This is a genomic window from Parabacteroides sp. AM58-2XD (genome assembly GCF_003463685.1).
Lineage (GTDB): Bacteria > Bacteroidota > Bacteroidia > Bacteroidales > Tannerellaceae > Parabacteroides > Parabacteroides segnis.
This window is the reverse complement of record NZ_QSDP01000034.1, coordinates 1-57,084: the sequence shown is the minus strand read 5'-3', so window position 1 is coordinate 57,084 and position 57,084 is coordinate 1. Positions and strand designations below refer to the sequence as shown.

32 protein-coding genes and 8 pseudogenes are annotated in these 57,084 nt (G+C 46.6%); 28 read left to right on the top strand and 12 right to left on the bottom strand.

Annotated elements, in window-relative coordinates; all coding sequences use genetic code 11:
* Positions 1 to 130 precede the first annotated feature (130 nt).
* The gene (locus DXA15_RS26275) at positions 131 to 685 is read left to right on the top strand and encodes a hypothetical protein (protein ID WP_233567131.1); all 555 of its coding nucleotides are present in this window, start codon (positions 131 to 133) and stop codon (positions 683 to 685) included.
* 8 nt (positions 686 to 693) lie between these two features.
* The gene (locus DXA15_RS10450) at positions 694 to 2,598 is read left to right on the top strand and encodes an alpha-L-arabinofuranosidase C-terminal domain-containing protein (RefSeq protein WP_233567129.1); all 1,905 of its coding nucleotides are present in this window, start codon (positions 694 to 696) and stop codon (positions 2,596 to 2,598) included.
* 60 nt (positions 2,599 to 2,658) lie between these two features.
* On the opposite strand, the gene DXA15_RS10445 is transcribed toward DXA15_RS10450, so the two are convergent.
* On the bottom strand, positions 2,659 to 5,007 hold the full coding sequence (locus DXA15_RS10445; protein WP_128133983.1) for a family 20 glycosylhydrolase: 2,349 nt from the start codon (positions 5,005 to 5,007) through the stop codon (positions 2,659 to 2,661).
* Between the two features lie 181 nt (positions 5,008 to 5,188).
* Complete coding sequence (glyA, locus tag DXA15_RS10440) at positions 5,189 to 6,469, bottom strand: serine hydroxymethyltransferase (RefSeq protein ID WP_128133982.1); 1,281 nt, start codon at positions 6,467 to 6,469, stop codon at positions 5,189 to 5,191.
* Positions 6,470 to 6,674: 205 nt separating this feature from the next.
* Here glyA and DXA15_RS10435 point away from each other — a divergent pair, with 205 nt between their 5' ends.
* The 15 genes and pseudogenes from DXA15_RS10435 (at position 6,675) to DXA15_RS10365 (ending at position 25,112) form a co-directional block, all read left to right on the top strand.
* Complete coding sequence (locus DXA15_RS10435) at positions 6,675 to 7,409, top strand: bifunctional 2-polyprenyl-6-hydroxyphenol methylase/3-demethylubiquinol 3-O-methyltransferase UbiG (RefSeq protein ID WP_128133981.1); 735 nt, start codon at positions 6,675 to 6,677, stop codon at positions 7,407 to 7,409.
* Between the two features lie 417 nt (positions 7,410 to 7,826).
* The gene (locus DXA15_RS10430) at positions 7,827 to 9,206 is read left to right on the top strand and encodes an FAD-dependent oxidoreductase (protein WP_122328978.1); all 1,380 of its coding nucleotides are present in this window, start codon (positions 7,827 to 7,829) and stop codon (positions 9,204 to 9,206) included.
* 23 nt (positions 9,207 to 9,229) lie between these two features.
* Positions 9,230 to 10,683: pseudogene (gene gnd / locus DXA15_RS10425) on the top strand (decarboxylating NADP(+)-dependent phosphogluconate dehydrogenase).
* Positions 10,684 to 10,698: 15 nt separating this feature from the next.
* Positions 10,699 to 12,168 (top strand): glucose-6-phosphate dehydrogenase, encoded by a 1,470-nt coding sequence (gene zwf, locus DXA15_RS10420; RefSeq protein ID WP_128133984.1) that lies wholly within the window; start codon positions 10,699 to 10,701, stop codon positions 12,166 to 12,168.
* A gap of 14 nt (positions 12,169 to 12,182) precedes the next feature.
* Positions 12,183 to 12,884 carry a 6-phosphogluconolactonase gene (gene pgl, locus DXA15_RS10415; protein ID WP_128133980.1) on the top strand — a complete coding sequence of 234 codons (702 nt, stop codon included), beginning with the start codon at positions 12,183 to 12,185 and terminating at the stop codon, positions 12,882 to 12,884.
* Positions 12,885 to 13,056: 172 nt separating this feature from the next.
* Positions 13,057 to 13,239, top strand: coding sequence for a hypothetical protein (locus DXA15_RS10410; RefSeq protein WP_128133979.1), 183 nt, complete (start codon positions 13,057 to 13,059; stop codon positions 13,237 to 13,239).
* A 269-nt stretch (positions 13,240 to 13,508) separates the two neighbouring features.
* Positions 13,509 to 17,858, top strand: a complete 4,350-nt coding sequence (locus DXA15_RS10405) for a CusA/CzcA family heavy metal efflux RND transporter (RefSeq protein ID WP_128133978.1) — start codon at positions 13,509 to 13,511, stop codon at positions 17,856 to 17,858.
* Positions 17,859 to 17,920: 62 nt separating this feature from the next.
* Entirely contained in the window at positions 17,921 to 18,814 is an 894-nt protein-coding gene (locus tag DXA15_RS10400) for an efflux RND transporter periplasmic adaptor subunit (protein ID WP_128133977.1), read from the top strand.
* A 13-nt stretch (positions 18,815 to 18,827) separates the two neighbouring features.
* Positions 18,828 to 19,865: a sensor histidine kinase gene (locus tag DXA15_RS10395; protein ID WP_128133976.1), complete on the top strand. Its 1,038-nt coding sequence runs from the start codon at positions 18,828 to 18,830 to the stop codon at positions 19,863 to 19,865.
* Positions 19,862 to 20,630, top strand: a pseudogene (locus DXA15_RS10390) (LytR/AlgR family response regulator transcription factor). Before DXA15_RS10395 ends, DXA15_RS10390 begins: the two are co-directional and overlap by 4 nt.
* A gap of 105 nt (positions 20,631 to 20,735) precedes the next feature.
* Positions 20,736 to 21,641 (top strand): DUF6268 family outer membrane beta-barrel protein, encoded by a 906-nt coding sequence (locus DXA15_RS10385; protein ID WP_128133975.1) that lies wholly within the window; start codon positions 20,736 to 20,738, stop codon positions 21,639 to 21,641.
* A gap of 54 nt (positions 21,642 to 21,695) precedes the next feature.
* Entirely contained in the window at positions 21,696 to 22,784 is a 1,089-nt protein-coding gene (locus DXA15_RS10380) for a sensor histidine kinase (RefSeq protein ID WP_128133974.1), read from the top strand.
* The gene (locus DXA15_RS10375) at positions 22,781 to 23,833 is read left to right on the top strand and encodes a sensor histidine kinase (protein ID WP_233567127.1); all 1,053 of its coding nucleotides are present in this window, start codon (positions 22,781 to 22,783) and stop codon (positions 23,831 to 23,833) included. Before DXA15_RS10380 ends, DXA15_RS10375 begins: the two co-directional genes overlap by 4 nt.
* Before the next feature lie 5 nt (positions 23,834 to 23,838).
* Complete coding sequence (locus DXA15_RS10370; protein WP_128133972.1) at positions 23,839 to 24,561, top strand: LytTR family DNA-binding domain-containing protein; 723 nt, start codon at positions 23,839 to 23,841, stop codon at positions 24,559 to 24,561.
* Between the two features lie 165 nt (positions 24,562 to 24,726).
* Positions 24,727 to 25,112, top strand: a pseudogene (locus DXA15_RS10365) (GtrA family protein).
* Positions 25,113 to 25,618: 506 nt separating this feature from the next.
* On the opposite strand, the pseudogene DXA15_RS10355 reads toward DXA15_RS10365, so the two are convergent.
* Positions 25,619 to 27,267 (bottom strand): annotated as a pseudogene (locus tag DXA15_RS10355) (amino acid permease).
* Between the two features lie 122 nt (positions 27,268 to 27,389).
* Positions 27,390 to 28,115 carry an SDR family oxidoreductase gene (locus DXA15_RS10350; RefSeq protein ID WP_128133971.1) on the bottom strand — a complete coding sequence of 242 codons (726 nt, stop codon included), beginning with the start codon at positions 28,113 to 28,115 and terminating at the stop codon, positions 27,390 to 27,392.
* A 207-nt stretch (positions 28,116 to 28,322) separates the two neighbouring features.
* Here DXA15_RS10350 and DXA15_RS10345 point away from each other — a divergent pair, with 207 nt between their 5' ends.
* Complete coding sequence (locus tag DXA15_RS10345; RefSeq protein ID WP_128133970.1) at positions 28,323 to 29,504, top strand: 6-bladed beta-propeller; 1,182 nt, start codon at positions 28,323 to 28,325, stop codon at positions 29,502 to 29,504.
* A gap of 93 nt (positions 29,505 to 29,597) precedes the next feature.
* The gene (locus tag DXA15_RS10340) at positions 29,598 to 30,518 is read left to right on the top strand and encodes a ThuA domain-containing protein (protein ID WP_128133969.1); all 921 of its coding nucleotides are present in this window, start codon (positions 29,598 to 29,600) and stop codon (positions 30,516 to 30,518) included.
* Positions 30,519 to 30,626: 108 nt separating this feature from the next.
* On the opposite strand, the gene DXA15_RS10335 is transcribed toward DXA15_RS10340, so the two are convergent.
* From DXA15_RS10335 to recJ, 4 genes and pseudogenes are all read right to left on the bottom strand, one after another.
* Positions 30,627 to 31,883, bottom strand: a complete 1,257-nt coding sequence (locus tag DXA15_RS10335; protein ID WP_128133968.1) for an ABC transporter permease — start codon at positions 31,881 to 31,883, stop codon at positions 30,627 to 30,629.
* A gap of 130 nt (positions 31,884 to 32,013) precedes the next feature.
* Positions 32,014 to 33,192, bottom strand: a complete 1,179-nt coding sequence (locus DXA15_RS10330) for an ABC transporter permease (protein ID WP_233567123.1) — start codon at positions 33,190 to 33,192, stop codon at positions 32,014 to 32,016.
* 91 nt (positions 33,193 to 33,283) lie between these two features.
* Positions 33,284 to 35,214: pseudogene (locus DXA15_RS10325) on the bottom strand (RecQ family ATP-dependent DNA helicase).
* 9 nt (positions 35,215 to 35,223) lie between these two features.
* Positions 35,224 to 36,948, bottom strand: a complete 1,725-nt coding sequence (gene recJ, locus DXA15_RS10320; protein ID WP_007657149.1) for a single-stranded-DNA-specific exonuclease RecJ — start codon at positions 36,946 to 36,948, stop codon at positions 35,224 to 35,226.
* Positions 36,949 to 37,326: 378 nt separating this feature from the next.
* On the opposite strand from recJ, the gene DXA15_RS10315 reads away from it, so the two are divergent.
* The 7 genes and pseudogenes from DXA15_RS10315 (at position 37,327) to DXA15_RS10285 (ending at position 43,790) form a co-directional block, all read left to right on the top strand.
* Positions 37,327 to 37,887, top strand: coding sequence for an L-threonylcarbamoyladenylate synthase (locus DXA15_RS10315; protein ID WP_010802933.1), 561 nt, complete (start codon positions 37,327 to 37,329; stop codon positions 37,885 to 37,887).
* A gap of 2 nt (positions 37,888 to 37,889) precedes the next feature.
* A complete protein-coding gene (locus DXA15_RS10310; protein ID WP_128133967.1) occupies positions 37,890 to 39,290 on the top strand; it encodes a sugar transferase in 1,401 nt (466 codons plus the stop codon).
* 1 nt (position 39,291) lies between these two features.
* Positions 39,292 to 41,076, top strand: coding sequence for a chloride channel protein (locus DXA15_RS10305; protein ID WP_128133966.1), 1,785 nt, complete (start codon positions 39,292 to 39,294; stop codon positions 41,074 to 41,076).
* Positions 41,077 to 41,079: 3 nt separating this feature from the next.
* Positions 41,080 to 42,053: pseudogene (gene fmt, locus DXA15_RS10300) on the top strand (methionyl-tRNA formyltransferase).
* Positions 42,054 to 42,055: 2 nt separating this feature from the next.
* A complete protein-coding gene (locus DXA15_RS10295; protein WP_128133965.1) occupies positions 42,056 to 42,427 on the top strand; it encodes a YbaN family protein in 372 nt (123 codons plus the stop codon).
* Positions 42,428 to 42,653: 226 nt separating this feature from the next.
* Positions 42,654 to 42,916: pseudogene (locus DXA15_RS10290) on the top strand (MBL fold metallo-hydrolase); the annotation flags it as partial.
* 31 nt (positions 42,917 to 42,947) lie between these two features.
* Positions 42,948 to 43,790 carry an aldo/keto reductase gene (locus tag DXA15_RS10285; protein ID WP_128133964.1) on the top strand — a complete coding sequence of 281 codons (843 nt, stop codon included), beginning with the start codon at positions 42,948 to 42,950 and terminating at the stop codon, positions 43,788 to 43,790.
* Positions 43,791 to 43,973: 183 nt separating this feature from the next.
* Here the strand turns inward: DXA15_RS10285 and DXA15_RS10280 are convergent, their stop codons facing one another.
* Positions 43,974 to 45,440: a catalase gene (locus tag DXA15_RS10280; protein WP_128133963.1), complete on the bottom strand. Its 1,467-nt coding sequence runs from the start codon at positions 45,438 to 45,440 to the stop codon at positions 43,974 to 43,976.
* A gap of 328 nt (positions 45,441 to 45,768) precedes the next feature.
* On the opposite strand from DXA15_RS10280, the gene DXA15_RS10275 reads away from it, so the two are divergent.
* On the top strand, positions 45,769 to 49,698 hold the full coding sequence (locus DXA15_RS10275; protein WP_128133962.1) for a helix-turn-helix domain-containing protein: 3,930 nt from the start codon (positions 45,769 to 45,771) through the stop codon (positions 49,696 to 49,698).
* A gap of 98 nt (positions 49,699 to 49,796) precedes the next feature.
* Here DXA15_RS10275 and DXA15_RS10270 read toward each other — a convergent pair whose 3' ends face one another.
* From DXA15_RS10270 to DXA15_RS10260, 3 genes and pseudogenes are all read right to left on the bottom strand, one after another.
* Positions 49,797 to 52,931, bottom strand: coding sequence for an efflux RND transporter permease subunit (locus tag DXA15_RS10270; protein ID WP_128133961.1), 3,135 nt, complete (start codon positions 52,929 to 52,931; stop codon positions 49,797 to 49,799).
* A 7-nt stretch (positions 52,932 to 52,938) separates the two neighbouring features.
* Positions 52,939 to 54,054: an efflux RND transporter periplasmic adaptor subunit gene (locus tag DXA15_RS10265; RefSeq protein WP_128133960.1), complete on the bottom strand. Its 1,116-nt coding sequence runs from the start codon at positions 54,052 to 54,054 to the stop codon at positions 52,939 to 52,941.
* Between the two features lie 34 nt (positions 54,055 to 54,088).
* Positions 54,089 to 55,494 (bottom strand): annotated as a pseudogene (locus DXA15_RS10260) (efflux transporter outer membrane subunit).
* A gap of 409 nt (positions 55,495 to 55,903) precedes the next feature.
* Between DXA15_RS10260 and DXA15_RS10255 the strand changes: the two are divergent.
* On the top strand, positions 55,904 to 56,914 hold the full coding sequence (locus tag DXA15_RS10255; RefSeq protein ID WP_128133959.1) for an IS110 family transposase: 1,011 nt from the start codon (positions 55,904 to 55,906) through the stop codon (positions 56,912 to 56,914).
* Positions 56,915 to 57,084 lie beyond the last annotated feature (170 nt).

Below are 57,084 nucleotides of genomic sequence, written 5' to 3'. Positions count from 1 at the left end.
AATAAAACGTATAAAAATCAAAGGTTTTATAGGAGAATAGTCTTTTCTCCAAAGAATGTTATATATGGAAATTATTCTTTAAGTTTGCAAAGCGAAACTTAGTCGATATATTGAATTGATAAATAAAGAAATGAATATACCCTTTAAAGTATTAAATATAAGCATTATACTCGCCGCTATGCTTTCCGGTTGTCAGCCGGAAATGCCTGTTACATCTTCAATAATAATTGATTTGGACGGCTTTTCTGTTCCTGTTAATAAAAATTTGTATGGAGTAACAATTGAAGAGATAAACCATGCCATTGATGGGGGAGTATATGCGGAGATGATACAAAACCGCAGTTTTGAGGATGGAGTGCCTCCTTTAAACTGCCCTTATGATGCCAAGCGAAATGTATTAAGCACACCTAACGGATGGACGATTCCTTTTATTCGTCCCGATTCAACACCCGGCTGGCGGAAAATTTCTTCAAATACCAGTATATGGCCTGATAATAAGGAGTTGATTAATGATAAAAATAAACGCTCTTTATTGGTTTCTGTTGCCGCTTCTTCGGAAACCGGGAGAGGAGGCGTAGTTGCAACCGGTTATAATGGACTTTCCATACGTGAGGGTGAAAAATATGAATTGTCCTTATATCTGAAAGGTGGGTCGATGATTCCTAAAAAGGTTCGTGTCTTTTAGGCGATTCTGTGGCAGAAACACCTTTGAGTGAAACTTTTGATGTTTCTCCGATATATGAATGGAGGAAATACAAACATACGTTTACTGCTTCGGAAAGCACAAATAATGCTGTTTTGGCTATTACGGCAGATACTTCTATTGTATTCTGGATGGATATGGTTTCTCTATTTCCTCAAAAAACATGGAAAGACAGGCCTAACGGTCTGCGTCCTGATTTAATGGAGATGATTTCCTCGTTGAATCCCCAGTTTGTCCGTTTTCCGGGAGGAAGTTTTGTAGAAGGTTATACGGCCGGAACGTATCCGGTCTGGCATGAAACCATTGGAGATATTTCTACACGCAGGAATTTCTGGAATATATGGGCGTATGGTTCGACCAACGGTATGGGGTATCATGAATATCTGCAAATGTGCGAAGATTTGGATGCGGAACCGCTGTATGTGATTAATAGCGGGGTGACAAGCCAAAGCCGCCGGCCGCGTTATGAGGATATTACAGCTATGAACAAGTTGGTTCAGGATGCATTGGATGCGATTGCTTATGCCAATCAGCCTGCTGATTCGACTTTTGGTGCTATGCGTGCCAGGAATGGGCATCCGGAGCCGTTTGACTTGAAATACATAGAGATTGGGAGTGAGAACTATGGGCAGGAATATTCAAAGCGTTTTGACCTTTTTAAAAAAGCTATTAATGAGGCTTATCCTGAAATTACCGTGATTAAGAGCTCGTTTATTTCAGGGAAAAACCGTAACGAGTGGACTGATTATCATTTTTATTCCGGTGAAGATTTCCTTATCGCAAATCATGACAGATACGAGACCGGGCAATATCTGAGAAGATTTCCTGCGGTTTTCATCGGTGAGTTCAGTATGGGCGATGTCTCTTTGCAAGGAACTTTGCGGGCGGCGATAGGAGAAGCCTGTTTCCTGCTAGGTGTGGAGAGTAGTCCGGAAGTGGTAAAACACCTGGCCTATGCGCCGGTATTGGGAAATGTAAATTATGATTTTCAGAGATATCCGGCTATTTCTTTTAATAATAACAGTGCAATCGGGTCTCCTTCTTATTATATGATGAAGATGTTTTCGGATAACCGGGGAGATGATTTGCTGAAAACAGAAATAGAAACATACAGCAGGCCCCAGGTTACATTCGGATATGCAGGAATCGAACTGTTTGATAACAGTTATGACTTTGAAGATGTACGGATTGATGGCAAACCTGTAACGGATGCGATAGTCAGGACCGGAGGCTGGAAAGTAAATAACGGTACATTAACTCCCGATGCCAACCGCTGGAACTATATCCTAATGGGCGATTCGATAGCTCACGACTACACTTTTTCCATGAAAGTCAGAAGGAATAAAGGAAGCGGACAGATTCAGCTTCGTGTACGGGATAATGGAAAAGAAGGAGAGGCCAACGACCATATTGCAGTTTCCATAGCTCCCGGAACCTGTGAGTTCTATCGTTCAGCCGGTGCGGTTAAAGACACATTGCGTTCTCCTGAACCTTATTCTTTTGAAAGTAACCGTTGGTATGATGTGAAAGTGGTTTGTAAGGATGAAGCCGTAAGTTGTTATGTCGATGACAAATTGGTGCATGAGGTTGTATTGCCTCCGCTGCCGTCGCTGGTTTCTGTTGCCACATTGGAGAAGGAGACCAATACGATTATACTGAAAGTCGTAAATACGACACAACATGAAGAAAAGACGGAATTGAATATAAAAGGTGCTAGTGTCAAAAATGATGCGGAAATCCTTCAATTGACCGGAGAGCCTTTGGTGCGTAATACATTTGATAATCCGACCCGGATTGTTCCAGTATCGAAGAATATCACTTTCTCTCTGGGTGGACCGATGGTTTATTCTTTCCCGCCCAACTCGATTACCATTATGAAGATGAAAGTCGATTAAGATAAAGAAAGGCCCTGAACAGTGATGTCCAGAGCCTTTTTTGTGATTACGAAAATGTGATTAGTGAACCAGCATTTCCGGAGTGATGCGGGTGAATCTTTCTGCATCTGCTTTACGCAGTTTTACACTGCCGTCATTCCAGTTGGAAGGCCATCCGCCGATGATATGTCCGAGGAATACCACTTTGATTTCATGCAGGCCGGCAGCCAAAGCAACAGAAGTGTCGTGGCGTGAGAAACGTTTTACTTCACCGCCATTGTTGATAAGCAGTTTACCGTCAATCCAAACTTCTTCGTTGTCAGAAGAGATATAGTAAACGCCATCTTCCGGAATATTTACATAACCGGTTGCAACGGCAGCATACTGTTTAACGCCTCTCATTGATTCGCTGGTCTTGACAACGCTGGTAAGTTCGCGCAAATCTTTCATGGTCGATTTCTTCCATTCTTTTACGTCAGCCAGTTTCGATGATTCAAGGAACATACCGTCAGTAACCTGCATTTCCAGTCCCGGAGTTGTTTTAGCAACTTCCTTAGCCGGAGCCAGGGCCTGCTTTTCTACAGTGATTGTACGAGTCTTGCTCATTTTACCGGAAGGTAATACGGAGCGGATTTTCAATATGCCTGATTCTGTGAATTCGATAGGAGCAGAGTAAACAGTTGATTCGGCAGTCGGTTCTGTTCCGTCGATTGTATATACCATTTTGACAGGGCGAGTTATTTTGAATGCCAGAGATGCTTTATCCGTAAATGCAACGAAGTTACATGAGCCATTCGGCTGTTCCGGTTGTGGGATATGATAGTTGATGTTGTGTGCATCCAGACGAACATAAGCATTATCAAGTCTGCGTTCGAAATCTTTATAATCCTTACGGTTTAGCGGACTCCATCCGATTTCGGCCAAAGCCAACATACGAGGATACATGCGATATTCCATCAAATCGGTGTTGTACATATATTCCGACCAGTTGTTACACTGAACACCGATTACATGCTGGGCTTTGCCTGTTGTAACCAATGTGTCAGGAATCGGGTTATAGCTGTATACTTTTTCAATCGTAGCATATCCGCCGATAGTTACCGGTTCTATTTTGGAATCTCCCTGATATTGGTCAAGATACATACCACCGCTTCCCGGAGTCATAATCACATCGTGGTCCATGTTAGCAGCAGCGATACCGCCGGCTTCACCACGCCATGACATAACAGTTGCAGACGGTGCAAGACCACCTTCCAGGATTTCATCCCAACCAATGATTTTCTTTCCGTATTTGCCGGAAAGATATTTTTCCATACGTTGTACGAAGTAACTCTGCAAACGTTCTTCCGCGCTGTGCTGTTTGTCGCCTTTTAACCCTTCTTCCTTGATACGTTTCTGGCATAGCGGACATTCTTTCCAGCTGATCTTCGGACATTCGTCACCTCCGATATGGAAATATTCACTGGGGAACAACGGGGCGATTTCATCAATCACGTCTTCCAGGAACTTGAATGTTTCTTCTTTGCCGGCACACATTACGATGTCTTCAACACCCCAGATGATACGCGGAGTACCCGGTTCGCCTTTACAAGACAATTCAGGATAACCGGCGATAGCAGCCATTTCGTGTCCCGGAAGTTCCAGTTCAGGAATAACTGTGATGAAGCGATCGGCTGCATATTTCACAACTTCCTTGATTTCTTCCTGTGTATAGAAGCCGCCGTACTCAGTGCCTTCGCCTTCGATACGTTTTGCTCCGACTTCTGTCAGTTTCGGATATTTCTTGATTTCGATACGCCAGCCCTGGTCGTCTGTTAAGTGCCAGTGCATGCGGTTGACCTTGAACAGGGATAATACGTCAATCTGTTTTTTTACGTTTTCAACTGGAATGAAATGGCGGCACGGGTCAAGCATGAAGCCACGGTATCCGAAACGCGGTTCGTCTTTTACCGAAACACATGGAGTGGTCCATGCGATACCGTTTACAACAACCGGACTTTCGATTTCTGCCGGCAACAGTTGCATGAATGTCTGCATACCGTAGAACAAACCTTGCGGAGTTTTAGCTTTTACAACGACTCCATTGGCAGTTACGTCGAGTGTGTAACCCTCGTTATTTACGTCCAGTGATTCGTCGATGAGCAATGAAATCCCGTTAGAAACTTCTTTGTCTCCGACTGTTACCTGATAACCTGTTGCCAGATTCATTTTAGAAGCAAAAAATTCAGCCACAGTCTTAGCTTCCGGAGTGGAAGCCTGGAAAGCCATATTTTTGCCAACTTTAAAGACTCCTTCGTTCTGAGTCAGACTTACAGGTACAGGAATTACATTGATACCCTGATTATAAGGCATCTGTTTTGTAGGCCCTTCGCTGCATGACGCAAGGATACATAGTGCTGCGCCTGCACACATTGAAACGAGCTTCTTCATGTTATAAAGATAAGTTTATAGATAATTGTGAATTTTGTTTTTCGTAGGGGCGGCCCTAGCGGTCGTCCCGGTATTTACTCCGGTTAAACAGATATTTTTGCCGCTTATACGGTATTTATATACTATATATAATATAATGTATAGGGACGGCGGTTTTAGTGCCGGCCCTATACAAGGTATTTTACCATGCGAAGATTGGATATTCTTTCATGATGCTGTTTACTTTTTCGCGAACAGCGGTGATTGTCTTATCACATTCGGGAGCAGAAAGAACAGTGTCAATTAATTCAACGATTTCAGCCATCAGCGGTTCTTTGGCACCACGGGTTGTGATAGCCGGAGTACCGACACGGATACCTGACGTCTGGAATGCTGAACGGCTGTCGAACGGAACCATGTTCTTATTGACAGTGATGTCGGCAGCAACCAATGCTTTTTCAGCTACCTTACCGGTCAGTTCAGGGAATTTCTTACGTAGGTCGATCAGCATACTGTGATTGTCCGTACCATCGGAAATAATCTTATACCCCTTATCGATAAATGCTTTAGCCATAGCAGCCGCATTTGCCTTCACCTGAGCCTGGTATGTTTTGTATTCCGGTTCCAGTGCTTCGCCAAAAGAAACGGCTTTAGCAGCAATTACATGTTCCAGTGGACCTCCCTGGATTCCCGGGAATACGGCTGAATCGAGTAACTGCGACATCTTTTTGATTTCGCCTTTCGGAGTCTTCTTTCCCCATGGGTTTTCGAAGTCTTTGCCTAACAGAATGATACCTCCGCGCGGACCACGCAGCGTTTTATGAGTCGTAGAAGTTACGATGTGGGCATATTCCAACGGGTTGTTCAGCAAACCGGCTGCAATCAGACCGGCAGGGTGGGCCATGTCTATCATCAACAGGGCGCCTACTTTGTCGGCGATTTCGCGCATCTGTTTGTAATCCCATTCACGTGAATAAGCAGAACCGCCACCGACAATCAATTTCGGTTTTTCGCGCAGTGCAACTTCTTCCATCTGGTCGTAATCGACGCGTCCGGTTTCTTCTTTTACGTTATATTCTGTTGCTTTATATAGGATACCTGAACTATTTACGGGAGAACCATGAGAAAGGTGGCCGCCATGTGCCAGATTCAAACCGAGGAATGTATCCCCTGGGTTAAGAACTGCCAGGAATACGGCTGCATTTGCCTGTGCTCCCGAGTGAGGCTGGACATTTGCCCATTCAGCATTGAAGATTTGTTTCAACCGTTCGATAGCAATCGTTTCGCTCTGGTCTACTACCTCGCAACCACCATAATAACGCTTGCCGGGATAACCTTCGGCGTATTTGTTGGTCAGGCAGCTTCCCATGGCTTGCATCACCTGGTCGCTCACAAAGTTTTCAGAAGCAATCAGCTCGATACCTTTCAACTGGCGCTGATGTTCTTTTTCAATGATGTCGAAAATGATCTTGTCTTGTTTCATTACATGTAAAATTGGTTATTGCAATGAGTTCTCTGCTTATCAAAATGAGAGAATCGTCGCAAATTTACGATAAATTTCTGTATATATAGTCTAATTGTTATCAAAATATAAATAGAGAGGGGAGGGAAAGAGGTTGTTTTTATGCCTATCTTTGCCGTTCTCCGTATTTGTGGAAATATTTCTGTTAAAACTAAGAGTTTAAGGTATGAAAGAGAATAAATATGATGACGAAGAGTTCTTCAGCCGCTATTGCCGGATGTCGCGTTCTGTGGATGGTTTGAAAGGCGCGGGAGAATGGCACATGCTAAAGAAGATGTTGCCCGATTTCCAGGGGAAAAGGGTGCTTGACCTGGGATGTGGTTTCGGATGGCATTGCGTATATGCCATTGAACAGGGAGCGGCTTCTGCACTGGGTATCGATATTTCGGAGAAGATGCTGGAAGAAGCCCGAAAAAGAAATTCTTCCCCTCGGATAACCTATAAATGTATGGCTGTGGAAGATTTTGAATATAAGCCTGATATGTTTGATGTAGTCATCAGTTCGCTGACGTTTCATTATCTGGAATCTTTTGATACGGTTTGTGAGCATGTGTACCGTTGTCTGAGCAAGGGCGGAACATTTGTTTTCTCGGTCGAGCATCCGGTTTTTACGGCTTATGGTACGCAGGATTGGTATTATGGAGCTGACGGTGAGATTCTGCATTGGCCGGTCGACCGTTATTTTACGGAAGGAAAACGCCGTGCTGTCTTTTTGGGCGAAGAGGTGGTGAAGTATCATAAGACATTGACTACTTATATAAATGGATTGATTAAGTCGGGCTTTGAAATAACCGGATTGATAGAGTCGGAACCCGACCCTGCCTTACTGGATACCATTCCCGGTATGCAGGATGAATTACGCAGGCCGATGATGCTCCTTATTTCGGCTGTCAAGAGGTAATAGAACCTGTTTTCTTACTATTCTCAATTTTATACTAGTGTGTTATTGCTCAGTTGATTACAGTTTCCTCGTAGTTTCGTGTTTGGGAAACTCCAGTTCCCTGCCTAGGAAACTGTAATTTCCTGCCTGGGGAACTCCAGTTTCCTGCGGAAGAAACTCGCGTTTCCTGCTTAGGAAACTGAAGCCGTTTCGGCATGTCCGGAATTTTGCTCCCCAGTGAATGACAAATTGCCAACTCAATAGGAAAAATGACCATTCCCTTAACTAGTCGCTTTCTCTACTTTTGTCTTGTCATCCTTTGCGTTTTAGCGGGGAGGCTGATAGATAATAAATATTGGAATATAGATAAATATTACGAACAATTAGGTTAAAACGAATGTTCTGTTAATAACTAACTTAAAAGAGGAGAAACGAAAGATGAAAAAGTATGATGCGATAATCATTGGGTTTGGTAAGGCCGGCAAGACTTTGGCCGCAGAGTTGGGAACAAGAGGCTGGAACGTGGCCATTATTGAACGTTCGGCTGGTATGTATGGCGGAACTTGTATCAATATAGGTTGTATCCCGACAAAAAGGCTGGTACACATGTCGAAAGTAACTCAATACAGGAAACCCTCTTCTTTTGAGCAATACGCAGAGGAATTCCGGAATGCTATTGCCGGAAAAAGAGAACTGACTGCCTTTTTACGCAAAAAGAATTTCGATAACCTCGATTCGAAAGACACCGTCACGGTCTATACCGGTATCGCTTCTTTCCGTTCTCCTCATGAAATAGAAGTGAAAGCAGGCAATGAAACCCTTCTCCTGGAGGGCGAAAAGATATTCATCAATACGGGCGCTTCCACCATTATTCCGTCAATCAAGGGACTGGAAGGTAATCCGTATGTTTATACCAGTACTTCTATCATGGAACTGGATAAGTTACCGCGCCGATTGGTGATTGTTGGCGGTGGTTACATCGGCCTTGAGTTTGCCTCCATGTTTGCCGGCTTCGGTTCCGAAGTGACTGTGCTCGAAGGGGGCGACAAGTTTATTGCCCGCGAAGACCGCGATATCGCTGAGGCGGTAAAAACAGTATTGGAAAAGAAAGGAATTACTATTCATCTGAACGCTTTGGTGCAGTCGATTGAACACAATGGCGCCGAAGCTGTTATAACATATAAAGAGAATGTGGGAGGAGAGCTCCGGCAACTTCCCGCTGATGCCGTTTTGTTGGCAACCGGCCGACGTCCGAACACGACGGACCTGAATACGGAAGCCGCAGGCATACAGGTTTCCGACCGTGGTGCAATCGTGGTAGACGAACACCTGCATACGAACGTGCCCGATATATGGGCCATGGGCGATGTGACAGGCGGACTCCAGTTCACTTACATCTCCCTGGACGATTACCGGGTGATAAAGGATGAACTGTTCGGTAGCGGACGCCGTACGAAAGATGACCGTGTAGCCGTGGCTTACTCCGTTTTCATCGACCCGCCTTTGTCGCGTATCGGTATGGGAGAAGAAGAGGCCTTGCGTTCGGGAAGAAAGATAAGTATCGCACGGATTCCGGCGGCAGCATTCCCTCGGACACGTACTTTCGAGCAGACGGATGGCCTACTGAAAGCGATTGTCGATACGGAAACAGGCGAGATACTGGGTTGTACCCTGTTCTGCGCCGAATCGACGGAGGTTATCAATACCGTCTCGCTGGCTATACGGGCGGGAAAAGATTACACATTCCTGAGGGATAGCATTTATACGCATCCTTCGATGAGTGAATCGTTGAACGATTTGTTTGCATTGATAAAATAACGAAATATAAAATAGAACAGAACATGAAAAAAGCAGATATCGGACTGATAGGTCTTGCCGTTATGGGGGAGAACCTGGCTCTGAACATGGAAAGCAAAGGTTTTACCGTTGCTGTATATAACCGTAGTTTCCCCGGTGAGGAAAGGGTAGTGGACCGTTTTGTGAACGGCCGCGGCAAGGGGAAGAATTTTATCCCGGCCCATTCTATCGAGGAACTGGTGGAAGCCGTTAAGCGTCCGCGTGTCATCATGATGATGATTAAGGCAGGTGCTCCGGTCGATGAGATGATTGAACAACTGTTGCCCCACATGTCGCCCGGCGATGTGATTATTGACGGTGGTAATTCCGATTTCCACGATACGGAACGCCGTGTGAAGGAAGTGGAGGCAAAAGGTCTTTATTTTGTCGGTAGCGGTATTTCAGGCGGCGAGGAAGGTGCCCTGCACGGCCCGTCCGTGATGCCCGGAGGTTCTCCCGAAGCATGGCCTATTGTGAAGGACATATTGCAAGGCATTGCTGCCAAGCTCGATGACGGGACTCCCTGTTGCCAATGGATAGGCGCAGGCGGTGCCGGACATTTCGTGAAGATGGTGCATAACGGGATTGAGTATGGCGACATGCAGTTAATCTCCGAAGCCTATTCTTTGCTGAAGAACCGTAAAGGGCTGGATAATGACGAAATGGCTGTCGTCTTTGAAGAATGGAACAAAGGGGAACTGGACAGTTCCTGATTGAGATTACAAAGAATATCCTCCGCTTCCGCGACGAAGACGGCAAACCGTTGCTGGACAAAATCCTGGACGTTGCCAGCCAGAAAGGAACCGGCAAATGGAGTGCCATCGCAGCGATGGACGAGAACGACCCGCTGACCTTGATTACCGAGGCCGTTTATGCCCGTATGCTATCGACCCTGATATCTGAACGCGGAGAGGCTTCCAGCTTATATCCCGAACCTGTCGAACTGGGTGAAAACCTGTATGTGGAAGAGATTCGCCAGGCCTTGTATGCTGCGAAGCTGATTTCTTATGCACAAGGTTTTTCTTTGATTCTCCGCGCTTCCGAACGTTACGGATGGGAGCTCGACTTCGGCACGATTGCACAGATATGGCGTAAAGGCTGCATCATCCGTTCCGTATTCTTGCAGAAGATTACGGATGCGTACAAGAAGGCTCCGGAGTTGCCGAACCTCCTGTTCGACGACTTCTTCCGCATCAAGATACAGGCCGCTTTGCCATCTTGGCGTAAGGTGGTTGCAGAAGGCGCCCTGAGTGGCGTAGCCTTGCCGGCCATGAGTTCGGCCCTGAGTTATTTCGACGGCTTGCGCACGCTCAATTCGGCTGCCAACCTGATTCAGGCACAGCGTGACTATTTCGGTGCCCATACCTATGAAAGGGTAGACCGCGACCCCGGTATTTTCTTCCACACCAACTGGACGGGCGAAGGCGGTAACACAGTTTCCGGAACTTATACAGTATAAAGGAGGGACTTGATGATGAAAAGAGCAGACAGTCAACTCCTGGTTATTTTCGGAGCATCGGGCGACCTGACAGGCCGCAAGCTGCTTCCGGCACTTTTTGAATTGTTCATTGGCGATATGTTACCCGAACATTTCGCTATATTGGGTGCGGCCCGTACGGGATACACGGATGAAGAGTTCCGTGCCGAACAGCGTAAACACATCCTGGAAGCAAGGGGAAATAAGGAAACAAACAGCGCAGAACTGGATAAATTCCTCCGGATTCTGTTCTACCTGGCATTCGATTCAACCAACTCCGCCGAATATGTAAAACTGAAAGACCGCATCCATTCGTTGCAGCAGCAGGAGAATATTCCGGACAGGATTATCTATTACCTGGCCACTCCGCCGCTGATGTACGAGTTGGTGCCGAAGTATCTTCAGGAAAACGGCATGAATGTGGCTGAGACGGAAGACGGATGGCGCCGCGTGATTGTGGAGAAGCCGTTCGGAACAAGCCTTGAGACGGCCCAGGAACTGAACAAGCATCTCTGCCGTATTTTCGAAGAGGAGGAGATTTACCGTATCGACCATTATCTGGGAAAGGAGACGGTGCAGAATATCCTGGTACTCCGTTTCTCCAACGGTATTTTTGAACCCCTTTGGAATCGGAATTATGTGGATTCGGTCGAGATAAGCGCCTCCGAAACGCTGGGTGTGGAAAACCGCGGCAAATATTATGACGGGGCAGGTGCCCTGCGTGATATGGTTCAGAACCACCTGATGCAATTGATGGCGTTTGCAGCGATGGAATCTCCGGCCGTGTTCGACCCGGAGCCGATTCGCGATGAGATTGTGAAGGTGTTCCGTGCTATCCGTCCCTATACGATTCGTGAGATGAATGAATGGGTAGTCCGCGGCCAGTACGACGGTTATCGCGAGGAGAAGAATGTTGCACCCGATTCGAATACCGAAACGTATGTCGGCATGAAGTTCTTCATTGACAACTGGCGTTGGAGCGGTGTCCCGTTCTATTTCTTTACGGGTAAGAAGTTGCCGGAGAAGTCGTCGGAGATTGTCATCCATTTCAAATCGACACCGCATCAGCTTTTTGCCGGGCAATGTTCGGGCAGTTCATGCAATAAGCTGGTTATCCGCATCCAACCGGACGAAAGCATCACGCTGCGTTTCGGACTGAAGATGCCGGGAGCCGGATTCACCGTGAAACAAGTCGGAATGGAATTCCGTTACGACTCGCTTTCAAAAACTCACCTGCCGGATGCTTACGAGCGTTTGTTGCTGGATGCTATGCTGGGAGATTCTACCTTGTATGCCCGCAGCGATGCGTTGGAGGCAAGCTGGCGTTTTATAGACCCTATCCTGCATCATTGGAAGGAAGAGGGTTCGAAGAATCTCTTCTTCTATGAGCCGGGACAGAATGGTCCGATAGAAAGAATGATGCTAGGCGCAGATTCGATGGGAGCTCCCTGCGAATCATGCGGCTGATAATAATGAAGCATATGAAAATAGAGAATTACAAAGACAACAAAGATGCGTTACGGGCATTGACTCGCCAGTTGATGGATTATATGGCCCGTAAAGAGGATGATGAACCGTTCAACCTGGCTTTGTCGGGTGGTGAAACGGCCAAACAGATGTTTGCCTTGTGGGCGGACGAATATAAAGATAAGATAGACTGGAACAACATGCGTTTCTTCTGGGTGGACGAACGTTGCGTTTCGCCGACAGATACGGAAAGTAATTTTGGTCATGCGAACAAACTGTTGTTCGAACCGCTCCACATTCCCCGTGAGCATATCCACCGGATTCATGGTGAAGGGGAACCGGGGACGGAGGCTATGCGTTATTCGCGTATTGTGAAGGAGTATTTGCCGCGTCACGGCCAGTTTCCCTATTTCGATTGTATCATCTTGGGGATAGGAGGAGATTCACATACGGCGTCTATCTTCCCCGACAATCTTCCCTTGTTGACCGACAGCCGCAATTATGCGGTATCGCAGCATCCGGAAACGGGACAGTTCCGCATCACGATGACGGGCCCGCTTATCCTGAACGGTTCGCCGTTGCTGGTCCCTGTATTGGGCAAAGGTAAAGCGGATGCAATAGAGGAATTGAAGAAGGGGTATTCCATAACGAATGCAACGCCGGCAGCTTATATCCTGTCGCATGCGGTGGATTCGATAGTGTATACGACGCTGTAATGATAAGTCAATGTGTTTGTGCAAATACCGGCCGGTTCGTATTGGACCGGCCGGTATCTAAAGGATTCTGTGAGAAATAAGCCATTTATTTCTCAGAAACTTCTTTCCTTCTTCAACCTTTTGCGCGGCAGTCTTGTTAGATTAATGTATTAACAAAATAAAATCAATGGTTATGACAAAGATAATGCAAACATTGTGGGATGAGAGTGCCGAACTGACCGACGAAGGAATGTCTTCGGATGCCTCTGTCCTGTCTGATAGCTATACATCGGGCGACGTGAAAGACGTCACGGAAACCATTGAAGGCGGCAACCAGGAGGCAGACGACTTCAATGAAAAGAATGATGTCCCCTAAAAAAAGATTCCGGGAAAAGTCGCGCACAGGAGCCTGTTAGTCTTCAGACCAAACACATGTACCCCCTTTTACAACGCATGTATGACCCTTTACGCGAAGATATGCGGCTTTGGCTTTTCCCGGATTTTTATCTTTACGCCCTTTCTCCCTTTTTCGTTTAAAAGCTGATTCGTACATTTCACTTCCTATTCTGTCAGCTTCATTCTTTTCTTATAGGTTACTTCTTTTGCGGCCGCTAGCTTTGTAATGTTATTTTAAATTACAAAGTGATGTTTAAAGCCATAGTACATTTTTCGATTCGCAAAAAACTGTTCGTCGGGTTGACGACCCTCTTCCTGCTAATCGGGGGGATTTATGCCATGCTGACGTTGCCTATCGACGCCGTTCCCGATATTACGAACAACCAGGTGCAGATTGTGACCGTCTCGTCGACGCTTGCCCCGCAGGAGGTGGAGCAGTTGATTACTTTCCCGATAGAGATTGCCATGAGTAATATTATGAATGTGGAAGAGATACGCTCCGTGTCGCGTTTCGGGCTGTCGCTCGTGACGGTGGTGTTTAAGGAGAGTGTCCCGACACTGGATGCGCGGCAGCTGATCAATGAACAGATACAAACCGTTGCCGGAGAGATTCCCGTCGAACTGGGCATGCCGGAACTGATGCCGATAACGACCGGGCTGGGTGAAATCTACCAGTATGTGCTGAAGGTCGCCCCCGGCTATGAGGACCGCTACGATGCCATGGAGTTGCGCACGATTCAGGACTGGATTGTGAAGCGGCAGCTTTCGGGGATTCCGGGGATTGTGGAGATTAACAGTTTCGGCGGCTACCTGAAACAATACGAGGTGGCGGTCGACCCGGATGCGCTCTATTCGCTGAATATTACCATCGGCGACGTCTATTCCGCCCTGAGCAGCAACAACCAGAACACCGGCGGAAGTTATATCGAGAAGGTGAACCGCGCTTACTATATCCGTTCGGAAGGTATGATAAGCGACGTGAAAGACATCGAACGCATCGTGATTACGAACCGCGGAGGCATTCCTATCCATATCAGCGATGTCGGCACGGTGCGCTTCGGTGCGCCGAAACGTTTCGGTGCGATGACCAAAGACGGCGAAGGCGAATGTGTGGGCGGCATTGCCATGATGCTGAAAGGGGCGAACGCCAATGTGGTGACGAAGGAACTGGAGGCCCGCGTGGAGAAAGTGCAGAAAATGCTTCCCGAAGGCGTCAGTGTCGAACCTTACCTGAACCGTTCAGAGCTGGTGAACCGGAATATCTCGACCGTGGTGCGCAACCTGATTGAAGGGGCACTGATAGTCTTCTTGGTGTTGATCGTTTTTCTGGGGAATGTGCGTGCCGGGTTGATTGTCGCTTCGGTTATTCCGCTGGCAATGCTGTTCGGTTTCATCCTGATGCGTGTCTTCGGCGTGTCGGCCAACTTGATGAGCCTGGGAGCGATTGACTTCGGTATCGTGGTGGACGGCTCGATTGTTATCCTTGAAGGGATACTGGCGCATATCTATACGAAACGGCTTGTCGGGCGGACGCTCACGCAGGCTGAACTGGACTGGGAAGTGGAAGCCGGGGCGAGCGGCGTGGTGCGCAGTGCGACTTTTGCCGTTTTGATTATCCTGATTGTGTTCTTTCCTATCTTGACACTGACGGGGATTGAAGGCAAATATTTCACGCCGATGGCGAAGACGCTGGTCTTCTGTATTATCGGTGCGCTGATTCTCTCGCTTACCTATGTGCCGATGATGGCTTCGCTCTTCTTGAAACGGACTATCTCTGCAAAGCCGACCTTTGCCGACCGTTTCTTCGATAAGCTGAATGTGTTTTATAAACGCGGCCTGCGTTTCTGCCTGCATCATACCTGGGCGACGGTCGGTTCCGCTTTTGTGTTGCTGGCGGCTTCGTTGCTGCTGTTTACCCGGTTGGGCGCGGAGTTTATCCCGACGCTTGATGAAGGCGACTTTGCGATGCAGATGACGCTTCCCGCCGGAAGTTCGCTGACGCAGAGTATCGAACTTTCCAGCCGGGCACAGAAGACGCTGATGGAGCAGTTCCCTGAAATCAAACATGTCGTTGCCAAGATAGGGACGGCGGAGGTGCCTACTGACCCGATGGCGGTGGAGGATGCCGATGTGATGATAATCATGAAGCCGTTCAAGGAATGGACGTCGGCTTCCAGCCGTGCCGAGATGGTGGAGAAGATGAAGAAGGCGCTGGAGACGGTCGAGGGGGCGGAGTTCAATTTCAGCCAGCCGATACAACTCCGGTTTAACGAGTTGATGACAGGTGCCAAGGCGGACATCGCCATCAAGCTGTATGGCGAAGACATGGAGGAACTCTACACCCGGGCGAAAGAGGCGGCGATCTATGTGGAGCAGGTGCCCGGTGCCGCCGACGTGATTGTGGAGCAGGCGATGGGGCTTCCGCAACTGGTAGTCAGGTACAACCGCGGCAAGATTGCCCGTTACGGTATGAATATAGAGGAACTGAATACGATTATCCGCACGGCCTATGCCGGGGAGGCAGCTGGCGTGATTTTTGAGAACGAACGCCGCTTCGACCTTGTGTTGCGGCTGGATAACGATAAAGTGTCGGACCTTAACCTCGACAAGTTGTTTGTCCGCACGGCGGAGGGTATCCAGATACCCGTCAGCGAGGTGGCGAGTATCGAGCTGGTGAACGGCCCTTTGCAGATTAACAGGGATGCGACCAAACGTCGTATCGTAATTGGGGTGAATGTACGCGATGCCGATATACAGCAGGTCGTTTCGCAGATACAGGACACGCTGGAAAAGAATGTCAGGCTGAAGCCCGGTTATTATTTCGAATACGGCGGGCAGTTTGAGAACCTGCAAAATGCCATCAATACCTTGCTGGTCGTGATTCCTGTTGCGCTGGCGCTGATTTTGCTGCTGCTGTTCTTCGCTTTCAAGAGTGTGACTTATACGCTGGTGGTCTTTTCGACCGTGCCCTTGTCGTTGATAGGGGGGATTGTGGCGCTTTGGCTGCGTGGGTTGCCTTTCAGTATTTCTGCCGGGGTCGGCTTTATAGCCCTGTTCGGGGTGGCGGTGCTGAATGGTATCCTGATGATTAATCATTTCAATGACTTACGTAAAAGAAACAGATATACAATGAGTACGAACCGGATTATTGCCCGGGGATGCCCGCATTTGTTGCGCCCGGTATTCCTGACGGGGCTGGTGGCTTCGCTGGGATTTGTCCCGATGGCGATTGCCAGATCGACAGGTGCGGAGGTGCAACGTCCGCTGGCGACTGTCGTGATTGGCGGGTTGATTGTTTCGACCGTCCTTACTCTGCTGATTATTCCGGTCTTCTACCGGATGGTTAATTCGTTTCCGCTGATGTGGAAGAAGTTCAGGAAAAGGAGGGGGACGAAGGTTGCCACCCTGGTTCTGCTGCTGGCTGTCCTGTCACCGGCGGTATGGGCGGAGGGAGTAGCAGTTCCCGACGCAGTCCCGGCAACCGTTACGCTGGACGAGGCTCTTGCCCTTGCCATGAAAAACCATCCCCGTTTGAAGACGGCCTCGGCGGCGATAGACCGTTCGCGGGCTGCTAGGGGAGAGGCCTGGGACCCGGGAGCGACTTCCTTCTCCTATTCCTGGGGGCAAATCAATGGTGAGATACGCAGTGACAACCAGCTGGAAGTCACCCAGTCGCTGGGCAATCTTTTGACTCCTTTCTATAAAAACGCTCTGGTCAGCAAGCAGGTGGCGACGGGCGAATATTATCGCGACATGGTACGCAAAGAGATAACGGCGGAGGTGAAACGTGCCTGGGCTTATTATCAGTATGCGGCAAACCTTTGTTCCCTTTACCGCGAAGAGAGCGAGTTGGCAGTTCGTTTGCAGGAGGCGGGAAAACTCCGTTACGAGCAGGGCGATATCACTTTGCTGGAGCGGAATATGGCAACGACGCTGGCTGCCGACCTGCGTACCCGGCTGATGCAGGCGGAAGAAGAGCTTCAACTGGCAGTCCGCCGTTTCACCTGGGTGTGTTATGCCGACAGTCCGGTTGTTCCGGCCGACAGTACGCTGGCGTTGCTTCCGGGTGTGACTGGAGAGGCGGCGCCGTCGGAAGCGCATCTGAATTATTTCCGGAGCCTGGCAGACGAGAAGAAGGCGCTGTTGAACGTGGAGCGCAGCCGCTTCTTCCCCGAACTTTCGGTCGGTTATATCCGCCAGAAGATTTCACCGCTGAACGGGTTGAATTCGTGGATGGTCGGTGTTTCCTTCCCGCTTTTGTTCTTCCCGCAGCAAAGCCGTTCGAAGCAGGCGAGGATAGATGCCGGTATTGCCCGGACGGAAGCGGAAGCGAGTGCCCGCCAGCTGAACAACAAGGTCGATGAGTTGCAAGTCATGCTCCGCCAACAGGGAGAAAATATCCGTTATTATACGACCGGTGCGCTCCCGGAAGCGGATGCCCTGCTGAAGAGTGCGCAAATACAATTCAAGGAGAGCGAAACGGATATTATGCAGTTCGTCCAAAGCCTGAACAGTGCCCGCGAGATTAGGAGAGGATATATTGAAGCGGTCTATAATTATAATGTCTCTGCACTGGAATTGGAGCTTTATACGCGTTGATGAAATTACATTCAGATACAGTTTCAGAAAAAATAATAACTAATACAATAAAGATATACGAAATGAAAACGATATTAATATCTGCCGCAGTCGTGTTATTGACAGCCTGCAATACGACAACCGAAAAAGAACAGATCCCGGAACCGGTTGCACCTCCTGTCGAACCGGCAGTGGTTGCCGCCGATACCATCCGTGTCGATGCCGTCACTTCGGCAACCGCCATGCCGAATCATTCTTCCTTCAACGGAACCATGATTGTGCCTCCCCAACGCCATGCCACTGTCACCCTGACGATGGGAGGGACCGTTCATTCAACGCCCCTGCTTCCGGGCGATTATGTAAAGAAAGGTGCCGTTCTCGCCACCCTCGAAAACCCTGATTTCATCCTGTTGCAGCAAAGTTACCTGGAGGCTCATGCTCAAACGGAATATCTTGAAGCCGAATACCACCGCCAGGAGCGTCTGAGTTCGCAGGAAGCTGCCTCCCAGAAACGTTTCCAGCAGAGCAAAGCCGATTACCTTTCGATGAAAAGCCGCCTGGAAGCTGCCGCTGCACAACTTACGATACTCGGAGTTATGCCCGGCGACCTGCTCAAAGACGGTATCCGTCCTTACCTGGAAGTAAAATCCCCGCTGAACGGTTACGTGACCGGAATGACCTTGAACCTGGGTAAATATATCAATGCCGGTGAACCTGTCTGCGAAGTAATCGACAAAGGCGAAACCCTCCTTTGCCTGACCGCTTACGAGAAAGACCTCGACGACCTTACCCCGGGCAGCCGCATCCAGTTCCGCGTGAACGGCATGGGAAAGCAGACGTTCGATGCTACACTGCTGTCTGTCGGCCAGGAGGTCGATGCCGTAAACCGCTCCCTCGAAATCTATGCACGGGTGAAAGGAAACCACGAACGTTTTCGTCCCGGCATGTATGTGACGGCGCGTGTAGAAAAGAAATAAGTATATTTGTGGTATGAAAGTAAATATAGATAAATATGTATTGGCTGTTGTCGTCATTTCCGTGGTGGTGGCGTTCCTGACCCATTTCCCGGAACTGATATCCCTGTTCGACCATTCCGGGGAGAACAATCTTTTCCCCGGAATGCGGATGGCCGATGTTGCCAATGAAGTGTTTTTTACTTTTATTTCGCTGCTGATTCTCTTTGCCCTGAATACGTTCCTCTTCCGGTTCAACCGTCCGGTGGCACGTATCACGTGGGGAAAGATGGTTTTATCTTTCGTCCTGACCTGGTTGATGAGCAATCTGCTGGGGAAGGTTTTCGTCTTCCTTCACCATCATTTCGACATTCCGGCGATTGATGCGATGGTGCACCATTACCTGCATCCGTTGCGCGATTTTATCATTACCTGTATTGTGACGGGCAGTTGTTATATGATTCACCTGCTTCGCAAAAGCCAGCAGGTGTTGGTCGAGAACCAGCAGCTACGCACGGAGAACCTGGTGAACCAGTACGAAGCCCTGAAGAACCAACTGAACCCGCATATGCTGTTCAACTCGCTGAATACCCTGCGCTCGCTAATCCGCGAAACGCCCGATAAGGCACAGGATTATTTGCAGGAACTGTCGCGGGTGCTTCGTTACACCTTGCAGGAGAATGAATCCCAAAGCGTCACCTTACGGGAGGAGATGGAGTTTGTCTCCGCCTATATCTTTTTGTTGAAGATGCGCTATGAAGATAACCTGGAGTTTGATATCCGGATAGACGAAGCCGCCGGGGCGCGCCAGCTTCCCCCTATGTCCGTCCAGCTGCTAATTGAAAACGCCGTCAAGCATAATGAGATTAGCAATCGTCATCCATTGGTAATCCGGGTCTTTACCGAAGGAAACCGGCTGACGGTCAGCAATCCCGTCCAGCGTAAGCTTACAGCCAGCGGAGGTTTACAAATCGGTCTGGCAAACCTGGCGAAACGTTACAACCTGCTCTTTAAGGAAGAAATCGAGGTGCGCGAAGAGAACAATACATTTATCGTAACTATTCCATTGATATGAATGCACTTATCATAGAAGATGAAAAAGCGGCCGTCCGCAATCTGACGGCTCTGCTTTCGGAGGCGGCCCCGCATATCGGGGTTGTGGCCGTATTGGATAGTATTGCAGAAAGTATAGACTGGTTCTGTGCCAATGCGATGCCCGACCTGATATTCCTCGATATTCATTTGGCGGACGCTCCGCCTCGAGATTTTTGAACATGTGGATATCTCCTGTCCGATCATTTTCACGACGGCCTACGATGAGTATGCCCTGCGTGCCTTCAAAGTGAACAGCATCGATTATCTGCTCAAGCCGATTGGCGGGAGCGACATACGGAAGGCGATTGGCAAACTGGAACAACTGCGTTCGGAGGTGCCTTCAAAGGAATTTGATTATAGCCGCCTGGTTCATGTGCTGAAACGGCAGGAAAGCTACAAGACGCATTTCCTGGTTCCGGTAAAGGGGGACAAGCTGCTTCCGCTATCGGTAGATATGATTTTGTTTTTCTATATCAACGACGGGCTTGTGAAGGCGGTCGTTACCGATGGGCGGGAATATATTTTTACGCAGACGCTCGATGAGTTGTCCGACTGCCTGAACCCGGATATTTTCTTCCGTGTGAACCGCCAGTATCTTATCTCCCGGAAAGCCGTATCCGACATCGACCTCTGGTTTAACGGACGCCTGTCTGTGAACCTGAAAGTCCCTGTGCAAGAGAAAATCCTGGTAAGTAAGGCGCGGGTTGGGGAGTTCAAGGACTGGTTTACCGGGAAATATACCTGAAACCCCGTTTGGTCTATTATTACTGCTGCTTCGTCTACTAAAATATCCGGGCATCGGCTGTTTGTCTAGTTTTGTTTCAAGTTCAATAATAAAAAGAAGCATGATATGAAAACAGTATGGTTGTGGTTGATGTTGGCGGGAGTTTTTATATGTCAGGAAACAAGCGCACAGGTCTGGCTGAAGACTGAATATATCGGTTCGTCCGGATTCCGGGATGCCGATAACAAAAAGGTGGGCGGCAAAGGGGATATGAAGGTGATTCAGGGAGGTGTGAATATTCCCGTATCCATGAAAATGGACGAAAACAACCACCCGACGGCCTGGATGGTCGGTCTGGGCGCTTCCTATGCTTCGATGGATAACAAGGACTTGTCGGAGTATATGGAGTCGCAAATCTTCAATGCGCAGCTGGCTGTTTCGTATATCCGTCCGTTGAGTAAGAGGTGGTCGCTTCTGGCAAGTGCCGGGGTGGGGCTTTTTATGAATACCGGCAGCCTTGCCTATGCCCGTTGGGACCATGTGATGGGGGTGGGGATGGCGGCGGCTATCTGGCATCTGCGCGATAATCTGGATTTGGGGATGGGGGTTGCGCTGAATACCAGTTTCGGTTATCCGATGGTTTTTCCGGCTCTTTTTGTGGACTGGCGGCTAGAGGGGCGTTATATGGTGAATGTCTCGATGATGGACGGAGTGGAGATATCGGGCGGGATGCAGTTGCATAAGTTACTTCGGCTGAAGCTGGTCGGTTCGATGAACGGTATGCTTGCTTTCGTGGAGCATGACGGCAAGGATAAGATATTCACCCAGCAGTATATTACGACCGGGTTGCAACCGGAACTGACTATCACGAAGTCGCTGTCCGTTCCGATAACGGTTGGCTTGTCCGCTTACCGGGCGGCCTTTTATGACGACCGCACGCTGAAAGCGATGTTCAAGTCGATGGACAGGGAGTACGACCCGCATTTCTCACCTGCTTTTTATACGAGTATAGCCATCAAATATGGCTTTTGAGTGGAGGATATGTGTATCTTTGTTCTTTATTTGTGAAATAATTAAACCCTTATTATGCCGAAGTCGGAAGGAACCTATAACAGCTTTTTGATTGATTTTCTGATAGCTCCGAAGTACAGGTTCGGGAGGCATTTGCTGCTGGTACTGTTCTTTACTTTTGTGGCGTTCAATATGCCTTATCTGACCTGCGCCGGTTTTCTGGATGAGGTGGGCGGTATGATTGGGTATGTTAGCTTGCTGTTGCTGGCGTTTTATCTCGGAGGGATTTATCTGCACATGTATGTCCTGTTGCCCGGATTGCTGCTGAAAAACCGGTATGTGTTGTATATCATTATCGTGTCCCTGCTTATTCTGGTTATGATTGTAGTCTCTTTCGGGAGCGATTACTGGCTGAACCGGTATTCCGGGCAGGAGCCGGGGTATTATTCCTTTTTCTATAAGAACCGGATAATGGCAATTGAGATTGTAAGTAACTTTTTCCTGTACGGGTTGCTGATTGCCGGCACTTCCATCACCATCCTGCTTCGTCATTGGATGGGATTCTACCAACGGAAGAACGAACTGGAGAAGGTGAACCTGAAAACAGAACTGGAATCTCTGAAAGACCAGATAAACCCGGAGTTCCTTTTTAATATGCTTGATGAGGCGGGCAGACAGACCTTCGATAACCCCGAACAGGCATCGAAGGTGTTGATGGAGTTGAGCAGGCTGCTCCGCTACCAGTTGTACGACGGGAAGCGGGAGAAGGTGCTGCTTATTTCCGAGATATCGTTTATCGAGCGTTTCCTGGAACTGACCAGGATGAAGTATGCGAACCTGAGCTTTACCGTGACGAAGGAGGGGGAGGTCAGCCGTAAACTGGTGCCGCCTTTATTGTTTATTCCTTTTGCCATTCATTATATAAAGCAGCTGTCGTCGGAAGAGTCCCGGATGGATATTCATTTCTGTTTCCGGGCAGGGGAGCGGGAGTTGTTTTTCTCCTGTATCTGTTTTGCTCCGGGACTGCCGGACGGGCAGAAAGAGCATAACGAAGGTCTGGAAGATGTGAAGCACCGCCTCGATTTGTTGTTCAAAGACTCTTATAAGTTGGAGGCGGTGGATGACGGGGCCCTTTGTAAAACGAATTTATGTATCAGGTTATGATAAATGCATCCGGTTTTCTGCTGCGTCTGCTGATTGATTCCCGTTACAGGGTTTTCAGGCATTTCCTGCTGTTCTTTCTCAGTATGCTGATCATATCCGTGAATTTTTATCTGGATTTGATAGAGGGGAAGGAGTATTTGATAAGAAGTAGTATTGCACAGAGTTTGATACTACTTATACCTATTTATTTGAGCGTATTTATATTGACCCCGCGTTTACTGCTGAAGAATAAGCTGGGGAAGTATGTCATCTCCGTGTTTCTGGTTATCGCTGTGGCTCTTTTGTTTTCTTATCTGCTGCGGCAGGAAGATATCGAAAGAGAGTATAAACTGTATCAGTTTTGGCTGGCAGCCTTCTTTTTTATCTCTTCCATCATCCAGTTGAGCTTGATTATTGCGGGGGCATCGGCGGTGATTGTTTTCCAGGATTACGTGAAATACGGCCAGCGTATCGACGAACTGGAGAATGCGACGATGCAGTCGGAACTGGAACAGTTGAAGAATCAGATAAACCCGCATTTCCTGTTCAATATGCTGAATAACGCGAATGTGTTGATTAGGGAGAATCCGGTGGAGGCGGTGCATGTCCTGTCCAAGTTGAAAGACCTGTTGAAGTATCAGCTGAAAGACAGTACTTCCGAAACGGTTTATCTGGCGGATGATATCCGTTTCCTGACCGATTATCTCAATATGGAGAAGATACGGCGTGATAATTTCGATTTCATTATCTCTACGGAAGGGGAAACAGCGCATATAACCGTTCCGCCTTTATTGTTCATCCCTTTTGTGGAGAATGCCGTGAAACATAATAACGATAACAGGAAACTGTCGTATGTGCACCTCTATTTCAAAACGGAAGAGGAGCAGCTTATCTTTATCTGTATCAATTCGAAGCCGGCCGAACAGAAAGAGAAGCCTGTCGACGGGGGAATAGGCCTTGCCAATATCCGCCGCCGCCTGCAACTTCTGTACGACACGGATTGTTCTTTGCAAATAAATGAAACGGATATAACATATACGGTCAATCTTCGTTTAAAACTAAAAAACTGATTAGTATGAATTGTATCATTGTAGATGATGAACCGCTAGGTCGTAAGGCAATCCAGTTGTTGATACAGGATACGCCGGTGTTGTCTTTGTGCGGAAGTTTCGGCGATGCCGTGTCTGCCGGGAAGTTTATGCAGGCGAGTCCGGTGGACCTGGTGTTTCTGGATATCAAGATGCCGGGGGTGAACGGACTGGAGTTTGCCCGGATGATTCCGTCGGATACGCTTGTCATCTTTGTGACGGCTTATGCGGAGTATGCCCTCGATAGCTATGAGGTGGATGCGATAGATTATCTGGTGAAACCGATTGAAATCGAACGTTTCAAACGGGCGGTACAGAAAGCACATACCTATCATTCCCTGCTGAAAACCGACAACAGTAAGAACCGGGTGGAGTCTGTTTCCGCCAGTCATATCTTTGTGAAAGCGGAACGGCGCTATTTCAGGATACAGCTGGAAAATATCCTTTTCATCGAGGGTTTGAAGGATTATGTCGTGATACAGACTCCCGAACAGCGGATTGTGACGAAGATGAATCTGAAGTCGATTCATGAGATGCTTCCGAAAGATGTTTTTCTGCGAACGAACAAGTCTTATATCGTGAATTCCAATCATATAGCCTCGTTTGACAACAATGATGTCTTTATTGGAAAGTATGAAATATCGATAGGGAATAGTTATCGGGATGCGTTCTTTGAGAAGTTTTTTATGAAGAATAATCCGGCGGATTGAGTACTGTTCTTTTGAAAATCCCGTATATTTGTCGTTGGAAAATAAATAAAGTGAACAAAAGATGCCTAAAATAGCCGCTGCCTTTTCCATTAAGAGTTATGGATTATACACAGCCAGGGAACGCGAGTCGAAGGATTAGGCAGGATAAGTTTGTGGGAGATTGATATGAAAGAATCAGTACGGATATTCCGTTTTATCATTGTGGGGACCTGAATGCTCTTATTACTGCCCTGGTTATTTGGGTGTTGATGAAGGGTGTCGGGTGTAATTACCTTTGGTCGAACATTGCCGGTTATGTTGCTGCGTTGGTTAATAACTTTTTTTGGAGCAAATACTGGATATTCTCCTCCCGGAGTGGAAAGTTTGAACGTGAGGTGCCTCTTTTCCTTGTCGCTTTCGGTTGTGCTTACGGCTTACAGTTTCTCTCCCTGCTGTTGATGGTTGAGATAGGTGATATGAATGAATACCTGGCGCAGTTCCTGGGGTTATTCGTATATGGTGCCGTCAATTTCACGATGAATAAACGGTTGACTTTTACCAGAAAACAATGATTTCTTATCCGGTAGTGACACTATTCAAACTTTATCCTTCAGGCTTCAGGAATATATAATCCTTGAAAAATAAGGAATCCAACTGAAGGGTGTCACATTCCGGATTTTGATTCCGACAGATAGGCACCCGTTTGCCAACCGATAGTTATTTGTTTGTCTACGGGTAGTTATCCGCTCCAAAAAGCATAGGTGTTTCGAAATGTTAAGTCAGGACTTTTGATGACAAAATATATATGCTTTGAAGACAAAAGTCCTATGTTTTGCCGGAAGTTACTTTATCCGGAATTTCCGTATACATTTTTTTACAATACTATCCCTTCAGCCGTATATATTGAAAAATATTCTCTCCCGGCAACTGAAAGCTGAAAGCAATAATTTGAAAAGAGACAGAGTGTATAAAGTTTCTATATGGTCCAATCTGCGTCATCTGCGTGCCATATAGAAACAAATGCTATGACTCGAATCTGATAATAATTGAACCTGTCTATCCTCATGACCATATGGCATTAAGCTTGTGTCGTATTCTTCCAAATCCGTACCATATAAAATGGCAGGTGTGTGAATGCGAATACAAAGGAGATGATTAGCAAAACCTTGCTTTCATCCCAACCCACTGTTTGCTGGTGCCACAACCCGGTGATAACGCAGAGGACGGAGAGGGCAATACCTATCATGTTCAGCGAAAGCTGCCCTTTGCGATGTTGTTGCATATATTCCAGTTTACTATGTTTGATGCCGTAACAGGCATAAATATCCAGTCCGATCAGCATCCAAAGTATTAAACGAATCCATGTGTCGGCCGGAAGGAAAAGCATCATGCAGAGACAAGTCACGATTCCGAGAACCGGTACAAGCGGAACGAACGGCGTTTTAAAAGCACGTTGCACGTCCGGCATCGTTTTCCTTACCACTAATACGCCTGCACAAACCAGTGTAAAGGCAAACAAAGTCCCTATACTCGTCATCTCCCCGGCTACCCGCAGGTACGAAGGCCGCCAACAATCCGACCAACAACATGAAAAGCAGATTGCTGCGTGCCGGAGTGCGGAATTTTTCATTGATATGCGAAAAGAACGGAGGCAATAACCCGTCGCGGCTCATGCTCAGGAATACACGGCTTTGTCCGAGCAACGTAACCATAATCACCGAACAGTAACCAAACAGGATAGCCAGTACGATTGCCTTATTCAGCCAGGGATAATCCGGTTGGATGACCCCGGCGGCATCCGCATGTCCCATATGTGAAATAGCTACGGCAACAGGTGCAATCCCTTCCTGTCCGTTGAACTGGCTGTAATGTGCCACTCCGGTCATCACATGGGCGAAAAGCATATAAAGGATAGTACAAACCAGCAGGGAAACAAGAATCCCGATCGGCATATCCCGTTTCGGGTTTTTAGCTTCCTGCGCAGCGGTCGATACGGCATCGAATCCAAGGAAAGCGAAGAAAACGATTGCTGCCCCGCGAAGCACACCGGAGAAACCGTATTCACCTAACGTCCCAGTATTCGCCGGAATATAAGGAACATAATTCTTCGTATTGATATATTTCCATCCTAAAGCGACAAATACCAATACGACCGAAACCTTGAGGAAGACAATTACCCCGTTGAAAATCGAACTCCCTTCCGTCCCTCGTATCAGGAAAATACTCATCAGTACGACAATAAGAAAAGCGGGTATATTGACTATCCCTCCGTCCCAGGGACATGCTGTCAACGTATGTGGCAGATGGATACCCAACTTCGAGGAATACGACCAGATACCGGCTCCAACTGATACTGACTGTTGTTGCGGCTACGGTATATTCAAGTACCAAATCCCAGCCGATAATCCAGGCAATCAGTTCTCCCATCGTAGCATATGAATAGGTATAGGCACTTCCGGCAACCGGTATCATGGATGCAAATTCGGCATAGCATAATCCGGCAAAACAACAGCCTAATGCAGCAATGGCAAATGATAAGGTAATGGCAGGACCGGTATATCCGGCAGCAACGGTTCCGGTGATAGAGAATAATCCGGCACCGATGATAACCCCTACACCCAGTGCGACCAGACTCCAGGGGCCTAATACCCGTTTCAGCGTTTTACTACCCGACTCGTTAGCCTCCGCCTGTAAAGCGCCTAACGGTTTCTTTATAAATAATCCCATTCTTCTGTTTGTTTAGGTGTGGCTGCGTCAAAAGCCTCTTTTGTCATAGCGAACCCGATGCAGCCTCACAGTATTTCAATAATCGGCCGCAAAGGTAGGGATTACAGGAAAAATATACAAATTCAGTTATGAATGGACAATCGTTCCCAGATGTAATCGGGAATCAGCTTCCAGAAGAATACCAGTGTGACATACCGCCAGTCGATGATGACTGTCCGTTTCTTTCGTTTCAAAGCCCTTACAATCCGTTGTGCTACCCGTTCCGGACGCATCAGCAGCGGATAGTTATCATTTTTTAGCAAAGCCGTTTTCACGAACCCCGGACGTATATCGGTAAAAGTTATCGGTAGCTTTTCCATCCTGGCCAACTGTGCCAGTGCGTCGATATAAGTATTCTGGAAACGTTTGGTGGCGGAATAGGAGGGTGCCACTCCCAAGCCTTTAGTCCCGGCGATAGAACTGATGACGGCCAGGTGTCCGCATCCCTGTTCCTTGAAGTAATGGTAAGCGGCAGTGACCATGCGGGTAAAACCGATTGCATTAGTATTGACGGTTGCCAGTTCAATGTCCGGATTCAAAGTCCGGTTCTGGTTGCCGACACCGGTACTGAGCAGGAACAGGTCCATGCCTCCCAGCTTATCGATTAGCAGGTGGAGCTTGTCTACGGCTTCCACCTCAGTCACGTCGAGTTGTTGTATCTCTGTCTGCTCGGGAGCCTGCTCCTTGAATGCTTCCAGCCGTTCCAGCCGGCGTCCTGCCACTCCAACGCGCCAACCCAGTTGACGATATATCTTTGCCACTTCGTAACCGATACCGGAAGTCGCCCCGATGATAACAATCCTTTTCACGATTTCTTTTTATTTAAAGACTAATAGAAGAACAAATGTAAGCAAAACTTTATTAATTCAACGCTTTGATTCTTACTTATTGATATTCTATATTTCACACATCCATCTTTTAGACTGTTCTTTACTTGTTCATTCAATATATTCTTAATACCTTGCCACCGTGTTAGCTATAGCTTAAGAGATTCATTGTCCTATAAATAAAATAGCATGAAAATAAACAATCTCATCTTACTGGTGTCCTTTTTAATAATGGGAAGCCAGGTCGTAAGCTCCCAATCGAAGACAGGCGACTTACCGGTATTTGATTTCTCAAAAAACTATCCTCAGAAGAAGTTGCGCCTTCAGGATATGGCGGAAATAGAGTATGTGCCTTTGGAGACAACGGATGATATTTTGTTGGGTGGATTGTCGGTACTTTCAGCTGTTACTGATAAATATATTCTTATCCATGAATCCCGATTGGGTGATATATTTGTTTTCGATCGTAAAACAGGAAAGCTCTATTCACATTTCAATCACAAAGGACAGAGCGGGCGGGAATATACATGGATTAATGTCGGTACAATTTTAGATGAGAAGAAGGAAGAAATCTATGTGTGTTCCCAATTCATTCAGGTTTATTCTCTGAAGGGAGACTACAAACGGACATTGAAAATAAATACATTTGATAATGAAATGAGTATTTTCAATTTTGACGATGAATCTCTACTTATCTATGAAGGTGTAATAATTGAACCTGGTCGTGAAAGTAAGACTAAAAAGTCCCCTTACCGTCTTGTCTCCAAAAAAGATGGTAGCCAGCTTTCTGTATTAGACATTCATTTTGAAAAAAGATATACAAACAAAATAGCTCAATCATTGGAGGGTAATATGTGGAGACCTTTTGGAATTTATTATTCACAAAATATGCATTACGGTCCGGATCTAATGATTGCGGATATTTCATCCGACACATTGTTTCGGTTATCCCCGGATAAGGGATTAATACCCTTATTAACCCGCAAGCCATCGACTCATGCTCCTGAACCTCGGAATATATGGATACCTTTAGTAACAACTGATAAGTTCATGTTGATGGGTACGCTTTTATTGGATTTTAAATCACTGAAAGGCGGACCGATCCCAACGTTTATGTATGAATTTAAAACCGGTGAAATAAAGAAGACGCCGATTTTGGATACAGAATATGATACAAGGGCTTGGAGTCAGGGAAGATGGTCGCCGGATGCATCGCCTGATATCGCACGGAATATGGTCGCTGAAATGATTCAGGCATCAACGGTTATAGAGGCTTATCATGGAAAACGTTTGGTCGGGAATGGTATGAAGATTGCAAAGACACTTGTCGAAGACGATAATCCGGTAATCAGGATTATTAAATTCAAGTAATAAATATATTAGTGCCGGAAGTTGTTTACTTATTGGCATTCATACAATAATTACTATATTTGTGGAAACAAATCTTTAAACCATATTTATACCATGAAACATTTATTTTTTGGAAAGCTATTGGTTGTGTTGCTCTCCCTTTTCTGTGTATGTTCGGTATCCGCACGCAAACCTATCAAGACGTTGTTGATTACCGGGCAAAACAATCATAACTGGCAAGTTAGTCATGTTGTTTTAAAGCAAATACTGGAAAACTCCGGTCGTTTCTCCGTAGATTTCGCTGTGTCTCCTTCACAAGGACAGGATATGTCCGGTTTTGTGCTTGATTTTGCTCCGTATGAATTAGTTGTGTTGGATTATAACGGTGATTCATGGCCGGAAGAAACAAACAAGCGTTTTCTGGAGTTCGTGCAAAATGGCGGGGGAGTGGTCGTTTATCATGCGGCAGATAACGCATTCTCCAAATGGCCCGAATTTAATAAGATATGTGCCTTGGGAGGATGGGAAGGACGAAATGAAAACTCCGGTCCTTATGTGTACTGGCAGGATGGCAAACTAGTCAAGGATAGTTCTGCCGGTCCGGGCGGTTCGCATGGAAAACAGCATGAATATGTGTTGAACGGGCGCGATAAAGTTCACCCCATCGTAAAAGGATTGCCATTGAAATGGCGTCACACCCAGGATGAACTATACGACCGTATGCGTGGTCCGGGTAATATCGGAGACTTGCTTTATACGGCTTATTCGGATAAAGAGACTGGAGGTTCAGGACGTGAAGAACCGCTGATCTTTACCGTCGATTACGGAAATGCCCGTATCTTCCATACCATGCTCGGACATGCCGGTGCTACTGTTGAAGATAATACAGCTATGCAGTGTACAGGCTTCCAGGTCTTGTTACTGCGCGGTGCAGAATGGGCAGCAACCGGAAAGGTAACTCAGAAAGTGCCCAAAGATTTCCCGACTGAGACACAAAGTAGTTACCGGAAGGATTATAAGGAAAAAAATAAATAGATATTATTTTCTTTTGAAAGAAAAGCAATTAAGAAATCAAGGCTGCATCTGGTTTTTACCGGAGCAGCCTTGATTTTTTATCTATCCTTCTATGAAGGAAAAATAGGTTTATTCAGCTCGTAATGTATCTGCCGGAGCAATTTTAGATGAGAGGTAAGCCGGATACCAGGCTCCCAGTGTGATAAAGAATGCCATAAGCAGATAAGTCGATATCAAACCGGCAAAGACGCGGAAGAAAGTGACCGGCATAACATTCGTGTCAATCAATTCCATTTTCGCAATATTGATGCAGATGATAGCGGCAGGGATAGCCACCAGGCTTAATAACAGCCAGCCTTCTCCGATCATCATTTGCAATATCTGGCGGCGTGTGGAGCCAACAGCCAGGCGGAGGCCGATTTCAGATTTCCTGTACTCATTACGGAACCAGAAAGTGCCGATGATTCCCAAGAATATATTGAAGATCAGGAATGCCATAAAGGCTATCCGGTAACGGATGGCATCTGTCACTCCGTTTGTCAGATAAAGTCTGTTTCTCAGGTCGTCGTAAGAGTCGACTTTGGAAAGTATGAAATTACCGACATTTATCTGTTCCCTTATATCCCGTTGGAAATCTTCTATGAATTTTTGTTTGTTGAGCCCGGGTTTTACCCGTATACTGATTTCTAACGACCAGGCGAGTTGTTGCTCATTCCATTCCTTGAAATAGGAAGTAGGCAACAGAAAGTAAGCCGCTCTTTCTTCCCGGCTGTAATCGTCACGTTTTAATATCCCGCAAACACCTCCTATCCGAAAAGAATTGTCATTCTTCATGTAAATAGAACGTCCTTTAGCCTGTTCTCCGGGGAAAAGTTCTTCAGCCAGTTTACGGGAAATGACAATGTCCTTTTCGGTCAAAGCATCTTTTAAAGAAGATCGGTCTTCTTCGTTCAAGGGGCGGACTCTGAATACATCGAAGTAGGAAGGAGTAACCGGTAAATATTGGAACTGCACTATTTTCGAACTATCTTTTCCCATTTGGTTATCCATATAACTGGGGTTATAAGGACTACTATTCTGTGTCAGGCAAACTTTTTCTACCTGTGGATATTGTCGGATACGTTCTAAAATAGATAGGTATAGGCTACCTGCCTCTTCCGTGTTTTCATGGTGAATATAGTTGGGACTACTTTGCGGCACAGTTGTGAGCCGTACCTGGTAGGTGTCTTTTATCTCGTAAGCGCTATTGATTGAATTTGCATATCCGATCGTTATGAAGTAGTCCATAATATACCATAATAAAATGAATACCAGGAATAATTCAGCGGCAATCCAGGCATTTTGCCGGCGTTGTTTCCATAAAAGTTTTAAAAGATGATGTATCATGATTCTAGTTATTTATCGTTTAAAGCATCGACAATGGGACGTCTGAGTGCACGCCAGGCAGGAACGAGAGCGGACATCAGATTTAAAACCAGGCAGAAGATCAGCGTATATCCGAAAATTGCGGGGTTGATCAGCATGCCGGGAGAAAGATCGATAGAGGCGGTGAGCGAACTGCGTCCCAGTCGTAATTACCCAGCAACCATCCTTTCAGCATAAATATCAATCCGTAGGAGATCAATAATCCGATCAGTCCGCCTAATAATGTGAGCAGCAGGTTTTCATATAATATCTGCAAAAGCAATGTTCTGTTCTGGGCCCCGAACGCTTTACGGATACCTAATTCTTCCATGCGTTTTTTCATGCGTGATGCAGTCATTCCCGTCAGATTGATGGAAGGAACCAACAACAGAAGGAGTACTACTGAAAAGATTTGTATAAAGACTTTCATGAATTCCGGACAGGAGAAGGAATCTGTGCGTAACCAGGCACGTAGAACGGTGTCAGGCTGTTCGTTTAGTACAAAATTATATTGTGGAATATTTGCACTGTAACGCCGACAATTTTCTTCGGCTTCCCGGCGGATTGCATCAAAGTCGCCTGGTTTCTTTGCCAGGATATAAAGCTGCATATAACCTAAAATAAAATCACACCATTTACTTCCCTGTATCTGTGAAGGACGGTTGGTGAAAGGTATCCACATTTCAGCGTAACAGAATTGTGCTATGGAAGGTACATCTTCCACAACGCCGGAGACCTGGTACTCTTCAAAGTTCAGCAGAAATGTTTTACCTGTTGCATCCGATGTATTGAACAGCCTGCGTGCCAGTGATTCGCTCACGACAGCTTTTCTGATTCCGGAGGTAAACTCTTCTTCCGTATAAGGTTTTCCGGCAAGGAATCTGAATTGGAATATTTTCCAGAATGTAACATCTGTACCCATCACAAGTCCGTTGTATACTTCATCACTCCCCGGGGTTTGTATAAATTCGGTTTGTTCTCCGATCGGGAGGATGGCAGTGACAGCCTCCGGAGTCTGCATTGAATAAAAGCATTCTTTGATGGTCGGATAAGAAAGCCGGCTACTTCCGTTTCCCTGACCTTCCACTTTGTTTAGAATTTTTCCGTGCTGTATGACCAGCATCCGGTCACGGTTGGTTTCCGGAGCGATATTTCCTGTTCGGAAATAATATAAGATAGCCAGTACCATGACCATCGTAATGGCCAGACCGGTACCGGTTATATAAATGATGCTAAAGAACTTGTTTTGTCTCAGCATCTGCATAGCCTGCCTGAGATAGACCTTATACATAGAAGACTTTGTTATTATTGTTTGGAATCTATAATAACAAAGTCTGTGCCATAAAGGTAAAAGCCTGTTGTTCAGTCTATGGACATACTTTTTACTGTTCGTTATCGGACATAGTGTTCATTTTTGTAAGGCTTATTATTCCATCTTCCAGCGAAAAATGTTCATCGTGATCGGCCAGGTAGCGGATTACGGTGATGATCTTGTCAGCGGGAAAAGGTAGGTTCTCCGTCAGTTTCTTAGCCTCCTGCGGACTGTCGGTCAAAGCCTCCTGCAATGCGTCACGGATGGCATTGAACGTATGGTTGTTCAGACCCGAATCGTTTTTTGCCAGACATACATCGCAACAACCGCAATCGGAAGTCCCTTTTTCACCGAAGTAAGAGATCAGCATCCGGCTCCGGCATATCCGGTTTTCGTTGATGTATTCCATGACCCGGTTGATACGGCTTTCAAAACGTTCTTTACGCTCTTCGTAAGCCGAACGGGGGATAGACAGATATTTAATCTCCTCCCGGGTACGGGTATAGATAATGAGAGGTGTTTTCTTATGAGGGATGTAATTGACAATCCGGTATTTGGAAAGTCCGACCAGCACTTCATAAATCTCCTGCTGACTCAGTCCGGTACGGGTAGAGATCAGCCCTTCATTAATATATACGTAATCCGAGAACAGGCCGGTGTAGGAACGGAGTATCGTTTGTATAACCTCGTCCGTCTTTTTATCCTGATGCAGGTATTTGTAAAGCTCGTCACGTGTGGCGGTAAATACCAGACGAGAAGCATTTTCCTGTTCTTCCGTATATTCTATGTAGCCTGCCAGTTCAAGTATCTTTAGGGCATGATGTGCTTGTAGATGCGAAAACTTATAGGCTGTGCAGAAATCGACCAGGGAGAAGTCGTGTACTGTATCCAGTCCGAAACCCATTGCTATCTGATAATAATTACCTAAAGCATCGTACACCCGACTGATAAAATCCCTGTCCGGAAATTCATCGGCCAGCCGTTTCTTCAACTTTGTACAATCTATATTGGAACACAAAGCGACAGCGTAAGCCCTCTGTTCATCCCGTCCGGCGCGTCCGGCTTCCTGATAATACTCTTCCAGCGATCCGGGCATATCCATGTGGACCACCAGACGTACGTCCGGCTTGTCGATACCCATCCCGAATGCATTGGTCGAGACAATTACCCGGCACTCGTTATTCTTCCAACGGTTCTGGCGAAGGTTTTTGTCGTCGCGGTTGAGGCCGGCATGAAAGAAATCGGCTGATATGCCGGCTTGCTGAAGCAAGACTGCAATTTCCTTTGTCCGTTTCCGGTTGCGCACATAAACGATGGCCGTTCCGGGAACTTTTCCCAGAATGTATATCAATGTGTTTATCTTATCTTCCGTCTGACGGACGATATAGGACAGGTTCTTCCGGACGAAACTTTTCCGGAATACATTCTTTTCCCTAAAATGTAGCCGTTCCTGGATATCATTCACTACCTCCGGAGTAGCTGTTGCCGTCAGGGCAAGAACCGGCACACCGGAAGATCTTCCCGGATATCGGCAATGCTCAGGTAAGAAGGACGGAAGTCATATCCCCATTGCGAAATACAATGGCTTTCGTCGATAACCAGCAGACAAACATTCATTGCCTGTAGCTTACTTTTGAATATATCGGTCCCTAACCGTTCAGGCGAAACGTACAGGAATTTATAATCGCCGAAGATACAGTTTTCCAGCTGGGCGATAATCTCCTGGCGGGTCATGCCCGAATAGACGGCAGTTGCTTTTATCCCCAACCGGCGCAGGTTATCCACCTGATCCTTCATCAGAGCGATCAGCGGGGTTACGACAATACATATTCCTTCCATTGCCAAAGCCGGAACCTGGAAGGTAATCGATTTACCTCCCCCTGTCGGCATTAGCCCGAGTGTATCTTTCCCCTCACAAACGGAGTGAATAATATCTTCCTGTAAAGGACGAAAAGCAGGGTATCCCCAATACTTTTCTAATATCTTATGGTAGACGTCCACCGGTTCCCTTCATATGTCATCGACCTTTATGTCTTTAACCATGAGTTGCAAGGTCGTGTTTCCGTTATATGTATTCTCTTCAATCGTATAGCAGATATTAAAAGGTTTCATCCCTTTAATATGCGGGCTGTGCTGATGCATTCCGAAAGCGATGCCATGGATGGGCGTGTTCGATTTGTCGTCTATCAGTTCCAACTTGATATGTTCCAGTTCTTTGCCGACCAGCTTGCTTGTTCCGTAATCTTTCACGTTCAACGAGCAGAATACCGGTTTCTGGTTGTCCGGTCCGAAAGGATTCATCTTTTTCAGTTCGCTCATGAACTTGGTATTGATGTCCTTCAGGTCGAGAACGGCGTCAATGTCGATTTGCGGGATCATCTGTTCGGGGATAATCTCGTCGGCAGCCAGCTTCAGGAAACGCTCGGTAAATTCGTCCAGATTTTCTTCTTTCAGAGAAAGGCCGGCGGCATAGGTATGTCCCCCGAAGTTTTCCAGTAAGTCACGGCAGTTCTCTATTGCCTTATAAATGTCGAAACCGGTAACTGAGCGGGCAGAACCGGTGATTAGTTCGGATGATTTAGTCAGCACAACAGCCGGGCGGTAATATTTTTCCGTCAGGCGCGACGCAACGATTCCGATAACTCCTTTATGCCAGCCGGGATTGTAAACGATTATCGCTTTCCGGTCTTCCATATTGGCGAATTCATCGATGATGGCGTTGGCCTCGTCGGTTATTTTCTTATCGAGTTCGCGTCGTTCGTCATTGTATTGGTTGATGTTTTCACTCTTCTCGCGGGCTGATTCTACATCTTTGGCGAGAAGCAGGTCGACTGCTTCTTTTCCGTTCATCATCCGTCCGGATGCATTGATGCGCGGACCGATCTTGAAAACGATGTCGCTGATGGTTATCTCTTTCCCGGTAAGTCCGCAGATGTCGATGATGCCTTTCAGTCCCAGGCTGGGATTACTGTTCAATTGCTTTAGTCCGTAATAAGCCAGGATACGGTTTTCTCCCGTAATAGGCACGATATCGGATGCAATGCTGACAGCCGTCAGTTCCAGTAATTTCTCCAGTTCGGAGAAAGGGAAGTTATTGCTTTTGGCAAAAGCCTGCATAAATTTGAAGCCTACGCCACAACCGGACAGATGCTCGTACGGATAGATGGAATCAACGCGTTTAGCATCCAACACCGCAACGGCATCGGGCAATGTATCATCCGGCATGTGATGGTCACAGATAATAAAGTCAATGCCTTTTGTCTTTGCATACTCAATCTTTTCGATTGCTTTGATTCCACAGTCGAGCGAAATAATTAATGTGACTCCGTTGTCGGAGGCATAATCAATCCCTTTATAAGAAATACCGTACCCTTCGTCATACCGGTCGGGGATATAATAATCCAACGTCGATGAATAGGGTCTTAAATACTTATACACAAGCGATACGGCAGTCGTACCGTCTACATCGTAGTCGCCGTAAACCAGAATCTTTTCTTTATTGCCCAAGGCTCTGTTCAACCGTTTCACCGCCTTATCCATATCCGGCATCAGGAACGGGTCATGCAGATCGTTCAGATTGGGTTTAAAGAATTTTCTGGCTTCTTCGGCCGTCGTAATCCCTCTCTGAACAAGCAGGAGACAGATGACCGGGCTGAAACCGATTTCGGCTGCCAGTGCATCTCTCTTATGTAATTCTTCTTCTGTCGGGGTTTGAAAATTCCATTTGTTAATCATTATATATTGTTTTTTTCTTTTTATCTCCCTAAAAATAATGTGCCAATTACTAATGTGCCCATATGCTAATGATAATACCTTATAAAATCCTGATTTCCAGGATTGGCACATTTGCATATTGGACTATTGGCAAATTATTATTTTTGAATCCGTAAAGTTAGAAATTAAAATGGAGAATTTTGGTGGGGCTGGCGAAATATTAACAATAAAATTTCCAGTTTGTGAAACCTGATACACTTCCTATGGTTGTTCAATGGTATCAGCCGGCGGTGGAAAACTTTCATTTGCTTGGCGGTGGTTGTGGCATACAATTATTTTCTGTTTATATCGTTAGTTGGAAAATAAACCTGTATATTTGTCACAATATTTTAAAAAACAATGACGGAAGATATTAAAAAAGCCTGCGAAGTGATGCAGGAAGGGGGTATAATCCTTTATCCGACAGATACTATCTGGGGGATTGGTTGCGATGCGACCAACGAGGATGCCGTACAGCGTGTGTACGAGTTAAAGAGAAGAGCAGACAATAAGGCTATGCTGGTTCTTATGGATAGTTCTGCCAAATTAAATATGTACGTGAACGATATTCCGGATATTGCCTGGGATTTGATAGAAGTAGCGGACAAGCCGCTGACTATTATTTATTCGAATGCGAAGAACCTGGCAAAGAATCTGCTGGCTGACGACGGTAGTGTAGGTATCCGTATTACCAATGAAGAATTTTCCCATAAGTTATGTGAGCGTTTCCGTAAACCGTTGGTCTCTACTTCTGCCAATGTGAGCGGGGAATTGTCTCCGGCCAATTTCTCTGAAGTGTCCGAGGTAATAAAGAATGGTGTGGATTATATCGTTTCCTACCGCCAGGATGATATGAGCAAGGCACAACCGTCGAACATCATTAAATTGGGTGCCGGAGGTCTTATTCAGGTGATCAGATAATAATGAAAAGAAGCAGAGAGGCCGCAAAATACATATTATCGGATTTTATATCGGCAGCCGTAGCCTGGTTTTTATTTAACTGGCTGCGCTATGAAGAACTGGCAGTATATGAGGGCGCTACTTCCTTTACCAGCTATCTGGGGTATGTACAGGTGGTGAAGGGACAGTTGTTCGTTCCGTTCTTTTGGCTGATATTATATTATTTTTCGGGTTACTACAACAAACCATTCGGTAAGTCAAGACTGACGGAGTTATTCTCTACGTTTGTGACGACACTAATCGGAGTGGTATTTATATTTTTTGTTGTGGTGCTGAATGATTTGCCTCGCTCTTTCCATATTTATTATGAGTTGTTCTTCGTCCTTCTCGGATTGCAGTTCTTTCTGACGTATATTCCCCGCCTGGTAATTACACAGAGCGGTTTGCGGAAGATTAAAAGCCGGGAGTTGGCAATGAACGTGCTCATTATCGGTGCCGGGAAGAAAGCAACCCGTATTGCAGGTGATTTGCACCGGATGGGATACCATATTTCAGGTTTTATTCCCGAAGATGATGCGGCTCCGGTAGAAGTGGAGAAAGAGCTGGTTGCCGGAACTTTATCCGGATTGGCTTCGGTTGTGGCAGATAAGAAAATTGATGAACTGGTACTGGCTGCCGAAACGGAGGACAACAAAAAACTGCTTACGATTCTTTATTCGCTTTATCATTATAAACTGCCAATCAAGGTGTTGGCGGATAAGTTGAGTATGTTGTCGCAGGTGAAGATAAAGACAATCCGCGGGATTCCGCTGGTGAATGTGACGGAGAATAACCTGTCGGCGGTGGAAAAGAATATAAAGTTTGTGATGGATAAGGTTGTCTCTGTGTTGGTCTTGCTGATATTTTCGCCGATGTATCTTTATATAGCCTGGCGGGTGAAGAAAGATTCGCTGGGACCGGTCTTTTTCCGTCAGGAACGGATTGGATATATGGGGAAACCTTTTTATATCTATAAGTTCCGGACGATGTATGTGGATGCGGAAGATAACGGCCCTCTGCTTTCATCGGAGAAGGATAAACGGATTACTCCGTTCGGCCATATATTGAGGAAATACCGGCTGGACGAGTTTCCGCAGTTCTGGAATGTACTGAAAGGCGATATGTCAATCGTCGGTCCACGGCCGGAACGGAAGTATTTTATCGACCAGATTGTGAAAAAAGCTCCTTTTTATTATTTGTTGCATAATGTGAGACCGGGTATTACTTCATTGGGAATGGTGAAATACGGTTATGCCAATGATGTCGATAAGATGATAGAGCGTTTAAAGTATGATATATTATATTATGAAAATATGTCGTTAGTGCTGGATATAACAATTTTGATTTATACGGTGAGAACGGTATTTACAGGTAAAGGTATTTGAAATGGCAAAAGAAGGTTTATTTTACAGGTTCCTGTTGTGGAGGGACAAGCATATAAAAGAAAAGCATTTTATTCTGGTAATCAGTTTCCTGGTCGGAATATGCACGGCAGCGTCTGCGATTATCCTGAAACAGTTGATACACCTGATTCAGCATTTACTTACTGGGAATTTTGATGTGAGCGGGGTGAATTACCTGTACCTGCTTTATCCGGTAATCGGTATTTTGCTGGCAGGGTTGTTTGTAAAGTATATTGTGCGTGACGATATCAGCCATGGGGTAACGAAAATCCTCTATGCTATTTCGCAGCGCAAAAGCCGTATCAAGCCTCATAATACCTGGACTTCCATTGTTGCCAGTTCGGTGACGATTGGTTTTGGTGGTTCGGTAGGAGCGGAGGCTCCGATTGTACTGACGGGAGCGGCCATCGGTTCCAATCTCGGACGCCTGTTCCGGATGGAGCAGAAGACGTTGATGCTGTTAGTCGGTTGCGGTGCGGCAGGTGCAATTGCCGGTATCTTTAAGGCGCCGATTGCCGGGTTGGTTTTTGTGATCGAGGTCTTGTTGCTTGACCTGACGATGACGTCGGTGTTGCCTTTGCTGATTTCATCGGTGACGGCGGCGACGGTTTCCTATATTTTTACGGGGACGGAAGCGATGTTTAAATTCTCGCAGACAGAAGTGTTCGAGATAGAACGTATCCCATACGTGTTGTTGCTGGGTGTCTTCTGCGGATTGGTTTCTCTTTATTTTACGCGGGTGATGAACCGGGTGGAAGGGATGTACCGCAAGTTGGGTGTGTACTGGAAGAAGTTCCTGCTCGGCGGTGTTATGCTGAGTGTGCTTATCTTTCTTTTCCCTCCGTTGTATGGTGAAGGTTACGACACGATTGGTTCGTTGCTGAACGGGCAGTTCTCCCATATAATGGATAAGAGTTTGTTCTATGATTTGAATGATACTTACTGGGGAATCCTGGTATTCCTGTTCCTGATTCTGCTGACTAAAGTGTTTGCCTCGAGTGCGACCAATGCCGGCGGGGGATGTGGTGGTATCTTTGCACCGAGCTTGTATCTGGGTTGTATTTCCGGTTTCCTTTTTGCGCATGCTTCCAATTATTTCCCTTTCACCATGTATATCTCTGAGAAGAATTTTGCATTGTTGGGGATGGCGGGAATTATGTCGGGCGTCATGCATGCGCCGCTTACCGGTGTGTTTCTGATTGCGGAACTTACCGGTGGATACGACCTTTTCCTGCCGCTGATGATTGTTTCCATCAGTTCGTACCTGACGATTCTGATGTTCGAGCCTCACAGTATCTATTCGATGCGTCTGGCACAGAAAGGTGAATTGCTGACCCATCATAAAGACCGCGCCGTACTGACTTTGCTGAATACGGATAGCGTGATTGAAAAGGACTTCCAGGTCGTTTCTCCGGAAATGTCGCTGGGAGATATGGTGAAGGTGATTGCAAAGAGCGGACGTAACTCGTTCCCGGTAGTCGATGAAAAGGGCGTTTTGCTGGGAATCGTGTTGCTGGATAATATCCGCAACATTATGTTCCGTCCGGAGTTATATAACAGGTTCCATGTATCCAAGTTCATGGTGTCGGCTCCGGCTAAGATATGTATCGGGACACCGATGGAGCAAATCATGGGTGTTTTTGATGATACAAAGGCTTGGAACCTTCCCGTGGTGGATGAAGAAGGACGTTATGTCGGCTTTATGTCGAAATCGAAGATATTTAATTCATACCGCGAAGTATTGGTAGAAAACTTTTCAGGAGATTAAAAGATGGAAAAAAAAGAGTTACGGATTGTATATATGGGCACTCCCGATTTTGCGGTGGAGAGCCTGAAAGCCTTAGTTGAAGGCGGATATAATGTAGTAGGAGTGATTACGATGCCGGACAAACCGGTCGGACGTCACGGAAGTGTCTTGCAGGCAAGCCCGGTGAAGGAATATGCCGTGTCGCAGAACCTTCCTGTCTTGCAGCCGGAGAAGTTGAAAGATGAGGCATTCCTCGCTGAGTTGCGTGCTTTGGAGGCTGATTTGCAGATTGTAGTCGCCTTCCGTATGCTGCCGGAGGTTGTCTGGAATATGCCCCGTTTCGGAACATTCAATCTTCATGCGTCTTTGCTGCCGCAGTACCGTGGGGCGGCTCCCATCAACTGGGCGGTGATTAATGGCGATACGGAAACGGGTGTGACCACCTTCTTCCTGACACATGAAATAGATACCGGCAAGATTATCCGTCAGAAACATTTGTCGATAGCCGATACGGATGATGTCGGAATCGTACACGATGCCTGATGACTATGGGTGCCGGCCTGGTGACGGAAACGGTGGACTTGTTGCTGGAAGGAAAAGTGGATGCCGTTCCCCAGGAAGAGTTTTTTAAAGACCCGGCAGAACTTCGCCCGGCTCCGAAAATATTTAAGGAAACTTGTCGGATAAACTGGAATCAACCGTTGAAGAAGATCTATGATTTTGTCCGCGGGCTCTCTCCTTATCCTGCTGCATGGACGGAGTTGGTTGCTCCGGACGGAAGCCGCATGGCGTTGAAAGTGTATAAGACGGAAAAGCGTCCGGCTTCGCATGACCTGGCAACCGGCACTATCTGTACGGATGCAAAGAGTTATGTCGATGTGGCTGTTGAAGACGGTTATATTCGTTTCCTGACGTTGCAGCTGGCCGGAAAGAAACGGATGGAAATAAAAGATTTCCTCAACGGTTTCAAACAAATCGGTGATTATACAGTAGAATAATAATGAAGGAAACCAGGCGCATTATCTATATAACACTGGGTTCTTTCTTCCTGATATTGGGAGCAGTCGGCGTATTTGTTCCGTTGCTCCCGACTACTCCTTTCTGGTTACTTACCTGCTGGTTTTATATCCGTAGTTCCGAAAAGTTATATAACCGGGCGATGGATAACCGTTATTTCGGACCGTATATCCGAAATTATCTGGTAGACAAAGCAATCCCGCTACGTTCAAAGATTATCTCGGTGGCGGTGATGTGGCTGTCTGCCATTCTTACTTCTCTTTTCCTTATTGAATATCTTTGGGTGAAAATCTTGCTGATCCTGATAAGTATCGGGGTGACCTGGCATATTCTTTCGTTTCCTACAAAAAAGTAAAATTTCTTTAGCCGTATATAATTAGGAGAGTAACGGATAGATACTGTAATAATGGTAATTATATCTGTAATTCGTCTACCAACAACCTCGCCGGATTGTTCTATTTTTGTATCATCAATAAAAACAAAGAACTCGGTTTATGAACTTAATAAAAAAGAGTAAGTGGCGTATGATAGCAGGAATAATTATAGGTATACTGATCGTATTGGGAGTGGCTGGTATTGCATTTCCGGACATTGATCTGGCTATTCTGGAAAACGGACAATATAACGAAGACTGGCAACATATCCATCTGATGCCGGCTGCCTAGGTGAGGCTGCCCGTGATCTGAAAGCGAAAAGGCTCGTCACTGTCCATCATTCCAAATACGCACTTGCCCGTCATCCCTGGGACGAACCGTTGAAGAATGAACTTGAAGCAGCTACCCGAAACTCGTTGGACCTGATTGCCCCGGAGATTGGACAGGTAGTAGAGTTGGAGGTCCGGTAATTTTGTATCACGTAAAACAATTAAATAAATTATGGAAACAGTAAAATTGAACAACGGCGTGGAAATGCCGATTTTGGGTTATGGTGTCTATCAGGTGACACCCGAAGAATGTGAACGTTGCGTACTGGATGCTTTGAGTGTCGGCTACCGTTCTATCGACACCGCACAGGCTTATTTTAATGAAGAAGGGGTTGGAAATGCGCTTGTTAAAAGCGGTATTCCCCGGAGCGAGGTATTTATCACCACCAAAGTCTGGATATCCAACGGAGGCTATGAAAAAGCAAAAGCATCTATCGACGAATCCCTGCGCAAACTGCAAAGCGATTACATCGACCTGCTCCTGATTCATCAGCCTTTCAACGATTATTACGGTACTTATCGTGCCATGGAAGAGGCCTGTAAAGCAGGCAAGGCACGCGCCATCGGCGTAAGTAACTTCTATCCCGACCGTTTTATCGACCTGGCAGAGTTTTGTGAAATAAAGCCGGCTGTCAATCAAGTGGAAACACACGTCTTCAACCAGCAGATAGAACCGCAGAAAATCATGGAGCGCTACGGCACCCGTGTTATGTCGTGGGGTCCGTTTGCCGAAGGACGGAACGATTTCTTCACAAACGAAGTACTGAAAACGATAGGGGAGAAGTATGGAAAATCAGTGGCACAAACCGCTTTGCGTTTCCTTATCCAGCGCGGTGTCATCGTCATTCCCAAATCAACTCACAAGGAGCGCATGATTCAGAATATGGAAGTGTTTGATTTTGTCCTGACGGAAGAAGATATGCAGGCTATAGCCGGACTCGATAAGGCCAAAAGTCTGTTCTTCTCGCATTACGACCCGGAGATGGTGAAATGGCTGATTGATCTGGTAAAATAATGAAGTAACGAAAAAGGCTTTATTGGCTAATTGTGAGTTGATTACAGTTTCCTCGTAGTTCCGTGCTCAGGAAACTCCAGTTCCCTGCCTAGGAAACGGTAATTTCCTGCGGAGGGAATTCCAGTTTCCCAGGCAGGAAACGCGCGTTTCCTCCTAAGGAAACTGGAACCCCTTCGCAAGTGATTATCTTGTTTCTTTCAGTGCATCTTCCAGACTGATGCCTAACGCATCGGCAATGCCTTTGCCATAAGCAGGATCGGCTTTGTAACAGTTGCGTACGTGACGTTGCTGGATGAACAGTTCGGCACCACCGATCTGACGGGCGGTGTTTTCGAATAATAGCTGCTGTTCGTCAGGCGGCATCAGGCGGAATAAAGCACCCGGCTGGCTGTAATAATCGTCATCGTATTCGCGTTCGTTATAATTATAGATGTCGCCGTTCGCTTTCAAAGGCGGTTCTTTCTTTTCGGGAGAGTCCTGCCATTCGCCGTAGCTGTTCGGTTCGTATCCTTTTGCGGCACCGTAGTTTCCGTCTACACGCATAGCTCCGTCGCGGTGATAAGCATGGAAAGGACAGCGGGGTTTGTTTACCGGTATTTGTTCGGAGTTGACTCCCAGACGGTAGCGTTGTGCATCGCCATAAGAGAAAAGGCGTCCCTGAAGCATCTTGTCGGGAGAGAAGCCGATACCTTCTACTGTATTTATCGGGTTGAATGCGGCTTGTTCCACATCGGCGAAATAGTTTTCCGGATTACGGTTCAGTTCAAGGATGCCCACGTCTTGCAGCGGGAAGTCGCCGTGCGGCCATACTTTTGTCAGGTCGAACGGATTGATACGATAGTTGTCTGCCTGCTCTTCCGTCATCAACTGAATCTGGAATTTCCATTTAGGGAAATCTCCCTTTTCAATGCTTTCAAACAAATCACGCTGATGCGACTCGCGGTCTTTGGCGATGATTGCTTCTGCTTCCTGGTCTGTCAGGTTCTTGATTCCCTGTAATGTCCGCAGGTGGAATTTCACCCAGATACGTTCGTTCTTTGCATTGATAAAGCTATACGTATGACTACCGAATCCATGCATGTGACGATAGGAGTAAGGGATTCCACGTGAGCTCATTGTAATGGTGACCTGATGCAATGCTTCAGGAAGTAACGTCCAGAAATCCCAGTTGTTGTTTGCACTGCGCATGTTTGTTTTCGGATCTCTTTTGACGGCGTGATTAAGGTCGGGAAACTTCAGCGGGTCGCGCAGGAAAAATACCGGAGTATTGTTTCCGACTAAATCCCAGTTACCTTCTTCCGTATAAAACTTCATGGCAAAGCCGCGGATATCACGTTCGGCATCGGCCGCTCCGCGTTCGCCGGCAACAGTGGAGAAGCGGACGAAACATTCGGTCTGCTTGCCTACTTCACTGAAGATTGCTGCTTTTGTGTACTTTGTAATGTCATGTGTGACAGTGAAAGTACCGAATGCTCCGGAGCCTTTGGCATGCATACGTCTTTCGGGAATAACTTCGCGGTCGAAATGGGCCAGTTTCTCCAAAAACCACGGATCTTGTAATAACACTTGTCCACGCGGACCTACTGTCTGGATGTTCTGATTGTCTGCTACGGGACGACCGTTGGCAGCTGTGAGTTTCTTGTTCTCCATAGATGAATTTTTTATCTGTATATAGTCGACGACATTCTACCGTTGAATATTAATGTAACCGAACGGACACAGCTTTTGTTTTTAATTATTGAACAAAAGTAAAATGTTATTCAGCAGAAATCAAATAGGTAATTTTGATAGGCGGATAAGGGTTATTTATCAGGAGAAACAACAAACGGTTGTCCGGCTTGATAAAGATTTGATATTAATTATCAATCTCATTTGGTTTTTCAGATTATTGTAGTATATTTAGCCTTCAGGAATCAAGGCGTTTGCCTAATTGTTGGCTTTGAATAAAAATATGAACTAAAAAAACTGAATAACGCATATGACTGATCTGACTATAAACACTTTATATGAAAACAATCTTTCACTGGAAGGATCGACCCGTATTGATTTTACGAAGACTGTAAATTATATATCAGCTCACACCTCTTTGGATATAGGGATTGTAAAGAACAGATGTCCGTCCAGTTACCATATATCGAATCTTTTATTAAGGAAAGCACAGCTATTATATCGGAATAATGATGTTTCCTGGATAGAGGCAATCGCTGCTTTCGAAGAACTGCATGCAGAATGTTTGCAGAAAGACAGGAAAAATGCGATCGGAGCGTTTACTCTTGCTTTGGATATTTTTAAGTGGATCAGTGAAGGATCGGATTACTTGCAGTCTGTCTATAAAGATGATGTGGAGCTGAAGCGGGAGGAAATCTTTCGGCGGATGGATAATCTGCAAGGGAAAATAGAAGCATGTAAATGCATTTTGGATAAAAGGACCGAATCTCGGCTGGCGAGCATACTGTTCAGGTTGAAAGCGAGCGGGAATCTTTGGCATGCAGAAAAAGAAATCCGGCAGATATTATATCTTTTATCCTATGACACGGATGTTCTGACGAATGCTTTGATGTTGGTTATCCGTTTGATCAATGAACTGATAGCAAGCAACCGAATCGGGAAAAACGAACTTGCAGAGTTATACAGCCTGTTAAAAAGAAAAGCGCAGGCGGTGGAAGATAAGACTGCCGAAGTATGGTACATGGATGAATGGAACACTGTCCATCCGGTTATTACGAATGCGATACAAATACATGCTTTCCTCTACCTGGTATCGAAAGAGGCAGAAGTTGCCGATTCTGACCGGGCGGTGATTGCTGCACGTATTTGCCGGTATTTATCCCGTATCCCTTCTGTTTATGGTGGTGTATTGAAAAATAAATCGTATACGCTGTTAACCGGAGAAAACCGGCTGAACGGCAAAATCCGCTGGGACAGTTTGTGTGATTATGATGAAAGGCGTATGTTGGAACAACTCGTTACGATACCAATTGAAGATGCTGCCTGTCCTGTTTTTGAGCAGGCACTTAAGTGGCAACAGTATAGCAATGCATCGAATACGCTGACACTCGATAACGATGGTTTTACGCTCAGTACACATTTGCCCCATGCTTCCCTTTTATGGAAAGGGCGCAAAGACCGGGCGTCCGTGTTGAATAACAGGTTGTTTGTGGCCTTATTCGATAAACCGGTCTGTTCGTTCGATGCCTGTAAGACCATAAAAGATTACAGGTTGTACTGGAAGCAGCTGGCGGAAGATTTTCCTCTTTCTTTGCAGGGCAGCAAACCGGTTGTCGAGATGTTTCCTGAAGAAGAAGCATTTACTGCGAAGAAGTCGGAAGAAGAATTTCCGGGGATTGTCTATCCTTCGCCTAACGAGCGGGTAAATATTCGTATTTTATCGATTAATAAAGAATCGATGTCGATGTATGCGGAAATAATCGACAAAACTTATCAGGGAATGAAAGCCCGTTTGCCTTTTGCCTATATCAATTCCTGTTATAGCATGATTCCCGGATTTTCCGATCTGTTTTCTGTCAACCAATTGTTTCAGGCTAAAATAAAAGAAGTGGAGAAAGGTGAAATTCTTTTATCCCTGATACAGGATTTCAATGAATTTATTTATCCGGAATGTGTACGGCGGAAAGCATTGTTGGGGAAGGTAGTCGAAGTTCGTGACGGGAAAGTCTGGTGGTTGCTTTCGTCCGGAGCTACGGCTACGACTGCTTTGACCTCGCATAAAAAATACCGGATCGGAGATATCTTTAAGGTTGAATATGTCGGTCTCCTTTCCCACAAACTGAAAAATACGATCAATGTACAGTCGCATGTGCCTCGTCCTGACCATGCGGCTTTCGACCGGTCCGTGTTGGAGAATATACGCGATTTCTTTATATTCCTGACAAAAGAGATTTATAAAGGAGACGGCGACTCCGTGTTATTGACCGAACAGAAGAAAGAGAATAACCCTTTTTTCGTTGCCCTGAAAGATCTGAGCCTGGAAAATGTGAATATTACTCCTTGCGATATGGAAGAAAGCAAAGAAGTAGTGGAAAAAGAGGTGAAGAGCACGCTTGCTGATAACCCGGCATTAACGATCGAACTGGTGCGCGAACTGATCTTTTGCGTGGATTCGCTGGTTTTGGAACTGGATGATTCTACCGAACGGTTCAATGTATATAACATATTGAGTCTCTTGTGTAACTTCACCGGCAACCAGGCGTTGGCTAGTTATTACCAACTTTGTGCCGACTATATATATAATGTAGAAGTGCTGATGACGGAGCCTTATCATACCCGTTTTTCGGAAGCGAACATACAAAAGTTCCGCGATCTGCTGAAGAAGATGGAGCTCATGGATATAAACCGTTATGGCCGTAATCTGAAACAGTGCCGGCAGGTGATACGGGTGATGCAGACGTTGTATGAAAAAGACTCTTTGTCGCTCTTGAACTCTTTTATGCAGGACAAGAACCCGCTTGTTTCGGAATTGGCCCGCTATTTCAGTATTGTTCGTTTTCTGAGGGAGAAAGATACGGAGTTGCAGGAGGTTATCTATAAAAGCATCAACTTGCTGTTGGGCTTTAAGGAACCCGGGAAAGAAAAGAAGACATATGTTCCGGTCTACTTCGGGCACGAAGGCATGGAGAAGGAATTTAAGACATCGGCCTTTATTCATGCCAATAAAAATGCCGGCGAAGATCAGAGTGTCGTCTTGGCCCGTGTCATCGCCTCTTTCATGAATACAGACGGAGGAACGCTTTATATCGGCGTCAACGACAAAGGTTATCTGAACGGGTTGGCAGAGGATTTGAAATTTGCCCGTAACGACAGCGATGTCTACCTTCGTGAAGTCAACAGAAGTATCATTTGCCAGTTGGGAGAAAAAGAAGAAGACCGGAACCGGTATCAGGAAAATATCCGTTGCCGGATCTATGAATATGAAGACGGGAGGATGGTATTGGCCTTTAGGGTGGTGCCGATCAATGAAGTGGTGAAGGTGAAAGGGGTTGTATATACCCGAACAGGCAGTTCAAGTATGGCAAAGGCGGTGTGCAATGTGGACGAGTTTGTTAAACAAAGGCGTACACTGAAACTGGATTCAACACCTAAGAAGCCTGAGTTTCCGGTATTCTTCAGCGAGGAACGGAAAGAATACATTTTTAAGGTACAACAAGACAGTAATGTGCAACAGGAGATTTTTCTCCTGCCGGAAGTAGAGGTAAAAGAAGAGACCGTTCTTCCGCCGATGCGCGAGATAAAAAAAGACAATGAGAAGGGAAAAGCTAAAAACAAAGCGTATGCGTGCAAAACATCCGGTTTGCGAACGAACCCCCTGATAAAGAAACCGGACCACGGATATACGCCGGGGCACTTATTCGTTTCTTTGTTTGCCAATGGAAAGATCGCCAGTTCTCCCAGTCCCAAAATAGGTGTTTGGGGAGGCGAGGGAAAAGTCCTGTTCTCTTATAATCCGGAAGATAAAGAGGATATCCTGGTTGCAGTTTTCGCCAATGGCGAGGTCGGCCTGTCGAATCTGAAAAAAGGAATATCGCAACCCAATACTCCACTGGCATTCATCGATTCGGTAGACGGACTGCTCTTTTTGTCTCCGGCTCATAAAACAGACTATCTTTTGCTGATCGCGGATAAAGACGGGGAGAAAAGATTCCGTATTATAGCATTGGATGATTTTGAAAAGTCGATGAGCATTCAACCCCGTAATACGCTTGTACTCGAACCGGATAAAGGAACGTTCGTCTATGCAGAGATCCTGTCTGCCGAACAGGTCGGAACCCTTAATGAAGATAAATTGTCGTTGAAGGAATTTGACCAGTACAATGCCGGACGGCGATGGGAACATACCGTTTATAAATCGGATGTGGAAGTACTCAGTTCTATGTGCGGGATTACTTTCTGATCATATTGGTGATCATTCCGCAACAGAATAGATAAGAGGATGCGTCGAAAAGTTACAGTCTTTTGGCGCATCCTCTTTTTACAATCTAAAGACCTGCATCAGGCTTTAGTTGCAGTTTTATTGGGAGAGGCTTTGTCCAGCCATTTCTCCTGGAAGGTTTGCATCCATTCGTAGAAGCTGGGGATAAAGGCGGTCGCAAAAATCGTATTGATGGCCATGCCGAATACGACGGCTGCCCCCAATGATACACGGCTGGCTGCCCCTGCTCCGGTGGCAAACAATAACGGCATGACTCCGAGTACAAAAGCGAACGAAGTCATCAGGATGGGGCGCAGGCGGACGTGTCCGGCTTCGAGGGCCGCTTCGCGTATCGGATTACCGGCGGCACGGTAGTCGCGGGCAAATTCGACAATCAGGATACCGTTCTTTGCAGAGAGGGCTATCAGCAGGATAATCCCGATTTGCGTGTAGACGCTGACGGGCACTCCCATAATGAAACAACCGAGAATGGCTCCCAGCAAGGCGATCGGCAATCCCATGATGGCTGCCAGCGGACTTGTCCAACTTTCATATTGTGCCGAAAGAACCAGGAAGGCCACCAGTAAAGCCATACCGAATATCAACATCGTGGTCGAGCCGGCTTTGGTCTCCTGATAGGCGACGGAGGTCCATTCGTAACCGAAATTGTCGCCCAGCTGTTCCTGTATGAGTTCTTCCATCGCCTGTATGGCTTCTCCCGAACTGTATTTCGGATTGGCAATACAAGTGATGGAGGCAGAAGAATACATATTATACAGGTTAATCTGGTCCAGTCCCAATTGTTGTTTCGCTTCCGTAAAAGCGGAGAAAGGAACCATCTTGCCGGAACTGTTTTCCAAACTCAACCGCATAAGATCATCGATGACCTTTTGCGCCTGTCCGCCGGCTTCAATCTTGACCTGATAGATACGCCCGAACTCGACAAAGTCATTTACATAGGCGGCTCCCATGTAATAGCTGAGGGTGGAGAAGACATCGCTCAACTGTAATCCCAGTAACTGCACTTTGTCGCGGTCGATATTCAGACGGTATTGGGGAACATTCGCCTGATACATACTGGATAAACTCAGAAGTTGAGGTTTGGTACGGTATGTTTCCAGCAATGTCTGTATGGCATGCTGCATTTCGGTCGGTCCCAGGTTCTTGCGGTCTTCCAGTTGGAGTTGCAGACCGCCGGAAGCACCCAGGCCGGGAATGGCGGGAGGAACCAAGGCAAAGATCTGTGCTTCCTGGATGCCATAGGCTTCCCGGTTGAAGCGGGTGACGACATCTTGTGCCGTATGACCTTTCCCTTTTCGTTCACTCCAGTTCTTCAGTACGACAAAATAGGTACCGGTATTCGACAGTTCGCCGCCTCCCATCACAGAGAAACCGTTTATTCCCATATAGGTTTTGACTTCCGGATAAGTGTCCAGTATCTTGTTGATTTTCTGGCTGACGGCTTCGGTGCGTGGCAGGCTCGAAGCCGGTGGCAACTGGCTGGAGATAATGAAATATCCGTCGTCTTCTTCCGGGATGAAGGTCGAAGGCCAGCGCATGAACATGACGGCTGCCGTAGCTGAAACGATCAGGAAGATTATCAATGTGACCAGCTGATGTTTCAACATGCGGTCGACAACATCGTCGTAGATCTTCTGCGTTTTGTCGTATACCTTATTGAAGGCTTTGAAGACGACAAACTTCGGGTCGTTAGTGACGCGCAGGAACAGGGCGCAGAGTGCCGGTGTCAATGTCAATGAGTTGATGCCGCTCAGGACGGTTGCGGCAGCAATCGTCAGGGCGAACTGTTTGTAAAGTTGTCCGGAGATGCCGCCAATAAAAGTGGTCGGGATAAATACCGCCAACAGAACCAATACGACACCGATAACCGGCCCGACAAGTTCGCCCATCGCTTTTGTTACCGCTTCGCGTGCCGTATATTTCCCGGTATCCATGTATCGCGACGAGTTCTCGACGACAATGATTGCGTCGTCTACCACAATGGCAATCGCCAGGATCAATCCGAATAACGTTAATGTGTTGACCGAGAATCCCAATGCCCCCATGACAGCCAGCGTTCCTATCAATGAAACAGGAATACTGAGGCAGGGAATGATTACCGCCCGGAAATTCTGGAGGAAAAGGAAAATAACCAGGACAACCAGGGCTGTTGTCTCCAGGAAAGTCACCAACACTTCGTCGATAGAAGCGTTGATGACTTCTGTCGTGTCCAGAGTAACGCCGTATTCGACGCCTTGCGGAAGGGTGGAGGCAATCTCTTCCATCTTTGCCCGTACAGCTTTGGATACTTCCAGCGAGTTGGAGCCGGGCAGCTGGTAGATGGCAATGGCGGCAGCCTGTTGTCCCCGTAACCGTGAAGTCACGTTGTAGGAGGAACTGCCCAGTTCGATACGGGCAATATCTTTCAGCCGGAGTATTTTACCGCCTTGCTCTGTCCGCAGGATGATATTGCCAAATTCCTCCGGCGTAGTCAGCCGGCCTTTTACGGTCAGGGTGTATTGATAAGGATTGTTCGCCTCTGCAATTGGCTGGCCTACGTAACCGGCAGAAACCTGCCTGTTCTGTGTCGAGATAGCCTGGAAAACCATATCCGGCGTCAGGTTGCGGATGCGCATGACTTCGGGGTTGAGCCAGATACGCATGCTGTAGTTGCCGGCTCCCATGACACTTACCGAACCGACTCCCGGCAGACGGGCCAGCTGGTCGGTCAGGTTCAGGCTGGCATAGTTGCTCAGATAAAGTCCGTCGTAAAGAGAATCCCTGGAAGTGAGGGAAAGCATCATCACGATGTTGGATGATTGCTTTTTAGTCGTGATTCCTTGTACGATTACTGCTTCCGGCAGACTGCTTTGTGCAATGCTGACACGGTTTTGTACCATGACGGTAGCCATGTCGATGTCCGTACCGACAGCAAAAGTGATGGTCAGCGAGTAAGCGCCCGAACTGGAAGAGTTGGAGCTCATATAAAGCATTCCGTCCACACCGTTCACCTGTTGCTCGATAGGCAGTCCGACGGTTTGTGAAACCGTCTGCGCATCGGCTCCCGGATAAACTGCCGAAACCTGTACGGTAGGCGGTGTGATATCCGGATATTGGGCGATGGGTAATACGTTGAGTGTGACCAATCCCGCAACCACGATAATCAGGGCAAGAACGGTGGCAAAGATGGGTCTGTTTATAAAGAATTTTACCATGACGTTCTTATTTTATAGGGGTAATACTCATTCCGTCACGCACTTTCAATAAAGCGGTGGTGACGTAACGTTCGTTCGGTTCAAGTCCGCTGACGACCTGGCGTAAGGTGTCGTCTACCAACTGTCCCGGTTCTATATGACGGTACCGTACGATATTGGAATCGTTTACGATATAAAGATATTTGCCCAGCTGGTCGGTGCCGATGGAGGCGTCGCGTACCAGGACGGCATCCCGCTTTTCGCTGTAGGGCAGGGTGATGGTGACGTATAATCCGCTTTTCAGTTCGCCGTCCTTGTTATCCAGGTTGGCACGGACATTCAGTGTTCCGGTCGACAGGTCGACATTGGGAGAGAAATAATCCAACTGTCCGGTGTAGTTTTGCCGTCCGTTGTCTCCCAGATGTACGGCGATTGTTTCCGGCAGTTTGACGGTCGACTCGTTTTGGGCAGCGGTAATCATCATTTTCATAAACTGGTTATCTTCTATATTGAAGTTGACGAACATTTTGTCATCTTTATAAAGGGTAGCCAGCGTGACGGGTTGCGCCGCCCCGTTGATATAATTGCCGATGTCGTAAGTGGCCCGGGTGATTCGTCCGTCGAACGGGGCACGGATATAGCAGTAGCTGAGGTTGGTGCGTGCCGTATTCAGTTCGGCTTCCGAATTACGGACGGATGCTTCCATTTCCTGTGCGGTCGATTGGGCCTGCAATACCTGTATCTGGCTGACGGCTCCGCTTTTGGCGGCTTCTTTCATCCGCTCGTAATTGCTGCGGGCATAGTCGAGTTGCGCTTTGGAGGTTTTAAGTGCCGCCTCGGCCTGGGTCACATTATCCTGATAAGTGTCGGGCTCGATCACGAAGATGAGTTCTCCCTTCTTCACTTTGCTGCCGGCCACCAGGTGGGAGGTCCGGAGATAACCGTTTACCCGGGCCACCAGATTGACGGTCAATTCCGAACTCAGATAACCGGGATAGTCTTTTGTCAGCGTAATATCTTTTACTTCCGGTGTTGCCACGCTGATGGAAGGGGCGGCTGTTTCCGCCGGTTGCTTTTTCCCTTTGCACGATGCCAGCGTAAGGACCGACAAGGCGATCAGGGCGATTCTGACAGATGTTTTCATATTTGTGTTTTTTAGTTTGGTAAACTAACCTTTCTTAATACCCGTTTTCGTCCCAGCCTCCGCCCAGTGCCTGGTAGAGCTGAATCAGATAGACGAGCGACTGGCCTTTGGCTTGTGTCAATTGATTCTCATACGACAGCAGCGAGCGTTGCGCATCCAGTACATTCTGAAACGGCGTCAGTCCCTGTTTATACAGGTCGAGTGAGAGGTCGAGCGTTTGCTGGCCCTGGTTGACTACTTCGCGGAGGGCGACGATTTGTTTGATGGAGTTTTTATAGGAACTCATCGCGTTATCGACTTCCTGTACGGAGGTGAGGACGGTTTCGTTGAACTGCCTGATTGTTTCGTCTAACTGGACTTTTGCCAGGCGGGTTGCCTGTGCCAGTTTGCCTCCCTGGAAGAAATTCCAGGAGATGGCGGGTGCGATTTCATATGTCAGGCTGTTATGGTTGGCTATCTTATCGATGTCGTGAGAAGCGAATCCGATGGAACCTTTGACGAAAACCTGCGGCCACCAGTCGGATTTGGATGCACCCAATGTCGCGGCCTGGGCGTTGACCTGGCGTTCGGCAGAACGGATATCCGGACGACGCAGTAACAGGTTGGCGGGGAATCCTACTCCGACGGTTTCGATGTAATCGGGCAGGGGGCGCGGATGGTCGATCAGTCCTTTAACGTCTTGCGGATACAGTCCCATCAGCACAGCCAGGGCATTCGTGTACTGGATGATACCTGCTTCCAGCATGGGGAGCGAGGCCTTGGTACTGTAATATACGGATTGTGCCTGTGCCACATCCAGTTTTGACACCAGGCCGGTTTCATACCTTTTCTGGGTGATTTCGACTACAGCCTGTTGCGACAGACAGTTTTGGGTGACTACATCGACCTCCTGTTGCAGTTCACGCAGGTTGATGTAGGCCGATGCGACCTGTGCACAAAGCGATACCATGACGGCGTTGTATTCTTCTTTGGAGGCAGCGAAATTCTCTTTCTGCGCTTTCACCCGGTTACGGATACTACCGAATACGTCGACTTCCCAACTCATGGAGAGCGAGGCATCGGCATATTGGGTGATTGTTTGCGGCAAACTACTGGTGTTGCCGCTGCTTTGTTGCCGGTTCCATCCCGCCGATAGTCCCAGCGTCGGTGAATAACTGCCCTGTTGTATGCGCAGGTTGCTTTCGCCATAGCGATACGATCGGCAGCCATCTGCACAGAATAGTTCTGCTTCACGGCCACATCGATCAGGGAATCCAATACCGGATCATTGAAATTCCTCCACCAGTTGTCATCAACGGGTAGGGTTTGTTGGAAATTACTGTCATTCTCCTGCCACGCTTCCGGCAATGCGTGATCGAGGTACTTATGCTTAGCCTGTGCCATCAGCGTCATTGGCAGAAAAAGGCAAAGCATAGTATAACACCATGTACTTATGTGCATAACTTTTTGTTTAGATTTAATTCATAACAGATTAGAGAACAAATAGGTTTGAATAATCGAAAGATTTATCTTTGTGCCCGAAAGGAATAAGGAGCCGGTATAACAATCTGTTTGCTCGGCTCTACCACTTGGTTTATTGAGGATGTTACAAGTATAGAAAATAACCTTAGTTTTGGCGCATAGGATTTCGATAAAATAGAAAAGAATAGTTTTGTAGAATGTTAAATCATTGAAAGAAAGGAAGACAGTGAGTGAACCAGTAGAAAATTAGAATAAGCTTCATGCTCATATTAGGACTCTCTGTCTCTCCGGAACCCAGACCTATATAAGAATATAACACCTTCGTTGTTAAGGTTATTAGGCTAAGTTCTCGTTCCTTTCTCTCTTTAAAATTGGGTTATACAAAAATATGGAAAACTTTTATTTTATCGGTGTAGATGTATCAAAAAAGAAATTGGACATCTGTGTTATTTGTGATTCTAAAGTTGTAACAGAGGAACAAGTGAGTAATCATCCGCAAGCTATAGTAAAGATGATCAACGGATTAAAGCAGAATTTGAATATGGCAAATGAAGATTTTTTAATTTGTGCAGAACATACGGGTCAGTACACATATCCATTGATTTGTGCCTGTAAATCCACCGATTGTAAACTGTGGATTGAAAATCCTACACAGATAAAGTACTCTTCAGGCATGACTCGAGGAAAAAACGATAAGGTTGATGCTAAACGTATTGCTATGTACGCATCCCGTTTTTATGATAAGGCAACTTATTATAAACGACCGTCTGAAGAATTGACTCGTTTGAAACAATTGGAAGCGGAGCGCACGTTATATCTGGTTGATTTATCGAAATATAAAGCACAGATGACAGATCAGAAAGATTATCTGCCCAAAGCAATATACAAAAGCAAATCTGGTAGACTGAGAATATTAATGCAATCCTTGGAAGAGGTTTTGAAAAGGATAGAAGAAGAGATGAATAAAATAATAGAGTCAACAAAAGTATTAAGCCGGCAGATGGATTTATTAATGTTCATAGATGGGATCGGGCGCGTTGTGGCCATGAATATGATAATAGTGACGGAAGCCTTTACACGTTTTGAAAGCCCCAGGCAGTTCTGTTGCTATGCTGGTGTAGCTCCATTTGCTTATACTTCAGGAAGTAGCCAGCATTCGAAAAACAGAGTCTCGCAGAGAGCTTGTAAGTATATAAAAACACTGTTGCATATGTCAGCTGTAGCTGTAATACATAGAAAAAGTGGTGAGCTGAAAGCATATTATGAACGCAAAGTGGATGAAGGAAAGAATAAAATGACCATCATCAATGCTCTACGGGCTAAACTGGTAGCAAGAATGTTCGCTGTTATCAAAAGGAATGAATTTTATTCTCCTATTTTACCGGAATTTATTTGCTAAAATCATAAGAATATGAGCCAATGTGCCAATTTAGAAATAATTGAGCTATCCAACTGTCAATGTGACTCATCTGTTACAGGTTCATTTGCCGTCTGCTTTAGCTGACGGTTTATAAGCAGGTTCTTTTTTGGCTTTAGCCACATTTCTCTCAGATAGAAAGCTTTAAGAAA

Bases quoted from the DNA above. Each gene is read 5' to 3' on its own strand.
- DXA15_RS10400 (WP_128133977.1), top strand. From the start codon at position 17,921: ATGAAAACGATATTAATATCTGCCGCAGTCGTGTTATTGACAGCCTGC.
- DXA15_RS26275 (WP_233567131.1), top strand. From the start codon at position 131: ATGAATATACCCTTTAAAGTATTAAATATAAGCATTATACTCGCCGCT.
- DXA15_RS10340 (WP_128133969.1), top strand. From the start codon at position 29,598: ATGAAACATTTATTTTTTGGAAAGCTATTGGTTGTGTTGCTCTCCCTT.
- DXA15_RS10405 (WP_128133978.1), top strand. From the start codon at position 13,509: ATGTTTAAAGCCATAGTACATTTTTCGATTCGCAAAAAACTGTTCGTC.
- DXA15_RS10280 (WP_128133963.1), bottom strand. From the start codon at position 45,440: ATGGAGAACAAGAAACTCACAGCTGCCAACGGTCGTCCCGTAGCAGAC.
- DXA15_RS10395 (WP_128133976.1), top strand. From the start codon at position 18,828: ATGAAAGTAAATATAGATAAATATGTATTGGCTGTTGTCGTCATTTCC.
- DXA15_RS10385 (WP_128133975.1), top strand. From the start codon at position 20,736: ATGAAAACAGTATGGTTGTGGTTGATGTTGGCGGGAGTTTTTATATGT.
- recJ (WP_007657149.1), bottom strand. From the start codon at position 36,948: ATGATTAACAAATGGAATTTTCAAACCCCGACAGAAGAAGAATTACAT.
- zwf (WP_128133984.1), top strand. From the start codon at position 10,699: ATGAAAAGAGCAGACAGTCAACTCCTGGTTATTTTCGGAGCATCGGGC.
- DXA15_RS10285 (WP_128133964.1), top strand. From the start codon at position 42,948: ATGGAAACAGTAAAATTGAACAACGGCGTGGAAATGCCGATTTTGGGT.
- DXA15_RS10445 (WP_128133983.1), bottom strand. From the start codon at position 5,007: ATGAAGAAGCTCGTTTCAATGTGTGCAGGCGCAGCACTATGTATCCTT.
- DXA15_RS10410 (WP_128133979.1), top strand. From the start codon at position 13,057: ATGACAAAGATAATGCAAACATTGTGGGATGAGAGTGCCGAACTGACC.
- DXA15_RS10310 (WP_128133967.1), top strand. From the start codon at position 37,890: ATGAAAAGAAGCAGAGAGGCCGCAAAATACATATTATCGGATTTTATA.
- DXA15_RS10270 (WP_128133961.1), bottom strand. From the start codon at position 52,931: ATGGTAAAATTCTTTATAAACAGACCCATCTTTGCCACCGTTCTTGCC.
- pgl (WP_128133980.1), top strand. From the start codon at position 12,183: ATGAAAATAGAGAATTACAAAGACAACAAAGATGCGTTACGGGCATTG.
- DXA15_RS10345 (WP_128133970.1), top strand. From the start codon at position 28,323: ATGAAAATAAACAATCTCATCTTACTGGTGTCCTTTTTAATAATGGGA.
- DXA15_RS10330 (WP_233567123.1), bottom strand. From the start codon at position 33,192: ATGTATAAGGTCTATCTCAGGCAGGCTATGCAGATGCTGAGACAAAAC.
- DXA15_RS10275 (WP_128133962.1), top strand. From the start codon at position 45,769: ATGACTGATCTGACTATAAACACTTTATATGAAAACAATCTTTCACTG.
- DXA15_RS10265 (WP_128133960.1), bottom strand. From the start codon at position 54,054: ATGAAAACATCTGTCAGAATCGCCCTGATCGCCTTGTCGGTCCTTACG.
- DXA15_RS10335 (WP_128133968.1), bottom strand. From the start codon at position 31,883: ATGATACATCATCTTTTAAAACTTTTATGGAAACAACGCCGGCAAAAT.
- DXA15_RS10295 (WP_128133965.1), top strand. From the start codon at position 42,056: ATGAAGGAAACCAGGCGCATTATCTATATAACACTGGGTTCTTTCTTC.
- DXA15_RS10380 (WP_128133974.1), top strand. From the start codon at position 21,696: ATGCCGAAGTCGGAAGGAACCTATAACAGCTTTTTGATTGATTTTCTG.
- DXA15_RS10375 (WP_233567127.1), top strand. From the start codon at position 22,781: ATGATAAATGCATCCGGTTTTCTGCTGCGTCTGCTGATTGATTCCCGT.
- DXA15_RS10370 (WP_128133972.1), top strand. From the start codon at position 23,839: ATGAATTGTATCATTGTAGATGATGAACCGCTAGGTCGTAAGGCAATC.
- DXA15_RS10315 (WP_010802933.1), top strand. From the start codon at position 37,327: ATGACGGAAGATATTAAAAAAGCCTGCGAAGTGATGCAGGAAGGGGGT.
- DXA15_RS10430 (WP_122328978.1), top strand. From the start codon at position 7,827: ATGAAAAAGTATGATGCGATAATCATTGGGTTTGGTAAGGCCGGCAAG.
- glyA (WP_128133982.1), bottom strand. From the start codon at position 6,469: ATGAAACAAGACAAGATCATTTTCGACATCATTGAAAAAGAACATCAG.
- DXA15_RS10435 (WP_128133981.1), top strand. From the start codon at position 6,675: ATGAAAGAGAATAAATATGATGACGAAGAGTTCTTCAGCCGCTATTGC.
- DXA15_RS10255 (WP_128133959.1), top strand. From the start codon at position 55,904: ATGGAAAACTTTTATTTTATCGGTGTAGATGTATCAAAAAAGAAATTG.
- DXA15_RS10305 (WP_128133966.1), top strand. From the start codon at position 39,292: ATGGCAAAAGAAGGTTTATTTTACAGGTTCCTGTTGTGGAGGGACAAG.